We start from the raw sequence: 46,479 nt of genomic DNA on the forward strand, positions 1-46,479 counted from the left end.
GTTTTTATTTTAACACTAATAAGCTTTCTATTTATTTTAGCATAAAATCTAAAGTAAATTTATTCTTAGTTTTTCCGATAAAAAACTAAGAATCATACTTATCCTGCGAAAGTATTCAAAACTTTCATTGCCATTTTTATATCTTTTTTATTTACAAAAATATGATCATGATAATAAGCAGCAACCACATTACAGCTAATTTCTTTATCAGAAAGTGCTTTAGAAAATGCTGCTGTAAGTCCAATTGCTTCTAATGAGGAATGTACTGTAAGTGTTATCCAGGACATGATAACTGAATATTCCAGTTTTAATGTATCAGCAATCTCTTTCTTGAGAATTAATGTAATGGCTTCTTTTTCTTTGAACAACATTTCGATCTCACTTAAGTTTATGTTTTCTAAAGTTGCGACTTTACAAAAAACGTAATCGCCCCCATTGTGTTCAGGCTTCATACTTTTAAGCAATTGTTCTAAATTTTTCTCTCCCGACATTTTACAAATTGTATTTAATTGAATTATTTAAGCTTGTCTAATTTTGTTTTTGTCTCCGGAAAATCTTTATCCAGCGACAGTACTTTTTCATAATTGGCAATGGCATTTTTCTTATCGGCATTGGCTTCATAAAAATCTCCCAGCGAATCGTATACATTTGGACTTTGAGGATAATTGGTCACATTTAGTTGAAACAAGTAACCTGCTAAATCCATGTCTTTTTTACCAAGAGACTGATATCCGTAAGCATTTACAAGATTTTCGGGCACATTTACTTTATATCCTAAATGCTTGGAAACGTTGTCGAAATGCTTTTCTATTTTAGTAAAAACGGCTTTATTAAAATTGACCTGATCCGGTATCGAAAGCTTTAACTGATTAAACTGAAATATAAACCGAATGGCATCATAAGTCGCAATTAGTGGCACAGAACCGTGACTATCATCTTTATAATATTGATATCCGTAATTTAGATGGCTATTTTTATTCTTATTAAAGAAATCATTTAAATCTAAAATCGATCTGATATGCCTTGTAAAAACAGTAGTATCTTTTCTAACTTTTAAAATATTCATACTATCATCCATAGTATTGGCGGCTGCCATAAATAAGGAAATATTCGACAGATTTTTACCTGTTAGTTTTTTTGTTGTTTCTGCTAAAAATTTCTGATGATCCCACCACATACTAGGATCGATGGCAACATACGAATTGAATAATTGCGTATGGTTGGTAAGAATATTTATAGTTGTTAATCCTCCAAAAGAATGCCCTATCAGGGTTTTATATGGCGACGCTGGATATTTACTATCAACATATGGAATCAGCTCTTTTTCCAGAAACTCAACAAATTTTTCTCCTCCGCCAGATTGTTCGCTTAATTCTTTCGGTACAAACGGAAAATCAATCTCTGAATGTGTTGGCGTCAAATCTCTATTACGATTTGTGTTGGTAATGCCCACAAGAATCATTTCAGGACAATTTGTATTTCCGTTTACTTCGCTTAGCTCCTCTATTATACCTACAACTGAACTAAAATGACCTTCGGCATCTAATAAATACACTACCGGATACTTTTGTTTTGCAAAACTTTTATTTTGAGCGCTTTTAGGAAGATGTATCCAGATTTTTCTCTTCTCATTCAAAATTTTAGAAGAAATACTATCAATAGTTCCAATCTCAATTTTGGTTTTACTTTGCGCAAATCCAAAACCGGTAATCATTATAAAAAAATAAAAGAGAACCGATTTTACTTTTAAAATATCCGGTATACTATTCATTATTTTAATCATAATTCCTGAAGTTTTAATATTAGTAATAAAACAAAAATCTCATAAAAGCGTTTTCCTCAATAGAAAAAGACGCTTCTTGTCTATTATTTAGCAGTCCAAAGATTGTTTAAAGGCGTAGCATCCATAAAGATACCTCCATCTAAAGCTAGTGACTTGATTTGTTTTTTGTTTTTCAGAATAACTTTCGCCAATTTTTGATTTGATTCCCAAACTGCCGGCGTTTGGTGCAGCGTTTCTTTCGTATTATCCTGATAGGTAATAACTACATCAAACGGAATCGCAAAACCTCCTTCATTCGCAACGGAAACAATATTTTTATCTACATTTCTCACAGAAAGATCAATATAATTATTCGTAAAAAACCAGTTATTAAAAAACCAATTCAGATTTTTTCCTGAAGCGGTATTAAACGAATTAAAATAATCCCAAGGAATTGGATGTTTCCCGTTCCAGTTATCCATGTACGCATGCAATGATTTTTTAAACAAATCATCACCCAATAAATCTTTTAAAGCGATATAAGAAAGCGATGCTTTTCCGTAGGAGTTATTACCATAACCTGAATCTGATAACTGTGATGACATGGTAATAATTGGCTGATCTTCTTCTGTCGATGCATCTTTTATATATTCCTGCACTCTAAATTCTTTATAAAATTTATCTGCAGCTTCTTTTCCGTGTTCCGCAATTCCAATTAAATACTCAAAAGTTGTCGCCCATCCTTCATCCATAAAAGCATAACGCGTTTCGTTAATTCCCATATAAAAAGGAAAATATGTATGCGCTACTTCATGATCCTGAACCAATTGTGCAAAAACAGGATCTCCCATTTGAGAGTCATTGCACATCATAGGATATTCCATATCGGCAAAACCCTGAAAAGCGGTCATTTTAGAAAATGGGTATGGAACTCCCGGCCAACTATTAGAAAAGTAATCTAAAGCATATTGGTTGTTTTTTATGGAGTTTACAAAATCAGTTCCTTTTATATCATAAGCTGCCTGAACACTTGCACGGCGATTTGTTTTTTTATCGACCAAAACGCTGCTGGCATCCCATAAATAATGATCACTTAAAGCAAAACAAACATCTGTTATATTTTTAGCTTCAAATTTCCAAACGTTCCAGTCGCTTTGTTTTGTAACAATACCGCTTTTCATTTCCTGCTCATTTGCTATATGCAAAATTTCGTCTGTTATGTATGACTTTTTTAAACGTGCAGCAAATTCAGGTTGCAAAACCTCATCCGGATTTAATAAATCTCCCGTTCCGTAAACCACATAATTTTTAGGTGCTTTTACTGAATAAGTATAATCATTAAAATCATTATAAAACTCCTGACCAGATGTATGCGGCAAATCATCCCACTTGTTATAATCATCAAAAACAGAAACACGAGGATAACTATAAGCCACAAAAAAGGTGGTTTTATCGATTTGTCCTTCTCTCCCGCTTACTTCTGATAATGGATAATTCCAATCGATATCAATTGTAATTTTAGAATGTGGACGCATAGGTTTTTTCATTTTTACGATTCCTACTGTTCCCCAGTCTTTTCCATCTTCTTTGTAGACTTCGCCTTCAATTTTTAAAGCCGTAATCGTTAAACCATCAGTAAAAAAACCGTCACTATTTTGTACCGCTCTTGGTGAAGTTTTTTTATGAATATTATTTACAAATCTAATTCGTAAATTTTTTAAAGTATCATTACTGTTATTTTCATATACAATAGTTTCCGTTCCGCTAACAACTTTCGTATCGGCATTTACGCTCATTGCAATGTTATAATTTCCATGATTTTGCCAATAGTTTTTACCGGGTTTGCCGTCCATAGAGCGAACTCCGCTAGAATAGGACTTCTTAATATTTCTTGGCATGTAAAGTTCTTGTGCAAAACTATTTTGTGCCACAAATAAAAAGGCCATAAATAGTATTTGAAGTGATTTTTGTTTCATACGATTTTTTTTGATTTGATGATTGAATAGAATTATAATATTAGTGGCGGTTTTCGTTTTAAAGTTACAATTCTATATAAAAATATATTATTTCAAATAAAAAAAACATCTAATTCTTAAAAAGAAAAAGATGTTTGCAAATGTAAGAACCAAAATATGACGTCACTTATTATTTAATTCTACTATAATAAGCTTCTTTATTATCTATATCAATTCGTTTTCTGCCTGATGAGGTTATAGTGCCGGTCTGAATTAAATGAAGACTATTTGAAGATTCGTCTACAATATACATCCATAATTCGTTATCCGGATTTACCATTTCTGTAACAGAATAATCATTTTCGAAACCTTCATAAAATTCAATTTTATCAGTTTTAATCAGTTTAGTTTCTTTTGTTTTTATATTTTTTACATAATAGGAAATTTCCTGATTTGAAATTACCATCAAACTATCTGAATCTCTAGCCGCTTTTAAATCTTTGTTTACCCAAGTTGGTTCATTACCACTTAAACTCCATGTTCCGATTATCTTATTGATGAAATTTTTTCTAACAATAGGTTTAAGAGAATCAATTATATTTTTTGATTTTTTTCCAATTTCTGATTCAGAATTAATTTTAAACGCGAATAAAAGAGGTTCAATAGCTTTATTAAATTGTTTTTTTTGAAAGTAGGACAATCCTAAACTATATTTATTTCCTTGAAGCCATAGCTTTTTATCGTCTTGAGACCAGGAGTTTAACGTAAATAAGAGAAGAACAGCAATTGTAATTTTTTTCATTTTAGGCATTATTTTCTTTAAATTAAAATGTAGTAAAAATAATACAATAAATTTATTTAGCAAGAAAATAACTTTTATTATATTAAAAAGAAAAAACGCCTGATTCTAACAAAAGAAAAAGGCGGTATCTACAATTAATATATAACCTTGATTGCTACAAAATATAATCGGTATTAATAAAATTTGATTCTTTGCTGTTTAGCAATTCCTGCAAAATTTCATTATTATAGTCGATGTCTTTTGAAGCTACAAACGTACGAATTGAGAATGAGCGTAAAGCATCCGGAATACTCAAGGTTCCTACAGCAGAATCTTTACGACCTGTAAATGGGAACGCATCCGGGCCTCTCTGACAAGAACTGTTGAGGTTTACTCTACACACTAAGTTTACCAAAGCATCGATAAGCGGTGCTATAGTTTTGATATCCTTCCCGAACAAACTTACTTGTTGTCCGTAGTTCGATTCGGCCATATCTTCTAGTGGCTCATCAATATCTTTAAAAGAAATAATAGGCACAACAGGACCAAATTGTTCTTCGTGGTATACACGCATATTTTTATTTACAGGATAAAGAACAGCAGGGAAAATGTAATTCTCAGTATGTTTTCCTCCTTTTTCGTTCAATACTTTTGCGCCTTTACTTGTAGCGTCGTCAATTAATCCCTGAATATAATTTGGCTTTTCAGTCTCAGGAAGTGGCGTTAGCGAAGCTCCTTTTTCCCAAGGATTTCCAAATATTAAACCATCCACTTTTTCAGAGAAACGTTTGTTGAATTCTTCTACTATAGATTCATGTACATAAAGCACTTTTAAAGCTGTACAACGTTGTCCGTTGAAAGACAAAGATCCTGCAATACATTCCTGAATTGCCAAATCCAAATCGGCATCTGGTAAAATAATCGCCGGATTTTTAGCTTCTAAACCTAAAATCAAACGTAACCTGTTTTTATTAGGATGTTGATCCTGCAATGCAATCGCAGATTTACTGTTTCCAATTAATGCCAAAACATCAATTTTTCCTGATTTCATGATAGGCGAAGCTACTTCGCGGCCTCTACCATAAACAATATTGATAACACCTTTTGGGAAACTGCTTCTAAAAGCTTCTAACAATGGCGAAATACATAAAACCCCATGTTTAGCAGGTTTAAAAATCACTGTATTTCCCATAATCAATGCCGGGATCAACAACGAAAAAGTTTCATTAAGAGGGTAATTGTAAGGTCCCAGACACAATACAACCCCAAGAGGTCCACGACGAATCATAGCGTTTACACCTTGTACTTTTTCAAAATGTGAGCTACGTCCGTTTAATTCTTTATAACTGGCAATAGTATCATAAATATATTCAACTGTTCTGTCAAATTCTTTTTGCGAATCGCCAAGGTTTTTTCCAATTTCCCACATCAAAAGTTTCACCACTTCTTCGCGGGTTTCCTTCATTTGCTTTACGAAATTTTCCATGCATTTGATACGATCAACCACTTTCATAGTTGGCCATAATCCCTGACCTTTATTATAAGCACCATTTGCAGCTTCAACTACTTCTGCAGCTTCTTTTTCAGCCATAAAAGGAATCGATCCTAATAATGTTGGAGTGTATTTTTCTGTAGATGAAATAGTCGAAAACACAGGAGTAGTTTGTCCTGTCCATTGTTTTAATTCGCCATTTACAAGATAAGTATCTTGATTTATTAAGTTTTTAATCTGGTACTCTTCCGGTATTAAACTCATAATCTGGTAATTTTATGTTTGGTTATTAATAGTTTATAAAAGAAAAAAGAGGCTCTTTGCGCCTCTTTAAATGTTATTATGGATTTATGGTTTCGCCTTCCCAGTCCAGTATTCCGCCAAGCAAGTTGTAGGCATTATTAATACCTAACTCGTTCATAATCTGACATGCTTTAGCACTTCTGGCTCCAGAACGGCAATACACATAATAATTTTTATTTTTATCAAGTTCTTCGATTTCATAAATAAAACCCTGACCTTTATTGATGTCAATGTTTACGGCATTTTCGATATAACCGTCATTAAATTCGTCTTCAGTTCTTACGTCCAGTATAACTGCATTCTCGTCAGCAGCAAGCTGATTAACCCAATCTTCTTGTGATAAATTCATAGTATCTGTTTTTTGTAAAATTACGACGTTTCTATTAATTAAAAACGTGCTCAATGCGATTTCGATTATTATTCTCAGAAAACGTTTTAGAGAAAGTATTATAATCAGTGAAATACAAATTTACTTACTATTTTTAAAATTACAGTCTATAAAATCGATAGAAAATAGGATATCATCATTTTCATAAAATGCATCTTAAATATAGTTTTCTGACAATTAATACGATTTCAATCTGCTATCTTTACATCTAATTGTGCACTTTAATCTTAATTTGATAAAAAGGCGAGTCACGAATATTTTTTTGCCACAGATTAAAATGATTAAAATGATTAAAATGATTAAAATGATTAAAATGAATAAAAATGTTTGCCACGAATTGCACTAATTTTCACTAATTCATTAAGCTCAAATTATTTTTTTTGCCACAGATTAAGTGATTATAATGATTAAAATATTCGTCACAAATTAATTCGTGAAAATTCGTGAAATTCGTGGCAAAAAAATCTGCGCACACCAGTTCAAACCGTAAAATCCGTGGCTCAATAATTACAACATTAAAACCATGCAAAATTCACTTAAAAATATATTCCCTAATTTCTCTACTGAACTTATTTCGACCATCGAAGAAAACGGAAGCCTGCAACATTTTGAAGCTGGAACGATCTTAATGCGAACCGGACAATACATAAAAAACACTGTATTAATTACCAAAGGAAAAATCAAAATCTATCGTGAGGGCGAAGACGGCGGAGAATTTTTAATGTATTATCTACAACCGGGGCAAGCCTGCGCCATTTCGATGATTTGCACCGCCAAAAGCGAAAAAAGCCAAATCATGGCAAAAGTAGTCGAAGATGTTACGGTTATGATGATTCCGTTGCAAATGATGGACAAATGGATGATGGAACACAGATCCTGGTACGAATTTGTAATCGAAACCTACAGAAGCCGATTCGAAGAAGTGCTCGAAGTTGTCGACAACATCGCGTTCCGATCAATGGACGAGCGTTTAGAGTTTTACTTAAAAAGACATTCAGATGCCTGCGGTTGTCAGGAAGTAAATCTTTCACATCAGGAAATCGCAACCGAATTAAACACCTCAAGAGAAGTCATATCCAGATTACTAAAAAAAATGGAACAACGAGGCTTGGTGAAACTTAATAGAAACCAAATTGAGTTATTAAAATAATTACCCACGGATTTTACGGATGAAACGGATTGTCACCGATTTATTTTTTTGCAATGTAAACTCTTAATCCGTAAACTTTCCAATTGATAAATTTAATCATCAATAGAAAAAAGAAAAAACCTGCGAAAATCCATTTAACCCGTAAAATCCGCGGGCCAATAAATCGATAGTAAAAAATTTCCTTATGTGATAAATGTTACTGTAGATTTCTTTTTATCCAAGCACCTTTGCATCAAAACAAATGCAATGGAATATTTAGGTTATTTTGCTTCGATTATTATCGGGATTTCGCTGGGCTTAATTGGCGGAGGCGGATCAATCTTAACCATTCCGATTTTAGTGTATTTGTTCAAAGTAAATCCTGAACAAGCCACATCGTATTCTTTATTTATAGTAGGACTAACTGCTATGTTTGGGAGTTACAGCCATTATAAAATGGGAAATTTAAAACTAAAATCGGCATTGTATTTTGCCATTCCGTCGGTAATTTCTATTTTGATTATTCGTGAAGTTATTTTTCCTCAAATTGCTTCTACCCTATTCTCTATCGCTTCGTATTCAGTTTCAAAAGATTTTCTGATCATGATTATCTTCTCTATATTAATGATTACGGCTGCAATCTCAATGATCAAAAAAAATCAACCCGAAATAAAAACAACCGAAACCAATTACACACAATTAAGTATAATAGGTTTTATTGTGGGCATCATAACCGGATTTCTCGGTGCCGGCGGAGGATTTCTTATTATTCCTGCCCTATTGTTTTTCGCCAATTTACCCATGAAACAAGCCGTTGGAACATCATTATTAATCATTACCATCAATTCATCAATAGGTTTTGGCGGCGATTTATACATTGGCACACCCATAAATTATCCCTTTTTATTAAGCGTTTCAGCAATGGCACTTTTAGGAATGTTAATCGGAAGTCAGCTTTCTAAAAAAATCGACGGTACAAAACTAAAACCCATTTTTGGCTGGTTTGTACTCGTAATGGGATTTTATATTATTACAAAAGAGGTTTTGTTTTAATTTTTAATTGTAAATCAATCTTTGTCAAAGTTTAAAACTTTGACAAAGATTAAAGCTAACAAAAATGAGGAAACACTCCTGCTTCCCCATTCTCTATTTTTACTTCCACCAATGGTAATAATTATGCAAACCGTCATATTCAAACCCGCAACGCGGATATAACTGATTACCAATATCATTAGTCTTTTCTGTTTCCAGCATTAAACCACAAGCATTTGTTTCCTCGCACCATTGTTTGCTACGATCAATTAATGCTACCGAAAACCCTTTTCCTCTATAATCAGGATGTACAAAAAGATCACTCAACAACCATTGTTTTTGCAATTTAGTATAATGAAACAATTTATAAAGCTGCACAAAGCCCACCGCTTTTTCGTCCGCAATTACTAAAAAAATATCAGACTCGTTATTTAGCAATCGTTCTTTAAGAAATGCTTTTCCTTTTTCTACATCAGATTCCTGACGGTAAAAAACACGATAAAGATTAAAAAGTTCAGCTGCTTCATTAAGATCTTCAATACTCGCTTTTTTGATTTGGTAATTCATTGTTTGAAATATTTAGATTAAAAAAGCGAAAGTATTGCAAAGAACAAATTCATCTGTAGTCCAGTTTATATAAAACCAAGCCATCCAGTATTTGATCCGTTCAAACAAAGTATTTAAATCAGTTACTTTAGTATTAATTTGTAAAAACAAAAAAATCAATGACAGAAATATTCCGCCATTGATTTTTTTCATTTTTCTAAAGCTACCTATAATTAGCGTTGTCCACCCGCAACAGCAATAGTTTCTCCAGTAATCCAATACGAATCATCAGAAGCAAGAAATACCGCAACTTTTGCAATATCCTCTGGTTTTCCAACTCGGCCAAGCGGAGTTTCTGATACATGCCATTTTTCTGCATCTCCATTCATAACTCCTGAACTATGAGAACCTTCAGTTTCAATCAGTCCCGGATTAATAGAGTTGATACGTATTTTCTTCGGACCAAGTTCTTTGGCCAGAATACGTGTCATTGCATCAATCGCATATTTTGTTTGTGTATAAACCAAAGCAGTTGGCATGTCAAGTGTAGAAACTATCGAACCTGTATTAATAACAACGCCACCTTTATCACCAAATAACTTTACAGCTTGCTGAATCGTAAATATGCTACCCAATACATTAATGTTGAACATATTGTGAAATGATTCTTCTGTAATATCATCAATACCTGCAAAACTATAAACCCCAGCATTATTGACTAATATATCAAGTTTACCAAATGATTTTACAATTTCTTCAAAAATGCGTTTTACATCAGCCGATTTTTCAACATTACCTTGTATCACAATTGCTTTTCCGCCATTAGCAGTTATTTCCTGAACAACTTTGTCTGCGTCATTCTTACTACTAGCATAATTTACGATTACTGTTGCACCCTGATTTGCATAAGCTTTTGCGATTCCGGCACCAATACCTTTTGATGCTCCTGTTATTAATGCTACTTTACCGTTTAATTTTCCTGAATTTTCCATCTTTATTTTATTAATTATAAGTTGTTAATTGATAAAGCAAAGTTGGGCATTAAGTCAGGCTGAAAAATTGAAGTATCTTAAGAAAAAAGGTTGAACTAGTTCAACCTTTTTTCTTCACTTTTTCATTTCGTATTTTAGATAAAAACTCTGTAGTCATATTTAAGTAAGACGCAAGTGCGTATTGTGGTAAGCGTTGCACCACTTTTGGAAACTTCTTCAGAAAATCATTATAACGCTGTTCTGCATTTTGAGTAAGCATTGTAACAACACGACGCGCAAAAAATGCCGCCGATTTTTCGGCCATTAATCGAAATAATGTTTCGAGATTATGAGTTGAGGATTTTAATTTCTGTTCGGCTTCATGATTTATCTGTAGTATCACACTATCTTCTAGCGCTACAATAAACATAGTTGCCGGAGTTTGATAGATATAACTATTATAATCTGCTATCCACCAATCTTCAATCGCAAACTGAATCGTATGTTCAACACCTTTTTCATCCACAACATACGACCGAAAAGCTCCTTCAAGTACATAAGTTCTTTGTTTGTTTACAAATTCCGGCTGTACAATAAATTGTCTTTTCTTTATTTTCCGCACTTTAAACTCAGACAATAAAGCATCCATTTCGTCTGGTAATAAGACCACTTTCTTATTAATATTTTCAATAAATAATGTCAGGTCTTCCATGAAATTTTAAGTTGCTTTTAGAGTCGTTTAGTAGTTATACAAATTTATTCTAAAAACGGTAGCAATACGAGAAATTGCATTGTTTGTTTTGGGCGTTCCCTCCGGTCGGGCTATCCGCTATATTCCAGATTAACAAAAACTACGGCTAAAAAGCCTTGTTTTTCTAAATCGGGAGATACCGCTCCTATCCCTAACGCAAAACTGTGTAAAATAGAACGTTTTAGGGTTTAATGATTTCCAATAAAACAATAAAGCCATCAATAATGAGATTGCTTCGTTCCTCGCAAAGACACACGCAAAGTCATTGCGAAGAACGAAGCAACCACACTAATAAAATTCAATATTAAACTCATTAATCTTTGTCAGTTTAAAACTTTGACAAAGATTTCAAACAATATAAAACAGTTCCGCTAAAGCAATTATTCATAAAATAAAAAAACCGTTGGCTAAAAACCACCGGCTAATCATATAATTCATTCGTAAAAATTTGTGTAATTGCTTCGCCTGTTCACTATCGCACGGATCTTGGCTAAAAACCATTAATGTTCTCCATACCCAACATCATCCATTTTACCACTAAAAACACGGTATTGAATAATAAAATAAATAATCACCAGAAACAAAGCAATAAAGAACCAGTTCAATCCGGCATTTAAGCCATATTCATGAGCTGCAGTATTATAAATCGTTAACGACGGATTTACATTATTGGTCGAAGGCAAAACATTTGGGAAAATCGAAACGGCTGTTGAGGCAAACCCGCCAACGAGGAATAAAGTTGAAAACAAAAATCCCATTCCGTCTTTTTGCCACGAGCGTACTTTAAACAAACCTAAAATTCCAACGAAAGTCATTAATGGAAAAAACCAAAGAATCGGATTTTCGACAAAATTATGAAACGGTTTAGGTTCTATAAAATGCCAGATTTGCAACGAAATACAAACCAAGACCAATAAAACAATATTCAGTTTGAAAACTACATTTTTTAGTTTTGGATTCAAAGACGAATTCGTTTTATAAATAATCCAGTTAGCGCCGTGAATTGTTAAAGCAACAACGCTTACAATCCCTAAGAAAAGCGTAAACCAATCTATAATTCCCAATTCATTTGCTTGTGGACTAAAAGTTGGATTCCATAAAGGCAAAAAGAAATAATGCGCTTCTTGCGTCGAAACGCCGTTGGTTACCATTCCGAGATTGACACCACGAACGATATTACCTAAAGCAATTCCAAAAAATAATGCCAAAAGCAAACTTGCGATCCCGAAAGCTTTATCCCAAATGGCTTCCCACATGGGGTGATGCACTTGTCCGCGCATTTCTAAACCAATTGCACGGAAAATTAAAAGCCATAAAATCATGATTAAAGGCAAATAAAACCCGCTAAAAGAAGAAGCATACAAAGTAGGGAAAGCGAAGAATAAAACTCCTCCGGCAGCAATGATCCAAACTTCATTGGCATCCCAAAACGGACCAATAGCACTTGTAATTGCTTTTTTATCTTTTTCGTTTTTAGCCAAAAATAAATGAATAATTCCTGCTCCAAAATCGTAACCGTCTAATACAATATAAACGGCCAGAATTCCCATTAAAACAACGTACCAAAAAAATTCCATAATTATATTTTTTCTGAATTCAGTTCAACATTATGAGGTCCTTTATTGATGATTTTTCCAATCAAAAGCAAAAACAACATTCCAAGTAATAGATACAATCCTATAAAACCTAATAAAGTAAACAAGGTATTTCCGGATGAAACCGTTGGCGATGCGCCTGCTGTAGTTCGCATTAAATTATAAACCAACCAGGGTTGTCTTCCTAATTCTGCCGTGTACCAGCCTGTGGTATTGGCAATATACGGAAATGGCATCATAAACATCAACGACCATAAAACCCATTTGGTTTCGAATAATTTCTTTCTGCAAAGCTGAAAAACCGCAAAAGCCATCAAACCTATAAATATGGTTCCGAGTCCCACCATAATATGGTAGGCATAATACAAACCGGAAATATTAGTTGGATGTAAGTCTTCATCAAACTGATCTAAACCTTTTATTTCTTCGTGCCAGCTTCCGTAAGTCAGGAAACTCAGGATATTAGGAACGGCAATTTTATTGTCTAGTTTTTTGTCTTTTACATCGGGTTGTCCAATTAAAACAATTTCAGAACCTTTCTTTTCAGTATGAAAAATTCCTTCCATTGCAGCAAAAGTTACAGGTTGGTATTTCACGACATTTTTCGCCAATAAATCCCCTGTAGGAACAGCTACAATAACACTGGAAATCAATCCGAAGATTACTCCCGTTTTCAGAAATATTTTTCCAAAAGCAACATTCTTTTTACTTAGGATATAAAAAGCTCCAATTCCGGCCACAACAAAAGAACTTGTCACCAATGAAGCTGCCTGATTGTGTAAATACGAAGGCCATAACCACGGATTCAGGAATAAAGCTTTAAAATTCGTCAAAACAAATTTTCCGTTCTCGAGAATTTCATAACCTACCGGGTTTTGCATCCACGAATGTGTCGCTATAATAAGATATCCGCTGGCCCAGGAACCAATCATAATTAATAATCCGGTTACAAAATGCCATTTATGTCCAATTATTTTTTCTCCAAACAAAAAGATTCCCAGAAAAGAAGATTCTAAGAAAAAGGAAAACATCCCTTCCATTGCAAGAGTCTGTCCGATGATTCCGCCTGTTAGTTCAGAGAATTTCGCCCAATTAGTTCCAAACTGAAACTCCATTGGGATACCGGTTACAACACCCATCGCAAAATTCAAAGCGAAGATTTTCATCCAGAAATGAGTGGCGTGATTGTATTGATCGTCTTTAGTTCGTAGATATTTCCATTTAAAATAAACAATGATCAGCGAAAGACCCATTGTAAGTTGCGGAAAAAGATAATGAAAAGTAATTGTGAAGGCGAATTGCATTCGGTCATAAAAAAGCATTTCTTCCATAGTGGTGATATTATTTATGAAGTCTCCTCAAATTTACCCATTAAAACCTGAATTCCCTGCCTTTAAAAGAAGTTTTTTCTTTTTCAAACCATATAAGTTATATCAGAAAAATAAGCTTAGTCTTAATTACAAAAGGCTAAACATAATGCAATAAAAAAAATCTTTTAATACATTTAATATAAATTTAAAATTCGCAAAACCTAAAATAAACCTATATCACTTATAGGGCAAAATTGATATTTCTTTACAATCTGGAATGTTTAGAAATTTAGTCCTTCTTCAAAATTCCTTTTGCTACACTTTCGTTGATTAATCCTTCGGCGTAATTCCATATCGTTTGAGAACCTTCTTTCATGATGCTCTTTTTTTCATAGACCTTACTATAAGGTACATCAAATTCTCTCCAGGTTCCTCCGTTATTCGATGTGTTTTGCAATAAAGGTTCTAATCTGTCCATTGATCTTGCAAATTTCGCTTCGTTCGTTTCTCCGGCTTCAAATTCTTCCCAAATGGCAATAAAATCCTGAACTTGCTTTTCAGGAAGCAAACCAAAAATTCGATTCGCCGCTAATCGTTCTTCATCAGTATTATCGTGATTTAACTGAGAATCGTACAAAAAGATATCTCCGGCATCGATTTCTACAATATCATGAATCAAAACCATTTTTACCACTTTTAGAACATCAATTGGTTCATTTGAATGTTCGGCCAAAACAATCGCCATCAAAGCCAGATGCCAGCTGTGTTCCGCATCATTTTCACATCTGTCACTATTAAACAGCTTCGTTTTTCGCTGAATGTATTTTACTTTATCAATCTCTTTAATAAAAGCAATCTGATTCAATAAATCTTCTGTGTTCATATCCATAATTTTCGTCAGTTGTAAAATTACGGAGATTTTTTTTCTCACCATATAAGTGATGTTGCAAAACCAACTATCTTTTTTTTCTAAACCATATAAGTTATATAAGTTCATTTTAGTAAAACCTAAGATTAGACAAAAACTTAAATTTCCTTATATCACTTATATGGTGAAACCGTCAAATTTTTAAACCATATAAGTGATATAAGTTCATTTTAGTAAAACTTAAGATTAAACAAAAAACTTAAATTTCCTTATATCACTTATATGGTGAAATCGGCCTCTCTAGCTTTAATTTATTAGGCCTGTTTTTAAATTTCCTATGGGGTTTATATGGTAAAACGATCCAAGGTTTTTTTACACAAAAATCAAATTTGTGTAACATTAGTCACCTATTTTAAGCAAAAAGTAGGTTACCTTTGTATTCCCATATTTTTAGAACACGTATCATGAAAATAGAACAAATTTACACCGGATGCCTTGCGCAAGGTGCTTACTATATTACTTCAAACGGAGAAGCTGCAATTATCGACCCTCTAAGAGAAATTCAACCTTATCTAGATCGTTTAGAACGCGATGAGGTGAAACTGAAATACATTTTCGAAACGCATTTTCACGCTGATTTTGTTTCCGGACATGTCGATTTAAGCAAAGAAACTCAGGCGCCAATTGTTTACGGGCCAAATGCGACTTGCGAATTCGATTGTATTTCTGCCAAAGACGGACAAAAATTTAAAGTAGGAAACATTACGATTAAAGCGTTGCACACTCCGGGACATACCATGGAAAGCACTACTTATTTACTGATTGACGAAAACGGAAAAGATCACGCGATTTTCTCCGGAGATACTTTGTTTATTGGTGATGTCGGACGTCCGGATTTAGCTCAAAAAGCAGCCGGAATGACACAAGATCAATTAGCAGGGATTTTATACCATTCGTTAAGAGATAAAATCATGACTTTGGCTGATGATGTAATCGTTTATCCGGCGCATGGTGCAGGAAGCGCTTGCGGAAAAAACATGAGCAAAGAAACCGTTTCGACTATTGGCAATCAAAAAGCAACCAATTATGCTTTGCGCGCCAATATGACCGAAGCTGAATTTATCGAAGAAGTTACAGACGGATTATTGCCTCCGCCAGCTTATTTCAGTATGAATGTAGCGATGAACAAACAAGGTTACGAAAGCTTTGAATCCGTTTTACACAACGGAATGAAAGCTATTGATGTAAAAGAATTTGAGGCTGTTGCCGAAGAAACCGGAGCATTAATTTTAGACACCAGAAAAAGCGCCGATTTCCATAAAGGATTTATTCCGCAATCTATTAATATCGGAATCAATGGCGATTTTGCGCCGTGGGTTGGAACTTTAATTGCGAATGTAAAACAACCTATTATATTAGTGACCGAAGTAGGTCTTGAAGAAGAAACCGTAACACGTTTAAGCCGCGTAGGTTTCGATTCGATCATCGGGCATTTAGACGGTGGTTTTGAAGCCTGGGAAAAAGCAGGTTTTGAAGTTGATACTGTGAACAGAATTTCGGCAGAACAATTTGCCAGTCAATTTAAAATTGAAGAAGACAAAGTAATCGACATTCGTAAAGAAACCGAATACAGTGCAGAACATATAGATGATGCTTACAACAAACCGTTGGCTTTTATTAATGATTGGGTAAAAGACATTAACCCAAACGAGCATTTTTATTTGCATTGTGCCGGAGGATATCGCAGTATGATTGCCGCTTCTATCTTACAAGCTCGCGGTTTTAGAAATTTCACCGAAATCGAAGGCGGTTTTGGAGCAATCGCAAAAACGAATATCCCAAAATCAGATTTTGTTTGTCAAAGTAAAGTATTGAAATAAATAAAGGTACTGAATTACTAAGGTTCTGAGGTTCTAAGATTTTTAGCCTTAAACTTAAAACCACAAAGGAAGAAACCTTAGTAACTTAGAATCTTAGTACCTTAGAACCTAAAAAAAATATGCTAGAAATCATCAAAGAACCATGGCCTTGGTATGTTGCAGGTCCGTTAATTGGATTAACAGTTCCTATTTTATTAATTATCGGAAACAAATCTTTCGGGATTAGTTCTTCGCTTCGTCATATTTGCGCGGCTTGTATTCCGGCGAATATTTCATTTTTCAAATACGATTGGAAAAAAGAAAGCTGGAATCTATTCTTCGTTTTCGGAATTTTCCTTGGCGGAGTCATTGCAGCTTATTTCCTGGCAAATCCAAATCCGGTTGAAATCACACCACAACTTTCTGAGGAATTAGCAACTTACGGAATCACCGATCATTCGGGTTTATTACCAAAAGAACTTTTCTCTTGGGAAAGCCTTTCCACACTTCGTGGTTTTATCATGATTGTAGTGGGAGGATTTTTAGTAGGTTTCGGAACACGTTATGCCGGCGGTTGTACAAGCGGACACGCTATTATGGGAATTTCAAACTTACAATGGCCTTCATTAGTAGCTACCATCTGTTTTATGATTGGCGGTTTTATCATGGCAAACTTGATCTTACCTTATATTCTTTCACTTTAAAATTTCAAAAATGAATAATTTAGAAAATAAAAATACAGACACTGAAGGAATCAACGGAAGTCAAATTAAAGATTCAGGATTGTCAAACTTAAAATATCTTGTCGTTGGAATCTTTTTCGGGATTGTATTCGTAAAAGCCGAAATCATCAGCTGGTTTCGTATTCAGGAAATGTTTCAATTACAATCTTTTTTCATGTACGGCGTAATTGGCAGCGCAGTTGCAGTGGGACTTATATCGGTTCAAATCATTAAAAAATTCAATATTAAAACCTTGCAAGGCGAAAAAATCGAAATTCAGCCCAAAGTATTCAGCAAAGGACAAATCTACGGCGGGTTATTATTTGGTTTTGGCTGGGCCATTACCGGAGCATGTCCAGGACCACTTTACGCTCAAATTGGTACCGGAGTTACTGTAATTGTGGTTACTTTAATAAGTGCCATTTTAGGAACCTGGTTTTACGGTTTAATCAAAGACAAACTTCCTCATTAAGATTTAAAATATAAAAAATGAGCAACACAACAGAACAACTACTACTAAGAAAAGCAACTATTACAGACTTGCCAGTTATCTGGACCATCATACAAGATGCTATCGAACAAAGACGTCAGGAAGGAAGTTCGCAATGGCAAGACGGTTATCCTAACGAACTTAGCATAACCAACGATATAAACAATGGTTACGGATATGTACTTACAGAAAACGAAACCATTTTATCCTATTCTGCTATTATATTCGACAAAGAACCCGCTTACGAAGACATAGAAGGCGAATGGCTTACCAACGGAGATTATGGCGTTGTACATCGTGTAGCCGTATCAAAATTGGCAAAAGGAAAAGGTATTGCAACCAAACTCTTTAAAAATATCGAAGGTTTATGCCTCGAAAAAAATATTCATAGCATAAAAGTAGACACCAACTTCGACAATGTGCCTATGCTTAAAATTTTAGAAAGATTAGAATATACCTATTGCGGCGAAGTCTATTTTAGAGGAGCAGCCCGAAAAGCTTTCGAAAAAAAGCTAGCTTAAAAATATACAATCTCAATATTACAAATCAAACCCGGCAGAATTCAAAAAACTGTCGGGTTTCTTATTAAAGCGTATCAAAAAAAATGAACAAAATATATTTTCAGATTTTATTATCCTTATTTTTAATAAGTTGCTCCAATACTAAAAAATCAACAGTTCAGACATCAAATAAAACCTATGATGTTCAGCTTGATAGTTTAGAGTTATTTGATAAATCCAGTAACCGCAAAATTCCGGTCGCAATGTATCATCCAAAATCTGATACGAAAATAAAAAACCAGCAGGTAATAATCTTCAGCCACGGATACGGAGAAAACAAAGGCGGAGACAATAAAATCTATTCTTACTTAACAGAACATTTAGCATCGCAAGGATCTTTCGTTATCAGCATTCAGCACGAATTACCTACCGACGATCTTTTAGCAATGGAAGGAGAACTAAAAGTTACAAGAAGACCAAATTGGGAACGAGGTACACAAAACATTCTTTATGTTTTAAACGAATTCAAAACAATCAAACCCGAATTAGATTTCAAGCACCTAACACTAATTGGCCATTCGAATGGCGGAGACATGACAGCTCTATTCGCTACCAAATATCCCAAACTGGTTTATAAAATAATCACAATGGACAATCGAAGAATGCCTCTTCCAAGAGTTAAGCATCCTAAAATATACACGTTGCGCTCTAAAAACTATGCTGCAGACGAAGGCGTGTTACCAACAGAACAAGAACAAAAGAAATACGGAATGACAGTTCAGTTCACCCCAATTAACCACAGCGACATGGACAATGACGCAACAACCGAAGAACGAAAAATACTATTTACCCACATCGAAAAATACTTAAGCGAGTAACTTAAAAAAATTAAAACCCAACGAGTTTTGAAACTTGTCAGGTTTTATTTTTTAATCTAAATTCAGAAATCTAAAATCTAAAATTAATCTGGGCGTGCCACCATCCCGATAAGAGGGCAAATATACTTTGCGCTTATACGCCCTCTTATCGGCATGCTGTCGGGCTATCCACGCTACTTCGGTAGCCTGCTCCTATCCCTCACGCGCGTAAACGAAGAAGTATTTCAAAAAAACTAGAAGTTTCGTTTTTTCGAATCTTTATAAAAATGCTATTTTGAAGCAATTATAACCTCCACTCCTATTTCTTCTAGTTTCGTTTTGGTTTCGATATCGATACCATCATCCGTAATCAAAACATCGATTTTATCCAGATTACAAATTTTACCAAAACCTCTAACATTCATTTTTGTAGAATCTACCAGTACAATCACCTTTTCTGCCAGCGAAATCATTACCTGATTCAGATGCGCTTCAGAAGCATTCGAAGTACTTAAACCAAAATCTAAATGAAGTCCGTCTGCCCCTAAAAACAATTTATTACAAGAAAACTCTTTTAATATCGCCTCAGAAATTGGCCCAATTACAGAATTTGAACTCTTACGAACATCACCACCCAACTGTATCGTATCAACATTTGTTTCCTTACTTAATTCTAAAGACACCTTTAAAGAAGGCGTAATCACAGTCAGTTTTTGAAATCCTGAAATGATTTGCGACAAATAATGAACATTAGATCCTGAACCTAATATGATGTAATCAAAATTATTAATATACTTTAAAGCCTCTTTTGCAATTTGTTTTTTTTGCTCTACCTGAAGTCCTTCTTTATCACTTAAATCTCTTTCGAAAGCGTAAATAGGCTGTTTACTTGCACCACCATGAGTACGATGTAGCAAGTTTTCATTTTCTAAAAAATTCAAATCCTTTCGTATTGTTACGGTTGAAACGTTCAGAATTTCGCATAAATCCGCCACATTTACGTATCCGCTTTTATCCAGTTCTTTAAGTATCTCCTCTTGCCTTTTGTTTATAATAACCATAATAGCCTGATAATATTAAGATTTTTGAAGGTATAAATGTACGACAAAAAAATAATTCAAAAAAAACCTTATTTTATTACTTTAGTTTCGTTTAGTTTCGTTAATTTTGCTTTAAAGAAATAAAAAACAGAAAAAGAAACAAAAACAAACACTATATGAAACGTTCAGAACAGTTATCGAAACTAAAAAGCACTGAAAAGTGGGATGTGATTGTAATAGGTGGTGGAGCAAGCGGCCTTGGAACTGCTCTTGATGCTGCAAGCAGAGGTTACAAAACAGTCTTGGTCGAAGCAGTAGATTTTGCTAAAGGAACTTCAAGCCGAAGCACAAAATTAGTTCATGGTGGCGTACGTTACCTGGAGCAAGGTGACGTGCATTTGGTAAAAGAAGCCTTAAAAGAAAGAGGATTGATGGCAAAAAATGCCGGACATTTAGTTAAAAATCAATCTTTTGTTATTCCTAACTACAATTGGTGGGGTGGTTATTTTTATACCATTGGTTTAACCATTTACGATTTACTGGCCGGACGTTTAAGTTTAGGACGCTCAAAATATATTTCGAAAAGAAAAACAATCGAAATGCTTCCTAATGTGCAGGAAAAAGGTTTAACAAGCGGTGTTATTTATCACGACGGACAATTTGATGATTCACGTCTTGCCATAAACATAGCTCAAACTGCTGCCGAAAAAGGTGCTTGTATTGTAAATTACTGTAAAGTTGTTAATTTATTAAAAGACGACAACAATCAGGTTATTGGTGTTCAGGTATTAGATCAGGAAACAGGAGACAAATACGATTTAAAAGGATCTGCGATTATTAATGCAACTGGAGTTTTCACCAATGCAATAATGAAACTAAACGATACCGTTTACAAAAAATATATCGTACCAAGTCAGGGAATTCACTTAGTTTTCGATAAATCATTTTTACCGGGAGATCATGCTTTAATGATTCCTAAAACAAGCGACGGAAGAGTTTTATTTGCCGTGCCTTGGCATAACCGAATTGTAGTAGGAACAACTGATACTTTAATTAAAAAACAAAGTTTAGAACCAATCGCTCTTGAAAGTGAAATTGAATTTGTACTCGAAACAGCACAACGCTTTTTAGCAAAAAAACCAACCAGAGCAGATGTTTTATCTGTTTACGCTGGTTTACGTCCTTTGGCAGCACCAAAAGAAGAAGGAAAAAGCACCAAAGAAGTTTCAAGAAGCCATAAAATCATCGTTTCGGATACGGGTTTAATCACCATTACAGGAGGAAAATGGACTACTTACAGAAAAATTGCCGAAGACATTATAGATAAAGCAATCAAAATACGTAAAATACCTGCAAAAGGTTGTAATACAGAACATCTTTCCATTCACGGAAATCAGCCTACAACTACTTTAGACAGAGAAAACCATTTATATATTTATGGTTCAGACATTCCTAAAATACGTCAGCTGCAACAAATTGAACCTGAATTAAAAGAGAAAGTACATCCTGATCACGAATTTACAATGGCAGAAGTTGCCTGGGCGATTCGATACGAAATGGCCAGAACTGTAGATGATATTTTAGCAAGACGTGTTCGTTTATTATTCTTAGACGCCAGAGCTGCAGTTCAGTCTTCTGAAAAAGTAGCAAGATTATTAGCCAAAGAATTAGGACACGATGAAGCGTGGATCACTCAGGAAATTGCAAATTTTAAAGAGATTTCAAAAGGATTTTTTCTATCAGAATTTCGATAAAATGATGTGAATTTCAATAACAGAACTTTATTAACTTAATTATACTATCAACCATGCAAGAAAAATTAATTTTAGCTCTAGACCAGGGAACCACTTCCTCCAGAGCTATTCTATTCAATCACGAAGGAGAAATTGTAAGCCTCTCACAGAAACCATTTGAGCAAATTTTCCCTAAGCCAGGGTGGGTAGAACACGATCCTAACGAAATCTGGTCTTCTCAGATAAGTACAGCTGCCGAAGTAATCGCAAAAGTGGGAATTTCAGGCCGCGAAGTCGCAGCAATCGGAATCACTAATCAGCGTGAAACTACTATTGTATGGGACAGAGAAACCAGCGAACCTATTTATAACGCCATTGTTTGGCAAGATCGAAGAACAGCAAAATTTTGTGACGAATTAAAAGCACAAGGTCATGCTGATATGATTCAGAAAAAAACGGGATTAATCCTTGATGCTTATTTCTCTGGAACAAAAGTAAAATGGATTCTTGATAATGTTCCCGGAGCACGTGAAAAAGCAGAACAAGGAAAACTTTGTTTTGGAACTGTAGATACTTGGCTTATCTGGAAACTTACCCGTACCAAGTTATTTATGACTGACGTTTCTAATGCGAGCAGAACTTTATTATTCAACATTCATACTTTAGAATGGGATAATGAATTGTTAGAATTATTCGATATCCCGAGAGCAATGCTTCCGGAAGTAAAACAAAGCAGTGAAATTTACGGAGAAACCTGCACTACCCTATTTGCAACAAAAATTCCTATTGCAGGAGTTGCAGGAGATCAGCAAGCTGCCCTTTTTGGTCAATTGTGTACGAGTTCAGGAATGGTAAAAAACACGTACGGAACAGGTTGTTTTATGTTAATGAATACGGGAGAAAAACCAATTCAGTCTACAAACAATTTATTGACTACGATTGCCTGGAAAATCAACGGAAAAACGACTTATGCTTTAGAAGGAAGTGTTTTCGTAGGAGGAGCCGCTGTACAATGGCTAAGAGACGGAGCCAAAATGATTGATTCATCAGAAGAAATTGAAGCTCTTGCCGCTAGCGTTCCTGATAATGGAGGCGTATATTTTGTACCGGCATTAACTGGTTTAGGAGCTCCTTATTGGGATCAATATGCCAGAGGTGCGATTGTAGGTATTACAAGAGGAACAACAAATGCTCATATTGCCAGAGCAACTTTAGAAGGAATTGCTTATCAGGTAAATGATTTAGTGAAAGCGATGGAAGCTGATTTTGGTGACAAAGGAAAAGAATTAAGAGTTGACGGAGGTGCTGCTACCAATAATTTATTGATGCAATTTCAATCTGATATTTTTGGTTCTACTGTAACACGACCAAAAACACTTGAAACAACAGCTCTTGGCGCTGCTTATTTGGCTGGACTTGCTGTTGGATATTGGGCAAGCTTAGATGATTTGAAAGAGCAATGGTCTATAGACAAAGTATTTTCGCCAGAAATGGAAGAAAAACAAGTACATACACTTGTAAAAAACTGGGACAAAGCTGTAGGCCGCGCATCAAACTGGATTGAAGAATAACTAAACACAAACGATATGACTCCTTTTATAGCAGAAATTTTAGGCACCATGGTGATGATTTTATTAGGAAATGGCGTTGTGGCAAACGTTAATCTTAAAGGTACAATTGGTAATAATTCAGGTTGGATAGTCGTTACCAGCGCATGGGCATTTGCCGTGTTTGTAGGTGTAACTATTGCAGGCCCGGTTAGTGGTGCACATTTAAACCCTGTAGTTACTCTTGGTTTGGCACTTATAGGAAAATTTAGTTGGGATTTAGTTCCTACCTATATATTAGGCGAAATGATTGGAGCAATGTTGGGTGCATTTTTAGTATGGTTGTCACATAAAGACCATTTTGCAGCAACAGAAGATGAAGGCGCGAAACTTGCTTGTTTTTCTACAGGACCGGCCATCAAGAATAATTTTTCTAATTTGATAAGCGAAGCAATTGCAACTTTTGTTTTGATATTTTCTATTTTCTACATTGCAGGTCCAAGCTTACAAATTGCAGCTGATGCCAACGCAACAATTGGTTTAGGAACTATAGGCGCACTGCCTGTTGCAATAGTCGTATGGGCAATTGGCCTTTCATTGGGAGGTACTACCGGATATGCTATAAATCCCGCGAGAGATTTAGGACCAAGAATTATGCATGCTATTTTACCCATAAAAGGAAGTAGCAACTGGGGATATGCCTGGATCCCGATTGTAGGACCTATAATTGGAGCTTCTTTGGCTGCAGCATTATATCTCAGTCTTAATTAAAAACATCTTCTTTTAATCCATAAATTTTTATGAAAAATCTTTTTCTTTCTATGATAATCTTCATAGGACTAGCTGGCTATGCTCAAGAATCAACGCCGGAAAGTGCAGCTAGTAAAGAACCAAGCCGATTAAATTTTAATGTTACGCTTGCAACAAGTCACCTTTGGAGAGGATTAATTATCAGTCCAAGTATGACGGCTATGGGAGATATTCATTATACCTTCGATAAAAACCGAAACTTTTCGGTTGGTGTTTGGGGCGGTAACAGTTTTGATGGTAAATATACTGAGGTAGATTATTACGTTCAGTACAAACATAAAGGACTTACAATTGGTCTGTGGGATTTATTCAACACTACAAATGTTGAACATCCGGAAGTTTTTAATTACGATAAAAACACGACGACTCACCTTATTGATTTAAGAACTTCGTATCGTTTTTCGCAGGAATTTCCGTTGCGAATCGAGGCTGATATTATTCTTTATGGCAATGACAAGGAGTTAAACTCTGATGCTAATTATAAAAACAGATATTCTACTTATGTAGAATTAGGATATCCGATTATAAAAAATGACGAAATAACGCTAGATGCTTATGTAGGAGCAGGATTTTCGCTTGATGGAAAAACGAATCTATATATAAAGGATCCGGATCGTAATTTTGGTATCGTAAATACCGGATTGAAAGCTTCTAAAGATATTTCGATATTTCAGTATAAACTTCCGGTTTTTGCAGGCATAATGTGGAATCCTGCTGAAAAATATACTCGTATGCAATTAGGAGTTTCATTATTCTAAGACTGAAATAAATTATTCTATTAAACCCGACACGCTCTTAAAGCCTGTCGGGTTTCTTGTTTACGTGAGCCGCATGAGGGATAGAAGCTAACTGCCGAAGCAGTGTGGATAGCCCGACAGCATCCTGATAAGAGGGCGTATACGTGCAAAGTAACTTTGCCCTCTTGTCTGGATGGTGGCATGCCCCTATTATAATTTTAGATTTCTGATTTTAGATTTTAGATTCCTGATTCCTGATAAACCCGACAGGTTTTAAAAATCTGTCGGGTTTAGCGAAGACTTTGTTGAATAGTATCAAAACTCTATTTTAGCTAAACAACATTGTTATTAAACAATCGTTAAATATTTATCAGACAATATTTTAAGTTAAAAATTATATTATTTTTATACTAATTATATAGAGTTTATCTAGCTAATTATTTCGCTTTTTTTGAATTAACAAAAATTTAACATGACATTTGTATATACAACTATTAAAAGATATACATTTGTATATACAAATTATACACTTACGACTATGACAATTGAAGAGGTTATAAAAAGTACAGTTAAGATGGATAATGCGAAAAAAGTTATTCTGAATATCATGTACACGCAAAACGTGATTCAGGATCATTTCAACGAGTTGATAAAACCGTATGATTTATCCGGAGAACAATATAATGTGTTACGTATATTAAGAGGACAAAAAGGAAATCCTGCTAATATGTGTGTAATACAGGAACGTATGCTGGCTAAAACAAGTAATACAACCCGATTGGTAGACAAATTATTACTAAAGGATTTTGTTACAAGAAATGTTTGCCCTGGCAATAGACGTAAAATTGAAGTTTTAATCACCCAAAAGGGATTAGATGTTTTGAAAGAATTAGACCCGAAAGTAGATGAACACGAGCGTGCATTTGCCGAGAATATAAGTCCAGAAGAATTAGAATTACTGAATAAATTATTAGAAAAATACAGAACCCAACAAAATTAATATTATGAGCACATTATTAGACAATCTAAATTGGAGATATGCAACAAAGAAGTTTGATGCAACAAAAAAAATATCTTCGGCAGATTTGAATACTTTAAAAGAGGCTGTTAGACTTGCTGCTTCTTCATACGGATTACAACCTTATAAAGTTGTTATCGTAGAAAATCCTGAAATTAGAGAGCAATTAAAAGCTGCTGCTTACGGTCAGACTCAAATTACTGACGCTTCTCAAATTTTTATTTTTGCTAACGACTTGAATGCCGGAGCAGAATCTGTAGATGCTTACATCAAAAATATTAGCGAAACAAGAGGTGTTCCTGCTGATGCTTTGGCTGGATTTGCTGATATGATGAAAGGTACAATTGCTAACTTATCTCAGGATGCTAAAAACATCTGGACAGCAAAACAAACTTATATCGCTTTAGGAACTTTATTGGCTGCTGCTGCTGAATTGAAAATCGACGCAACTCCGATGGAAGGATTTAATGCTGCTGCATTTAATGAAATCTTAGGTTTCGATAAATTAGGCTTAAACGCATCAGTTATCGCTACTGTAGGTTACAGACATGGCGAAGATGATACACAACACTACAAAAAAGTTAGAAAATCTCACGAGGAATTATTTATCACTATATAATTATTATTAATCCAAAATCAATTTAAACAACATGAAAAATTTAAAAACAATTGCAATAGCATTATTCGTAGCAGCGGCTAGTATTTCAGTAAATGCTCAAACTAAAAAAATCGACGTAAAAGCATCTACTATCAAATGGGTAGGTAAAAAAGTAACTGGAGAGCACTCTGGAACTGTAAACTTTAAAGACGGAGCTGTAGTTTTTAAAGGAAAAAAATTAACTGGTGGATCTTTCACTGTTGATATGACTTCTTTAACTTCAACTGACTTAACTGGAGAATACCAAGGAAAATTGAATGGTCACTTAAAAGCTGACGATTTCTTTGGAACTGACAAATTCCCAACTGCAAAATTAGTTTTCAAAACTATCGGAGCTAAATCTACTGACGTTTACACTGTAACTGCTGATTTAACTATCAAAGGAATCACTAAACCAGTAACTTTTGACATTACTGTAGCTGGAAATACTGCAACTACTGCTTTCAAAGTTGACAGAACTAAATACGATATCAAATACAACTCTGGTAACTTCTTCCAAAACTTAGGAGACAAAACTATCAATGATGATTTCGAATTAACTGTAGCTTTAAAATTCTAATATTTAAAGATTAACACACAATTCTTAATATTATAAGAAAAACCCCAATGGTTCAAAACTATTGGGGTTTCTTTTTACATTATTTTCAAAAAGATAACATCCTTAATATTCACATAACACTTTCGTAATAACATCTAAGACTTTGATTAACATTGGGCTTCTAATTTTGGGCTAACTAAAAAAACAACACTAGAAATCAAACTCATAGTTATGAAAGCAAAACTACATATTGCAATTATTACTCTTCTAAGTACTTTATTTTTACAAGCCCAACAACAACCCAAAGGAATTATTGGTAACTCTAACTGGATGAGCAACTGGACCAATTTTAAACCGGCAAATACTGAATATAACGAAGCTACAAATATTATCGCAGGAACTATTGATAAAGACACCAGATTAACCAAACGCAATACATATCAATTGGTTGGTGTGGTTTATGTTACTAAAAATGCTGTTTTAACTATAGAACCGGGAACTGTTATTCGCGGAGATGATAAAACCTGCGGAACTCTTGTCATCACCAATGGCGCAAAAATCGTGGCCGAAGGTCTAGAAACTGATCCTATTATTTTTACTTCGAATAAAGAAATTGCAGACAGAAAACCTGGAGACTGGGGCGGAATCATCATTTTAGGTAAAGCACCAATAAATACGATTGGCGGTGTACACACTTTACCTTTTGATCTTGAACCAATGCTTAATCATTATGGAGGTCAGGATGCCGAAGACAACTCTGGAATTTTAAAATATGTAAGAATTGAATATTCCGGAAGAAAACTAAGTGCTGCCAAAGAACTTAACGGACTTTCGCTGGCCGGAGTGGGCAGAAAAACAGTTTTGAGCAATATCCAGATTAGTTACTCAAACGACGATTCGTTCGAATGTTATGGTGGAGATTTAAACATGAATAACCTTGTTTCATACCGAACTACAGATGATGATTTCGATTTTACACAAGGAGCTCAAATCAATATTAGTAATAGTATTGCCATTCGTCACCCGTTTTCATCAGATATTTCAGGATCAAGATGTTTTGAAGTAGATTCATACGACAAAATTCAGAATACTGATATGTCTAAAAAATTAACCAAAATAAACGCGAGTAACATCACTTTGGTTAATTTAGAAGAAAACAATCAGGGACTTGTGAGAGAATCTGTTTACGTAAGAGAAAATACTTTCTTTAATTTAACCAATAGTATTATTTCGGGCTTTACTCCTTTTGCTTTATTAGAAGGAAATATTGGTAATGGAGAGGTTAATTTAGCGAAAATTACTTTCAAAAACTTAATCGTTAACAATTGTAATGGCGGAATTATAAGCGAAGCTGGTGGTGCAAATCCGGCAATCGAAAAATTCTACAGCAATCCTGATTTCCAGATAAACTATACAAAAATCAAAAACAGCGAATTGTTTACGACGCCTAACATCAAAGGAAATCCGGATTTTAGAATGAACCAAAACAATACAATTGCAATTGGAAATTAGACATTTAAAGTAATTGAGAAGAATGAAATTTAACAAATTTTAAAATTTAGAAAAGATTTTTTTTAAATTTTATGTATTCTAATCCAAATTACATTTATATCTTTGTCACATCAAAATAAAGAAATGAAAACATTAATGAACAATACTTGGTGGTGGAAGAATTTACGTCAAACGTCGTGAACGAAGCTTCCTATGGTACTGTAAAAACTATAAATATAAAGGGCTTGTCATCACGACAAGCCCTTTTTTTTTGATCAAAACTTAACTGGAAAATATTAAAAACTAAAAAACAACATACTTTGAAACCTTTTATACTCAACACACATTACAAACAAATTCTGGCAGACACCATTACGCCGGTAAGTATTTATTTTAAAATAAGAGATAAATTCCCAAATAGTTTATTACTTGAAAGTAGTGATTATCACGGAAATGACAATAGTTTCTCTTACATCTGCTGCAACCCGATTGCCACAATTAAGATCGAAAACGAAACGATTTCAAAAACTTTTCCTGACGGAACTACAGAACAAATTTCAATTGACGCTTCAACTAACATTCCAGAAGTAATTCAGGAATTTTCAAGTCAGTTTCAATCAGAAAAAAACGATTTTAAATTCATCAATAACGGATTATTCGGATACATTTCTTACGATGCCGTTCGTTATTTCGAGAAAGTTTCAATTGCTAAAAAAGATAATGCAACTTTAATTCCGGATGTATTTTATGCGGTTTACCAAAACATCATCGCCATCAATCACTTCAAAAACGAAGCATACATTTTTTGCCATAGCGTAGACGGAAAAAATAATATTGCCGAAATCGAACAATTATTACAATCCAGAAATATTGCTTCGTACAAATTCACCAAAGAAGGTGAAGGATTCTCTAACTTAACCGATGATGAATTCAAACACAATGTGGCTTTAGCTAAGAAGCATTGTTTTAGGGGAGACGTTTTTCAATTGGTTTTATCACGTCGTTTTACCCAAGGTTTTAAAGGAGACGAGTTCAATGTTTACCGCGCTTTAAGAAGCATTAATCCTTCTCCTTATTTATTCTTTTTTGATTATGGAGATTTCAAAATATTTGGGTCTTCGCCCGAAGCTCAAATTATCGTAAAAAACAGAAAAGCCGAAATTCACCCAATCGCAGGAACTTTTAAAAGAACCGGAAATGACGAACGCGATGCACTTTTAGCCAAAGAACTTTCTGAAGATAAAAAAGAAAACAGCGAGCACGTTATGTTAGTCGACTTGGCCAGAAACGATTTAAGCAGAAACGGACATGATGTGAATGTAGAAAAATACAGAGAAGTTCAGTTTTTCTCTCACGTAATTCACTTAGTTTCTAAAGTTACAGGTCATTTACATGAAAAAGCAACTACGATGCAAGTTGTTGCAGATACTTTCCCGGCAGGAACTTTAAGCGGAGCACCAAAACACAGAGCAATGCAATTGATTGAAGATTACGAAAAAACAAATCGTAATTTCTATGGAGGAGCAATCGGTTTCATGGATTTCGAAGGAAACTTTAACCACGCGATTATGATTCGAACTTTCCTGAGTAAAAATCATCAATTACATTGTCAGGCCGGAGCCGGAATTGTAGCAAGTTCTGATGAAGAAAGCGAAATGCAGGAAGTTTATAACAAATTAAGAGCATTGAATACAGCTCTTGAAATGGCAGAGAAAATTTAGCATTAAGATACGTCTCCCGAGGTTGAAACCTCGGGCAATGTTTAAAAAATAATCTATATAAACATAGCCGACGGTTTCAACCGTCGGGACAAAGATTAGCAAGACCATAAAAAATTAAAAACCACAAAACCATAAATCATGAAAAAAGCAATTTCAATTTTAGTTTTAATCATTACTATCACCTCTTGTAATTCGGAAAAAAAGGAAATTCCATTAGCTGGAACCTGGCGTCTGATATCAGCAGAAACCACTGAAAAAGATTCAACGTTCTCGACTTTCAATCCAAAAACAAAAATGATTAAGATTATAAACGATAGGCATTTTGCTTTTTTCAATCATGATTTAAATAATGGTAAAGATTCAACAAATTCAGTATTCTTTGGCGGAGGCGGAAAATACACTTTAAAAGATAGTACATACACAGAGAATTTAGAGTTTTTCAATAACAGACAATGGGAAAACAACAAATTTGAGTTTATAGTAAAAATTAAAAATGATACACTGATTCAAAAAGGAATCGAGAAAATAGAAAAATTAGGCGTTGATCGTGTTATAGTCGAAAAATACGTTCGAGAAAAATAGAAATTTAGTTGTCAGTCTCAGTATTCAGTCACAGTTTAAAAAACTTAGAATCTTAGGCCCTTAGCAACTTAGAACCTCAAGAAAAATGAAAAAAATATTAGTTATAGACAATTACGATAGTTTCACTTATAATTTAGTGCACTATTTAGAAGATTTAAATTGCGAAGTTACCGTTTACAGAAACGACGAATTTGATATTGATGAAATCGCTTCTTTCGAGAAAATATTACTTTCTCCGGGGCCCGGAATTCCTGATGAAGCTGGTTTATTAAAAGCGGTAATCGCAAAATATGCTCCAACAAAAAGCATTTTAGGAGTTTGTTTAGGACAGCAAGCTATTGGAGAAGTATTTGGAGGAACACTTTCAAACCTTGATAAAGTTTATCACGGCGTTGCAACGAATGTAAAAACAGTAGTTTCTGATGAAATTTTGTTTGAAGGTTTAGGAAACGAATTTGAAGTTGGAAGATACCATTCATGGGTTGTAGATGCTAATTTGCCTGATGTCCTTGAAGCAACTTCAGTCGACGAAAACGGACAAATTATGTCATTAAGACACAAAACTTTTGATGTAAGAGGCGTTCAGTTTCACCCGGAAAGTGTACTTACACCAAACGGAAAAAGAATTTTAGAGAATTGGATAAAGAGCTAGTTTATAGTCTCAGTATTCAGTCTCAGTCACAGTTTACAAAAAACCCTTAGAACCCTAGAATTTTAGCAACTTAGAGCCTTAAAAAAAATGATAACTATTTCAGAAACTAAAGAAATCAATATCGAAGACGTTTTGATATTATACAAAGCAAACGAATGGAGTTCAGCTAATAAACCAAACGAATTGTATAGCGGTCTTTTAAATTCAGAAACTTTAATCACGGCTTGGGAAGATCAAAAATTGGTTGGACTTGGAAATGCAATTTCTGATGGATTCTTAACAGTATATTATCCACATTTATTGGTGCTTCCGGAATATCAGGGAAAAGGAATTGGAAAATTGATCCTGGATAAAATGCAGGAGAAATACAGCCATTTTCATATGCAAATGTTAAACGCCGATGGAAAATCTGTTGACTTCTACAAGAAAAACGGATTTGAACGCGCAGGAAAAACAGAACCCATGTGGATTTATCAGGGAAATGAACATTGAAAAAGTAAACAGTCGCAGTCACAGTTTTTAGTCTCAGTTACAGTTTTCAGAAAAAAAACTTAGTAACTCAGAACCTTAGCAACTTAGAACCTTAAAAAAAATGAAAACTATATTAAATAAATTAATCAATCACGAAGTACTTTCAAAAGAAGAAGCTAAAAACGTCTTGATTAATATCTCAAGTGGTCAATACAATCCGAGTCAGATTTCGGCATTTTTGACTGTTTTTATGATGCGAAGCATTACCATTGATGAACTTTCCGGATTTCGTGAAGCTTTATTAGAATTATGCGTTCGCGTTGATTTATCAGCTTACAATACTATCGATCTTTGCGGAACTGGTGGTGACGGAAAAGATACTTTTAATATCTCGACTTTGGCATCGTTTATTTCAGCCGGAGCAGGAATAAAAGTAGCCAAACACGGAAATTACGGTGTTTCTTCAATCTCAGGTTCGAGTAACGTAATGGAGAAAATGGGAATTAAATTCAGCAATGAGGCTGCATTTTTAGAAAAATGTATCGACAAAGCCGGAATTTGTGTTTTGCACGCTCCCCTATTTCACCCAGCGATGAAAAACGTCGGACCAATTCGTAAAGAATTAGCCGTAAAAACATTCTTTAATATGTTGGGACCAATGGTAAATCCATCATTTCCACAGAATCAATTGGTTGGTGTTTTCAATCTAGAATTGGCGAGAATGTATGCTTATTTATATCAAAACACAGATATCAATTTCACGATCCTACATTCGCTTGACGGATATGACGAAATCTCCTTAACAGGCCCGACAAAAACGATCACATCGCACATGGAAGGAATGTTAAAACCTGAAGATTTTGGTGTTAGACTTTTATCTCAAAGTGAAATCGAAGGCGGAAAAACAATCGAAGAATCTGCTGATATGTTCATCAACATCCTATCCGGAAAAGGAACCGAAGCGCAGAATAATGTGGTTTGTGCCAATGCTGCAATGGCAATTGCAACGGTTACAAAATGTTCTCCGCTGGAAGGATTTGAACTAGCAAAAGAAAGCTTATTCTCCGGAAAAGGACATCAAGCGCTTAAAAAATTACAAGAGTTATCTCTTTAAAATTAAAAAACTTAGTACCTCAGTACCTTAGAAACTTAGCACCTTAAAAAATGAATATCCTCGATAAAATAATATTTGATAAACAAAGAGAAGTCGTTCTTAAAAAATCGATCATTCCGGTTTCGCAATTGGAAAGTTCAGTATTTTTTGAAAGAGAAACGATTTCTTTGAGCCAAAAACTAAGAACAAGTTCCACCGGAATTATTGCAGAACATAAACGTCGTTCTCCATCAAAATCAGTCATCAATCATAGTTTTACGGTTGAAGAAGTGGTTAAAGGTTACGAAAATGCCGGAGCTTGCGGAATTTCAGTTTTAACCGACGGTAAATATTTCGGAGGTTCACTTGACGATTTACTTTTGGCTAGAGCTTCAGTAAATATTCCGCTTTTGCGAAAAGAATTTATTGTAGATGAATACCAGATTCTTGAAGCCAAAGCACATGGAGCCGATTTGATTTTATTGATCGCAGCGGTTCTAACTCGCGAAGAAATCAAATCATTATCTGAATTTGCAAAGAAATTAGGCTTAGAAGTTCTATTAGAAGTTCATAATCAGGAAGAATTAGAAAAATCGATTATGCCAACTTTAGATATGATTGGCGTAAACAACAGAAACCTGAAAACATTCGAAGTAAGTTTAGATTTCAGTAAACAATTGGCATCGCAAATTCCGGACGATTTCGTAAAAGTATCCGAAAGCGGAATTTCATCCATCGAAGCCATTTCAGAACTTAGACCTTACGGTTACAGCGGTTTCTTAATTGGAGAAAACTTCATGAAAACCGACAACGCCGGAAAAGCCGCAACAGAATTCATAAGCAAGCTATAATTAAGTTTGCCACGAATTACACAAATTAGCACGAATTGAATTAGCGAAAATTCGTGAATTGCTTCGCCTGTTCGCTATCGCTCGGGTCGTGGCAAAAACTAAACACAAAGCTTTGCGAACTTTTGCGTTTGTAAACATTACAATAGTAAAAAAATCTTAGCGCTCTTTGCGATAAAAAACACACAGAAAAAACACAATACAATGAAACTCAAAATATGCGGCATGAAATATCCAGAAAACATTCTCGAAGTAGGAGCGCTCCTACCCGATTATATGGGATTTATTTTCTGGGGCAACTCCGCACGATACTTTAACGGAACCATTCCGGAATTGATCAAAACAATAAAAAAAGTAGGGGTATTTGTCAATCAAAGTCAGGAAGAAATTCTGGAAAAAGTGGCACAATACAATTTACAAGCCGTTCAATTACATGGCAATGAATCCGTTGATTTTTTATCAGAACTAAAAAAACAATTGCCTAATAAAATCGAAATCATCAAAGTTTTTTCTGCCGATAATGATTTTGATTTCGAAAGTATAAAACCATTCGAATCCGTTTGCGATTATTTTCTTTTTGATACCAAAGGAAAATTACCCGGTGGAAACGGAACCACATTTGACTGGACGATATTAAAAAAATACAAATCTGATAAACCCTTCTTTTTAAGCGGCGGAATCGGAATGAATGAATTAAAAGCCATCGAAGAAATTTCAAAAACCAATCTTCCTATTTATGCTGTCGATATAAATAGTAAATTTGAAATCGAACCTGGCTTAAAAAACAAAAATCTATTTAGCAATTTCAAACGCAAATTTGATGTTGCCAACTTTTAAAATTGGAATAAAATGAATTTTAACGTTAACGAAAAAGGATATTACGGAGAATTTGGCGGAGCTTACATCCCTGAAATGCTCTATCCAAATGTAGAAGAATTACGCCAGAATTATTTAAAAATCACCAGCGAACCCGATTTTAAAGCCGAGTTCGATCAGTTATTAAAAGATTACGTTGGACGCCCTAGCCCACTTTATTTTGCCAAGCGTTTATCCGAAAAATACAATACAAAAGTCTACCTAAAAAGAGAAGACTTAAACCATACCGGAGCACATAAAGTCAACAATACCATTGGACAAATTTTAGTAGCAAAACGTTTGGGTAAAAAACGAATCATTGCCGAAACCGGAGCAGGTCAGCATGGTGTTGCAACAGCAACAGTTTGCGCCCTTATGGGAATGGAATGTATCGTTTATATGGGCGAAATCGACATTGCGCGTCAGGCACCAAACGTGGCTCGTATGAAAATGTTAGGCGCTGAGGTTCGTCCGGCACTTTCAGGTTCAAGAACCTTAAAAGATGCTACAAACGAAGCGATTCGCGACTGGATCAATAATCCGGTTGACACACATTATATTATCGGATCGGCAATTGGACCACATCCTTATCCGGATATGGTGACTCGTTTTCAAAGCGTAATTTCGGAAGAAATCAAATGGCAGTTAAAAGAAAAAGAAGGACGTGAAAATCCTGATTATGTTGTCGCTTGTATCGGTGGCGGAAGTAATGCTGCCGGAACGTATTACCACTTTTTGCACGAGCCAGAAGTTGGTATTATTGCTGTAGAAGCAGCCGGAAAAGGTGTTGATAGCGGTCATAGTGCAGCAACAAGTAAATTAGGTAAAGTTGGTGTTATTCATGGTTGTAAAACCCTTTTAATGCAAACTCCAGACGGGCAAATTACGGAGCCATATTCTATTTCGGCAGGTTTAGATTATCCTGGCGTTGGACCAATGCACGCGCATTTGGCACAAACGGGTCGTGGCGAATTTTTCTCTGTGACAGATGATGATGCGATGAATGCAGGATTACAGTTGACCAAACTAGAAGGAATTATTCCGGCGATCGAAAGCGCACATGCTTTTGCGGTTTTAGATCAAAAGAAATTTAAACCTACAGATATTGTGGTGATTAGTCTTTCTGGCCGTGGTGATAAAGATTTAGACAATTATATCGATTATTTTAAATTATAATAAAAATCGTAATTTGGGCGTTCCCTCCGGTCGGGCTTTCGGCTAAATTCCCGATTAACAAAAACTACGGCTAAAAAGCCTTGTTTTTCTAAATCGGGAGATACCGCCTCTATCCCTAACGCAAAAAACAATAACGAGAAAAATAATAATTATGGAAAAGTTATTTTCATACGGAACATTGAGATCGAAACAAATTCAAATGCAGCTTTTTAGTAAAATCCTAACCGGAAGTCCTGATCAGCTTCTTGGTCATAAACTAAAAAGTCTCCAAATAGAAGAAGAATTTGGAATGGCAGATTATGTTGTAGCCGTACCAACTGTAGATTCTTCAGATCCTATACACGGTATTGCATATAATATTTCAGCTTCAGATTTAGCCAAAGTAGATATATTCGAATCGAATGCTTACAAAAGAGTTCAGGTCGAGTTGAAATCTGGAGCAGTAGCCTGGGTTTATATCGAAAATAAATAAAAATCGAAATGATGACTGGATAGGTAAGATTATAAAAATATAATACCAAAGATTAAAAAAATTTCCACTGATTATTTGTTTCACGCAGATTCTGCAGATTTAAAAAAATCTGTTTTAATCTGTAAAATCTGTGGCAAAAAACAAAACTCAAAAAAACACCTACAAGGTTTTAAAAACCTTGCAGAAGTAAATAAAAAGACATTAAAATGAACAGAATAACTCAAAAATTACAAGAAGATAAAAAGATACTTTCTATTTATTTTTCAGCGGGATATCCTAATTTAAATGATACCGTTCAGATCATTCAGGACTTAGAAAAAAATGGCGTTGATTTAATCGAAATTGGTTTGCCTTTTAGTGATCCTTTGGCCGATGGACCAACGATTCAGGCGAGTTCTACACAGGCGCTTCATAACGGAATGACAACTCAAATACTTTTCGATCAACTGAAGAACATCCGCGAAAGCGTAAAAATTCCGTTGATTATTATGGGATATTTTAACCCCATGTTGCAATACGGAGTTGAAGCTTTTTGTGCAAAATGTGCCGAAATTGGTATCGACGGTTTAATCATCCCCGATCTTCCGGTTGATGTTTATGCAGACGAATACAAAGCAATCTTCGAAAAATACGGTTTAATAAATGTATTCCTGATTACGCCACAAACTTCTGATGAACGTATTCGTTTTATCGACAGCGTTTCAAACGGATTCATTTATATGGTAAGTTCTGCAAGCGTTACAGGATCTCAATCTGGATTTGGAAATGTTCAGGAAGATTATTTCGAAAGAATTGCAAACATGAATCTTAAAAATCCACAAATTATAGGTTTCGGAATTTCGAACAAAGAAACTTTTACTCAAGCAACAAAGTTTGCCAAAGGTGCCATTATTGGTAGTGCTTTTATCAAACATTTAAGTGAAAATGGTTCTGGTAAAATTGCGGAATTTGTTGGTGAGATTCGATAATTTTATATTTAACTTGAAAACAAGTTACAATTTATCATTTCGATAAAGGAGACGAAAATATTGTTATGAAAATGATTACCCTAGCCCCGATAGAAGTGGAAATCCTTTTGTGGCGTCCCGATAGCTATCGGGAGCCACAAAAGATTGGAACGAATAGCGGGATTAGCTCCTGAAAAAAGATTTTATAATAGAAATCGAAATGACAAAATTACGTTAATAGCAAAGCTGAAATAATATTACAATTGATATTATTTCGGCTTTTTTTGGAGATAATAATATCGAATTTAACTTCTGTTCTAAAAACAAAAAGTTAAAAATAAACCGGAAGTATTAGCCAATTCATAACATTTGCAATAATTTTGTACATTTGAATAAAATCAATTATCATGGATTTAGAAGCTCGTAAAATATCTTTCGTTCAAGAATTTCTAAGACTTCAAAGTGAAGAAATAGTTATTGGTCTTGAAAACTTACTTCATAAACAAAAAGTGGAACTTTTAGATCAGGAAATGAAATCAATGAATATTGAACAATTTAATAAAGAAATTGATCAGTCATTAGATGATGCTAAAAATGCGCGAATTGTATCTGCAAAAGATTTAAAATCAAAAATTCAAAAATGGGGTTAACTGTTTATTGGACTCAATTTGCAGAAAACAAACTTGAAGATATTTTTGAATATTACAAATTTAAAGCTGGAATTAGAGTTGCTCAAACTTTAGTAAACGGAATAATTGATATTTCACTTTCCTTAGAATTTAACGCTTATGGCGGCCAAAAAGAAGAACTTTTATCTGAAAGAAAACAGGATTTCAGATATTTAGTTTTTAAAAATTATAAAATTATTTATTGGATCGATGAATTCAAATAAATAGTTTTTATCTCTAATGTCTTTGATACCAGACAAAATCCTCAAAAACTTTCGTTAGGAAAATAAGTATTTCCCCTTTAATATTTTGATAAAAAAAGGATAAAATCACTACATGGTTTTCTGTTAATATTATGTTAAAATAAAATTAAACGACTGTTTAATTTAAACGCTTGTTTAATTTTGTACCCGATTAGAAACAATACCATGTCAAACTTCGAATTAAACGATAAAAAAATTCAAATTCTTGAGGTTGCTGAAAAGCTATTCTCTGAAAAAGGATTCGAAGGAACTTCTATACGAGATATCTCAAAACATGCAAAAATTAACATTGCCATGGTTTCGTATTATTTTGGTTCTAAAGAAAGACTTCTCGAGGCTTTAATTCTTTATAAAACCTCTGATTTAAAACTACAACTCGAAAATTTATTGCAAGAAAATCTCGAACCTGTCGAAAAAGTCAATAAATTAATCGAAATTTACGTTAACAGAATCTGCCTTAACAAAGGGATTTACAGAGTATTGCATTTTGAACTTAATGCTAAAAAGAGAGAAAAAAGCATGATCGCTTTTACGGAACTAAAAAAAGGAAATCTAAAATCTCTGGAGAGTATTATTACTCAGGGTCAGGAAAAAGGTGTTTTTAGAAAGGATATTATTATTCCTCTTATTACGCCTACGATTATTGGAACCTTTTTTCACTTTCACATGAATCGGTCTTTCTTCGAAGAATTATTGGATTTAAAAACAGAAGAAATGTTTAACAATTACATTAAAACCAGTCTTACAAAGCACATTCAACAAACTATAAAAGCGCTACTTGTTTATGAAAATTAGTCAATTAATGCTCTTTGGAGTTTTCTTTATCGGAATATCTTCAGTAGAAGCACAAGAAAAAACAAGTTTAACCTTAGACGAAGCCGTTAAATTGGCCTGGGAAAAAAGTAACGAAGTTACGCTTGCCAGCACTAAGGTAAACACAAAAAAGTACGAATTACAAGAGGTTAAAAACAATCAACTTCCGGATATTAAAGTTTCCGGGCAATACCAGCGTCTTACAAAAGCGTCGATTGATATGCCTAATCAGGGCGAAGGTGCATCTTTAGCGTCTCCTGACAGAGCAATGCTTGGAATGGCAAATTTAAGCCTTCCTCTTTTTGCAGGATTTAAAATTCAAAATAGCATTAATGCATATGATAACTTATATGAAGCTGAAAATGCAAATGCTGCTAAAACAAAAGAAGATGTTGCTTTAAGAGTTATTACTTATTATACTGCTCTGTATAAGGCTCAAAAAACTTTGGATGTTTTAAACGAAAATCAAAAAAGCGCTAAACAACGTGTTACTGATTTTATTGAATTAGAGAAAAACGGAATCATCCCAAGAAATGATTTATTGAAGTCTCAATTACTAGTTTCAAAAACGCAATTATCTATTGATGAAGCTACTAACAACCTTAATAACATCAACTTTTATCTGACTACTTTACTTAAGTTAGATCCGAGCACAAAACTTCAGGTTAATGAAGCTGATTTCTTTAATTTAAAAACCAGCAATGCGCCAACATCTGATGCTGTAGCATTACAAAACAGAAAAGATTTAGAAGCAATTCGTTTTCAACAAAAAGCTTCTGAAGCAAATATTAAAGTTGCAAGAGCAGCATATTACCCTACGTTAGCATTACTTGGTGGCTATACTGCATTAGACCTTAAAGATATTATTACGGTAAAATATGCCATGAACTTTGGTTTGGGTTTAACGTATGATATCTCTGGAATTTACAAAAATAGTGCTCACGTAAGAGAAGCTGAAAGCAGAGCGCTTGAAGTTAAAAATACAGAAGCGGTAATGACAGATCGTATTAAAGTTGAAGTTCAAAAATCTATTGAAGATTATGACCTGGCTATTAATCAAAGTGTGGTTTATGACGAAGCGCTTCAACAAGCATCTGAAAATTACAGACTTGTAAAAGACAAGTTCGACAATGGTTTAGCTGATACCAATGATTTGGTTGAGGCCGATGTTGAGCAATTAAGCGCTAAAATTAATACTGCTGTGTCTAAAGCAACTATTATTCAAAAATATTACGAATTACTTTCAGTATCAGGACAATTATCACAATCATTCAATCTTTCTAAAATATAATCGATAGCTCTCATGGAAAAGAAAAAAACAAATAAAAAATTCATCATCATACTAACCGTGTTGGTTTTAGTGGGCGGAACTTACGGAATATCAAAATACTTGCACTCCCAAGCCCACGAAGAAACAGATGATGCTCAGATTGAGAAAAAAATGAATCCAATTATTCCTAGAGTTTCAGGATATATTAGCAAAGTGTATGTAAAAGATAATGACTTTGTAAAAAAAGGAGATACTTTATTTACGATCGATAAAAGAGATTATCAATTAAAAATCGACGAAGCAAATGCTGCATTATTAGGTGCTGAAGGTCAATACGAAGCTTCAAAAGCAGATATTGGAAGTGCTAATGCAAGTATTTCAGTTTCTGATGCTCAAATGAAATCTGCAACAGGATCTATCGAAAGTGCTAAAATTAGATTGAGACAAATTACTAACGATTATAACCGTTATAATAATTTGTATAAAACTCATACGATTACAAAACAACAATATGAGCAGGCTTTGGCTGCAAAAGACGAAGCAGAAAACCAAGTACGTGTTTTACAAGATCAACAAAGAGCAAGTTCTTACCAAAAATCTGTAATTCAGTCAAAATCTAAAGTTTCAGACAAACAAACAGAAGTTGCTGCTGCAAATATCAAAAAAGCAAAAACAATGCTTGATGTTGCGCATTTAAATCTTAGTTATACAGTTGTAACTGCAGCAATTGACGGTCAGGTTTCTAAAGTAGATATTCAGCCAGGACAATTGGTTCAGCCAGGACAATCTTTATTTTATATCATTAATAATAATGAGGCTTGGGTTGTGGCTAACTTTAAAGAAACACAATTAAACAAAATGGTTATAGGACAAAAAGTAAGCTTAAAAGTTGATGCTTACCCTAATTACGAATTTAAAGGTACTGTAACTTCATTTTCTCCTGCAACAGGATCACGTTTTTCATTGTTACCTCCTGATAACGCAACAGGAAACTTCGTAAAAACAATTCAGAGATTACCGGTAAAAATTAGTTTAGATGAATCAAACGATCCTGAAAAAGTAAAATTACTAAGACCAGGAATGAATGTTGACGTAGACGTACATTTAAAATAATATAATGACAGCAGTACAAGGAGATGACGATTTAGTAGAATACGGTTACAGACGTGTAATTATCACGATTACGGCAGTACTTTGTGCACTGTTAGAAATTGTAGACACAACGATTGTAAACGTAGCACTAACTGACATGCGAGGTAGCCTTGGTGCTACTTTGACTGATGTGGCTTGGGTAATTACAGCATACGCAATTGCGAATGTTATTGTAATTCCGATGACGAGTTGGCTTTCGCAGCAATTTGGAAGACGTAACTATTTTGTGGCTTCTATCATAATATTTACAGTCTGCTCCTTTTTGTGTGGTAATGCCAGTAATATTTGGGAACTGGTCGCTTTTAGGTTTGTACAAGGTATGGGTGGTGGTGCCCTGCTTGTAACAGCCCAGACTATTATTACCGAAAGTTATCCGGTAGCAAAACGTGGTATGGCACAAGCTATTTATGGTATGGGTGTAATTGTTGGTCCAACTTTAGGTCCGCCTTTGGGAGGATATTTAGTAGATAATTATTCTTGGCCTTATATCTTTTATATCAACATTCCGTTAGGAATTATTGCTACTATTCTGGCGCTTACTTTTGTAAGAAGTCCGAAATACGGAGAAAAATTAAAAGCAAATCAGGTTGACTGGTGGGGAATTATATTATTAGCCGCTTTTATTGGATCATTACAATTCGTTCTGGAGCACGGACAACAAGACGATTGGTTTAACGATTCTACAATTGTAACGTTAAGTGTTGTTACAGTTCTTGGATTGGTTTTATTTGTCTGGAGAGAGCTGACATATAAATATCCAATTGTAAATTTAAGTGTTTTAAAAGACGGAAACTTAAGAATTGGAACCGTAATGTGTTTTATTCTTGGTTTCGGTTTATACGGATCGACTTTGATCATCCCGATTTATACGCAATCTATTTTAGGATGGACTGCAACTGATGCCGGATTATTATTGATTCCGGGTTCGATTACAACAGCGATCATGATGCCATTTGTGGGTAACATGATTCAAAAAGGAGTTCCGCAAGGATATATGGTGGGAGTAGGATTTTTAATTTTCTTCTTCTTTACTTTTATGATGCGAAATCGCCTTACACCTGATACAGGAGTTGAACATATGTATTGGCCTTTGATTTTAAGAGGAATTGGTTTAGGATTACTTTTTGTACCTATTACAACACTTTCGCTTTCTACATTAAAAGGAAAACATATTGGTGAAGGAGCAGCTTTTACCGGAATGATGAGACAATTAGGAGGTTCATTTGGTATTGCAATTATTACCACTTTTATCACCCGTTTAAGCCAGGAACACAGAGTTAATTTATTAACGAATTTAGATCCTGCAAATTATCAGGTGCAACAACGTATAATAGGAATGCAAAAAGCTTTTGAAGCTAAAGGTTATAGTGCCGATGTTGCCCTTAAAAAAGCCTATCAGGCAATAGATTACGCCGTTTTAAAACAAAGTACAGTGATGTCGTACATGGATATATTTATGTATCTGGGGATCATGTTCTTATTCTGTATACCAATTATTCTTTTCATTAAAAAAGGAAAAAACAAAATTAATCCTGCTGATGCAATGCATTAATAATAATTGATTTATAATACGAAAAAGCCGGACTATTTATTTAGTCCGGCTTTTTATTTTATGAATAAAATTATATTTATGATAGTCCGAAGGGATTGAAATCCTGCTTACAATATTTGGACTCTGAAGGGATTAAAATCCCTCCCTACAATATAATCCGAGTTTTCGAATCTCAAAAAAACTCAGAACCTTAGCCACTTAGAGCCTTAGCACCTTAAAAAAGAAATCTATCTCGTAAAAACCAAATGATTCCCTTCAGAAAGATTGGCATCAAAATGATATCCTTCGTAATTAAAGCCTTTTAAATCATCAATTGTTTCGGCGTTAGTATCGATAATATAACGAACCATCATACCTCTCGCCTTCTTAGCAAAAAAGCTGATAATCTTTAATTTCCCGTCTTTATAATCTTTAAAATCCGGAGTAATAACAGGAACTTTTAAAGCCTTAACATCTACTGCCGAAAAATATTCGTTACTCGCTAAATTCACAAACAATTCTCCTTTTTCCAATTCTTTGTTCAAAGCTTTAGTAACGGTTGGTTTCCAGAATTCGTGTAGATTTTTGTACTCGCCAATAGGTAATTTAGTTCCCATTTCTAAACGATATGCCTGCATCAAATCTAATGGTTTTAAAACGCCATACAGACCAGACAAAATTCTAAGTTTATCCTGAAGAACATCTAATTTTTCAAGCGGAATTGTATAAGCATCTAAACCGGTATAAACATCTCCATCAAAAGTATAAATTGCCGGACGCGCGTTTTCAGGAGTAAAAGGGGTTTTCCAATCCTGATTTCTTTTCCAGTTTAAATCTGATAGTTTATCTGAGATTGACATTAATTCAGATAATTCAGATGGTTTTTTATCTTTTAAAACTTTGTGAACCTGACGTGCTTCTTTTAAAAAAGCTGGTTCTGTATATTGAGGAGTAGGTAATTCTTTTTCGAAATTTAATGACTTCGCGGGAGATATAACAATTTTCATGTGTGCGTTTTTATAGAATTCAAAAATACAAATTGAATTTCTAAAAAAATATTATTGTAATTGATTTGTTTTATTGCTGCATAGTTTTTTCCGCCACGAATTGCACGAATTTCCACTAATTATTTTTTTCATTAAGATTGCGAAGATTTTTTTTCCACTCCCGATAGCTATCGGGATAAAAGATTTCTACATTTTTTTTTAAATCCATTTAATCCTTTAATCTGTGGCTATATTTTTTTCGCGACGAATTACACTAGTTATAACTAATTTCTATTTTAATTAATTCATTATGATTCGTGAAAATTCGTGCAATTTGTGGCAACGATTTTTATTTTGATAAAATTCTAGCCGTCAAACTGTGAAATTGTTCAAAAAAGTCAACAATACATTATTATAGGCATTTTCTATGTTGTAAATTTGCAGACGTTTCATTCTCTTCAAGAAAAGAAATGTAATATTTAAAATTAGTGAAATTCGTGGCTATACAAACAAACTATAAAGCAGCATTACAACATAAAATCTTCGAAATAATTTCGAAAGCATCTCAGGAACTCAACGTTGACAGTTATGTTATTGGAGGTTTTGTTCGGGATTTGCTTTTAAATCGTGGTTCAAAAAAAGACATTGATGTTGTTGCTGTTGGTAGCGGGATCGAATTGGCGTTAAAAGTTTCTGAATTGCTTCCTAAAAAACCAAAAGTACAGGTGTTTAAAACCTACGGAACAGCCATGTTGCGTTTTGAAGATACCGATATCGAATTTGTGGGTGCCCGAAAAGAATCTTATAATTTTGACAGCCGAAATCCTATTGTAGAAAACGGAACTCTTGAAGACGATCAAAACCGACGTGATTTTACCATCAATGCTTTGGCTTTATCACTAAACGAAAAAACATTTGGAGATCTTTCTGATCCTTTTAATGGTTTGGCCGATTTAGAGAATAAAACGATCAAAACACCATTAAATCCTGACATTACATATTCTGATGATCCTTTGAGAATGTTGCGCGCTATTCGTTTTGCAACGCAATTGAATTTCGAAATCGAAGAAAATTCACTGAATGCCATCACAAAAAATGCAGATCGTATTAAAATTATCTCTGGCGAAAGAATTGTAGACGAATTAAACAAAATTTTATCTACGTCTAAACCCTCAACAGGATTTTTACTTTTATATAAAACCGGACTTTTAGATATTATTCTTCCTGAGCTAACGGCTTTGAATCAGGTCGAAGAAATTGAAGGTCATACTCATAAAAATAACTTTTATCACACTCTCGAAGTTGTAGATAATATTTGCCCAAATACAGATGATGTTTGGTTACGCTGGTCGGCTTTGCTGCATGATATTGGGAAAGCACCAACAAAACGTTTCAACAAAAAACAAGGCTGGACTTTTCACGGACATGAATTTCTTGGTGGAAAAATGGCAAAGAAAATATTCGAGCGTTTGCATATGCCCTTAAACCACAAAATGAAGTTTGTGCAAAAAATGGTTATTATGAGTTCCCGTCCAATTGTTTTGGCACAGGATATTGTAACAGATAGTGCAGTTCGTCGTTTGGTTTTTGATGCTGGCGAAGATGTAGAGGATTTAATGACATTGTGTGAAGCTGACATTACTACCAAAAACCCATCGAAATTCAAGAAATATCATAAGAACTTCGAAATCGTTCGTAAGAAAATTGTAGAAGTTGAAGAACGCGATCACGTTCGTAATTTTCAACCACCAATTTCAGGTGAAGAAATTATGGAAATGTTCGATTTAAAACCTTCGCGAGAAATTGGAGTTTTAAAGGAAGCGGTAAAAGAAGCCATTTTAGAAGGCGATATTCCAAATGAATATCAGGCAGCTTATGATTTTGTAATTAAAAGAGCAGAAAAGTTAAATCTAACACTTAAAAAATAATGGATCAAGTAACGTATTTATTTTTTATTCTGTTTCTTACCATTATAGCTTTATCATATTTTCTTTTTTTTAGAGAATTAAATAATAGGTTAGATTTCATAAAAACTAAATATAAATGGTCGGTTATACTGATTTGTATTGCTTCGAATATAATAATCGTTTTAATAT

The 46,479-nt window shown here is 34.3% G+C and carries 46 protein-coding genes; 32 read left to right on the forward strand and 14 right to left on the reverse strand.

Annotated features, from left to right (window positions below):
* Positions 1-98 precede the first annotated feature (98 nt).
* The 6 genes from FLACOL7796_RS05660 to FLACOL7796_RS05685 all read right to left on the reverse strand — a co-directional run bounded on the left by FLACOL7796_RS05660 (position 99) and on the right by FLACOL7796_RS05685 (position 6,642).
* On the reverse strand, positions 99-491 hold the full coding sequence (locus tag FLACOL7796_RS05660) for an ACT domain-containing protein (protein ID WP_173969858.1): 393 nt from the start codon (positions 489-491) through the stop codon (positions 99-101).
* A gap of 23 nt (positions 492-514) precedes the next feature.
* Positions 515-1,783, reverse strand: coding sequence for an alpha/beta hydrolase-fold protein (locus FLACOL7796_RS05665; RefSeq protein WP_197913315.1), 1,269 nt, complete (start codon positions 1,781-1,783; stop codon positions 515-517).
* A gap of 83 nt (positions 1,784-1,866) precedes the next feature.
* Positions 1,867-3,738, reverse strand: a complete 1,872-nt coding sequence (locus FLACOL7796_RS05670; RefSeq protein ID WP_173969859.1) for a M1 family metallopeptidase — start codon at positions 3,736-3,738, stop codon at positions 1,867-1,869.
* Between the two features lie 169 nt (positions 3,739-3,907).
* The gene (locus FLACOL7796_RS05675) at positions 3,908-4,519 is read right to left on the reverse strand and encodes a hypothetical protein (protein WP_173969860.1); all 612 of its coding nucleotides are present in this window, start codon (positions 4,517-4,519) and stop codon (positions 3,908-3,910) included.
* Positions 4,520-4,673: 154 nt separating this feature from the next.
* On the reverse strand, positions 4,674-6,254 hold the full coding sequence (locus FLACOL7796_RS05680; protein ID WP_173969861.1) for an NADP-dependent glyceraldehyde-3-phosphate dehydrogenase: 1,581 nt from the start codon (positions 6,252-6,254) through the stop codon (positions 4,674-4,676).
* 76 nt (positions 6,255-6,330) lie between these two features.
* A complete protein-coding gene (locus tag FLACOL7796_RS05685) occupies positions 6,331-6,642 on the reverse strand; it encodes a rhodanese-like domain-containing protein (protein ID WP_072963814.1) in 312 nt (103 codons plus the stop codon).
* A gap of 562 nt (positions 6,643-7,204) precedes the next feature.
* Between FLACOL7796_RS05685 and FLACOL7796_RS05690 the strand changes: the two genes are divergently transcribed.
* On the forward strand, positions 7,205-7,831 hold the full coding sequence (locus tag FLACOL7796_RS05690; RefSeq protein WP_173969862.1) for a Crp/Fnr family transcriptional regulator: 627 nt from the start codon (positions 7,205-7,207) through the stop codon (positions 7,829-7,831).
* Between the two features lie 246 nt (positions 7,832-8,077).
* A complete protein-coding gene (locus tag FLACOL7796_RS05695) occupies positions 8,078-8,863 on the forward strand; it encodes a sulfite exporter TauE/SafE family protein (protein WP_173969900.1) in 786 nt (261 codons plus the stop codon).
* 99 nt (positions 8,864-8,962) lie between these two features.
* On the opposite strand, the gene FLACOL7796_RS05700 is transcribed toward FLACOL7796_RS05695, so the two are convergent.
* From FLACOL7796_RS05700 to FLACOL7796_RS05725, 6 genes are all read right to left on the reverse strand, one after another.
* The gene (locus FLACOL7796_RS05700) at positions 8,963-9,409 is read right to left on the reverse strand and encodes a GNAT family N-acetyltransferase (RefSeq protein WP_173969863.1); all 447 of its coding nucleotides are present in this window, start codon (positions 9,407-9,409) and stop codon (positions 8,963-8,965) included.
* A gap of 212 nt (positions 9,410-9,621) precedes the next feature.
* Positions 9,622-10,380 carry an SDR family NAD(P)-dependent oxidoreductase gene (locus FLACOL7796_RS05705; protein WP_173969864.1) on the reverse strand — a complete coding sequence of 253 codons (759 nt, stop codon included), beginning with the start codon at positions 10,378-10,380 and terminating at the stop codon, positions 9,622-9,624.
* 100 nt (positions 10,381-10,480) lie between these two features.
* Positions 10,481-11,071: a Crp/Fnr family transcriptional regulator gene (locus FLACOL7796_RS05710; RefSeq protein ID WP_173969865.1), complete on the reverse strand. Its 591-nt coding sequence runs from the start codon at positions 11,069-11,071 to the stop codon at positions 10,481-10,483.
* 539 nt (positions 11,072-11,610) lie between these two features.
* Positions 11,611-12,687: a cytochrome d ubiquinol oxidase subunit II gene (gene cydB / locus FLACOL7796_RS05715; protein ID WP_173969866.1), complete on the reverse strand. Its 1,077-nt coding sequence runs from the start codon at positions 12,685-12,687 to the stop codon at positions 11,611-11,613.
* A gap of 2 nt (positions 12,688-12,689) precedes the next feature.
* Positions 12,690-14,036 (reverse strand): cytochrome ubiquinol oxidase subunit I, encoded by a 1,347-nt coding sequence (locus FLACOL7796_RS05720; protein ID WP_173969867.1) that lies wholly within the window; start codon positions 14,034-14,036, stop codon positions 12,690-12,692.
* A gap of 268 nt (positions 14,037-14,304) precedes the next feature.
* A complete protein-coding gene (locus FLACOL7796_RS05725) occupies positions 14,305-14,898 on the reverse strand; it encodes an HD domain-containing protein (RefSeq protein WP_173969868.1) in 594 nt (197 codons plus the stop codon).
* A 449-nt stretch (positions 14,899-15,347) separates the two neighbouring features.
* Between FLACOL7796_RS05725 and FLACOL7796_RS05730 the strand changes: the two genes are divergently transcribed.
* The 5 genes from FLACOL7796_RS05730 (at position 15,348) to FLACOL7796_RS05750 (ending at position 19,332) form a co-directional block, all read left to right on the forward strand.
* On the forward strand, positions 15,348-16,763 hold the full coding sequence (locus FLACOL7796_RS05730) for an MBL fold metallo-hydrolase (RefSeq protein ID WP_173969869.1): 1,416 nt from the start codon (positions 15,348-15,350) through the stop codon (positions 16,761-16,763).
* Between the two features lie 119 nt (positions 16,764-16,882).
* Complete coding sequence (locus FLACOL7796_RS05735) at positions 16,883-17,446, forward strand: YeeE/YedE family protein (RefSeq protein ID WP_173969870.1); 564 nt, start codon at positions 16,883-16,885, stop codon at positions 17,444-17,446.
* Between the two features lie 10 nt (positions 17,447-17,456).
* Positions 17,457-17,936 carry a DUF6691 family protein gene (locus FLACOL7796_RS05740; protein ID WP_173969871.1) on the forward strand — a complete coding sequence of 160 codons (480 nt, stop codon included), beginning with the start codon at positions 17,457-17,459 and terminating at the stop codon, positions 17,934-17,936.
* Positions 17,937-17,953: 17 nt separating this feature from the next.
* Complete coding sequence (locus FLACOL7796_RS05745; RefSeq protein WP_173969872.1) at positions 17,954-18,475, forward strand: GNAT family N-acetyltransferase; 522 nt, start codon at positions 17,954-17,956, stop codon at positions 18,473-18,475.
* A gap of 83 nt (positions 18,476-18,558) precedes the next feature.
* A complete protein-coding gene (locus FLACOL7796_RS05750) occupies positions 18,559-19,332 on the forward strand; it encodes an alpha/beta hydrolase family protein (RefSeq protein ID WP_173969873.1) in 774 nt (257 codons plus the stop codon).
* 269 nt (positions 19,333-19,601) lie between these two features.
* Here FLACOL7796_RS05750 and FLACOL7796_RS05755 read toward each other — a convergent pair whose 3' ends face one another.
* Positions 19,602-20,372, reverse strand: a complete 771-nt coding sequence (locus tag FLACOL7796_RS05755) for a DeoR/GlpR family DNA-binding transcription regulator (protein ID WP_173969874.1) — start codon at positions 20,370-20,372, stop codon at positions 19,602-19,604.
* A 155-nt stretch (positions 20,373-20,527) separates the two neighbouring features.
* On the opposite strand from FLACOL7796_RS05755, the gene FLACOL7796_RS05760 reads away from it, so the two are divergent.
* The 24 genes from FLACOL7796_RS05760 (at position 20,528) to FLACOL7796_RS05875 (ending at position 43,418) form a co-directional block, all read left to right on the forward strand.
* Positions 20,528-22,105 (forward strand): glycerol-3-phosphate dehydrogenase/oxidase, encoded by a 1,578-nt coding sequence (locus tag FLACOL7796_RS05760; protein ID WP_173969875.1) that lies wholly within the window; start codon positions 20,528-20,530, stop codon positions 22,103-22,105.
* 53 nt (positions 22,106-22,158) lie between these two features.
* Positions 22,159-23,655, forward strand: coding sequence for a glycerol kinase GlpK (gene glpK, locus FLACOL7796_RS05765; RefSeq protein WP_173969876.1), 1,497 nt, complete (start codon positions 22,159-22,161; stop codon positions 23,653-23,655).
* 15 nt (positions 23,656-23,670) lie between these two features.
* On the forward strand, positions 23,671-24,402 hold the full coding sequence (locus FLACOL7796_RS05770) for an MIP/aquaporin family protein (RefSeq protein WP_173969877.1): 732 nt from the start codon (positions 23,671-23,673) through the stop codon (positions 24,400-24,402).
* Positions 24,403-24,452: 50 nt separating this feature from the next.
* Positions 24,453-25,199 carry a hypothetical protein gene (locus tag FLACOL7796_RS05775; protein ID WP_232067300.1) on the forward strand — a complete coding sequence of 249 codons (747 nt, stop codon included), beginning with the start codon at positions 24,453-24,455 and terminating at the stop codon, positions 25,197-25,199.
* A 517-nt stretch (positions 25,200-25,716) separates the two neighbouring features.
* Positions 25,717-26,178, forward strand: a complete 462-nt coding sequence (locus FLACOL7796_RS05780; protein ID WP_068844590.1) for a MarR family winged helix-turn-helix transcriptional regulator — start codon at positions 25,717-25,719, stop codon at positions 26,176-26,178.
* A 4-nt stretch (positions 26,179-26,182) separates the two neighbouring features.
* Positions 26,183-26,815, forward strand: a complete 633-nt coding sequence (locus FLACOL7796_RS05785; RefSeq protein WP_173969879.1) for an NAD(P)H-dependent oxidoreductase — start codon at positions 26,183-26,185, stop codon at positions 26,813-26,815.
* A 31-nt stretch (positions 26,816-26,846) separates the two neighbouring features.
* Positions 26,847-27,413 carry a YceI family protein gene (locus tag FLACOL7796_RS05790; protein WP_173969880.1) on the forward strand — a complete coding sequence of 189 codons (567 nt, stop codon included), beginning with the start codon at positions 26,847-26,849 and terminating at the stop codon, positions 27,411-27,413.
* A gap of 210 nt (positions 27,414-27,623) precedes the next feature.
* Positions 27,624-28,904 carry a hypothetical protein gene (locus tag FLACOL7796_RS05795; RefSeq protein WP_173969881.1) on the forward strand — a complete coding sequence of 427 codons (1,281 nt, stop codon included), beginning with the start codon at positions 27,624-27,626 and terminating at the stop codon, positions 28,902-28,904.
* A gap of 299 nt (positions 28,905-29,203) precedes the next feature.
* Positions 29,204-30,604, forward strand: a complete 1,401-nt coding sequence (locus tag FLACOL7796_RS05800) for an anthranilate synthase component I family protein (RefSeq protein ID WP_173969882.1) — start codon at positions 29,204-29,206, stop codon at positions 30,602-30,604.
* Positions 30,605-30,742: 138 nt separating this feature from the next.
* Complete coding sequence (locus FLACOL7796_RS05805; protein WP_173969883.1) at positions 30,743-31,186, forward strand: hypothetical protein; 444 nt, start codon at positions 30,743-30,745, stop codon at positions 31,184-31,186.
* 85 nt (positions 31,187-31,271) lie between these two features.
* Positions 31,272-31,838, forward strand: a complete 567-nt coding sequence (locus FLACOL7796_RS05810; protein ID WP_173969884.1) for an anthranilate synthase component II — start codon at positions 31,272-31,274, stop codon at positions 31,836-31,838.
* 87 nt (positions 31,839-31,925) lie between these two features.
* Positions 31,926-32,330: a GNAT family N-acetyltransferase gene (locus FLACOL7796_RS05815; protein ID WP_173969885.1), complete on the forward strand. Its 405-nt coding sequence runs from the start codon at positions 31,926-31,928 to the stop codon at positions 32,328-32,330.
* 100 nt (positions 32,331-32,430) lie between these two features.
* Complete coding sequence (gene trpD, locus FLACOL7796_RS05820; protein ID WP_173969886.1) at positions 32,431-33,423, forward strand: anthranilate phosphoribosyltransferase; 993 nt, start codon at positions 32,431-32,433, stop codon at positions 33,421-33,423.
* Positions 33,424-33,473: 50 nt separating this feature from the next.
* Positions 33,474-34,253: an indole-3-glycerol phosphate synthase TrpC gene (gene trpC, locus FLACOL7796_RS05825; protein ID WP_173969887.1), complete on the forward strand. Its 780-nt coding sequence runs from the start codon at positions 33,474-33,476 to the stop codon at positions 34,251-34,253.
* A 201-nt stretch (positions 34,254-34,454) separates the two neighbouring features.
* Positions 34,455-35,087 (forward strand): phosphoribosylanthranilate isomerase, encoded by a 633-nt coding sequence (locus tag FLACOL7796_RS05830; protein ID WP_173969888.1) that lies wholly within the window; start codon positions 34,455-34,457, stop codon positions 35,085-35,087.
* A 12-nt stretch (positions 35,088-35,099) separates the two neighbouring features.
* Complete coding sequence (gene trpB, locus FLACOL7796_RS05835; protein WP_055095721.1) at positions 35,100-36,281, forward strand: tryptophan synthase subunit beta; 1,182 nt, start codon at positions 35,100-35,102, stop codon at positions 36,279-36,281.
* A 151-nt stretch (positions 36,282-36,432) separates the two neighbouring features.
* Complete coding sequence (locus tag FLACOL7796_RS05840; protein WP_173969889.1) at positions 36,433-36,753, forward strand: gamma-glutamylcyclotransferase family protein; 321 nt, start codon at positions 36,433-36,435, stop codon at positions 36,751-36,753.
* Between the two features lie 206 nt (positions 36,754-36,959).
* Positions 36,960-37,721, forward strand: coding sequence for a tryptophan synthase subunit alpha (trpA, locus tag FLACOL7796_RS05845; protein ID WP_173969890.1), 762 nt, complete (start codon positions 36,960-36,962; stop codon positions 37,719-37,721).
* A 386-nt stretch (positions 37,722-38,107) separates the two neighbouring features.
* Positions 38,108-38,350 carry a hypothetical protein gene (locus tag FLACOL7796_RS05850; RefSeq protein ID WP_173969891.1) on the forward strand — a complete coding sequence of 81 codons (243 nt, stop codon included), beginning with the start codon at positions 38,108-38,110 and terminating at the stop codon, positions 38,348-38,350.
* Positions 38,341-38,592, forward strand: coding sequence for a type II toxin-antitoxin system RelE/ParE family toxin (locus tag FLACOL7796_RS05855; RefSeq protein ID WP_173969892.1), 252 nt, complete (start codon positions 38,341-38,343; stop codon positions 38,590-38,592). The genes FLACOL7796_RS05850 and FLACOL7796_RS05855 overlap by 10 nt, the downstream gene beginning before the upstream one ends.
* A gap of 204 nt (positions 38,593-38,796) precedes the next feature.
* A complete protein-coding gene (locus FLACOL7796_RS05860) occupies positions 38,797-39,426 on the forward strand; it encodes a TetR/AcrR family transcriptional regulator (protein ID WP_173969893.1) in 630 nt (209 codons plus the stop codon).
* On the forward strand, positions 39,416-40,735 hold the full coding sequence (locus FLACOL7796_RS05865; RefSeq protein WP_173969894.1) for a TolC family protein: 1,320 nt from the start codon (positions 39,416-39,418) through the stop codon (positions 40,733-40,735). The genes FLACOL7796_RS05860 and FLACOL7796_RS05865 overlap by 11 nt, the downstream gene beginning before the upstream one ends.
* Positions 40,736-40,747: 12 nt before the next feature.
* Positions 40,748-41,827, forward strand: coding sequence for an HlyD family secretion protein (locus tag FLACOL7796_RS05870; RefSeq protein ID WP_173969895.1), 1,080 nt, complete (start codon positions 40,748-40,750; stop codon positions 41,825-41,827).
* A 4-nt stretch (positions 41,828-41,831) separates the two neighbouring features.
* Positions 41,832-43,418, forward strand: coding sequence for an MDR family MFS transporter (locus FLACOL7796_RS05875; protein WP_173969896.1), 1,587 nt, complete (start codon positions 41,832-41,834; stop codon positions 43,416-43,418).
* A 227-nt stretch (positions 43,419-43,645) separates the two neighbouring features.
* On the opposite strand, the gene yaaA is transcribed toward FLACOL7796_RS05875, so the two are convergent.
* Positions 43,646-44,404, reverse strand: coding sequence for a peroxide stress protein YaaA (gene yaaA, locus FLACOL7796_RS05880; RefSeq protein WP_173969897.1), 759 nt, complete (start codon positions 44,402-44,404; stop codon positions 43,646-43,648).
* A 476-nt stretch (positions 44,405-44,880) separates the two neighbouring features.
* Between yaaA and FLACOL7796_RS05885 the strand changes: the two genes are divergently transcribed.
* Positions 44,881-46,311: a CCA tRNA nucleotidyltransferase gene (locus FLACOL7796_RS05885; protein ID WP_173969898.1), complete on the forward strand. Its 1,431-nt coding sequence runs from the start codon at positions 44,881-44,883 to the stop codon at positions 46,309-46,311.
* Positions 46,312-46,479 lie beyond the last annotated feature (168 nt).

It is taken from the genome of Flavobacterium bizetiae (genome assembly GCF_902804475.1).
In the GTDB taxonomy this organism is placed as follows: domain Bacteria; phylum Bacteroidota; class Bacteroidia; order Flavobacteriales; family Flavobacteriaceae; genus Flavobacterium; species Flavobacterium bizetiae.

Excerpts from the sequence above, each read along its gene's own strand:
- FLACOL7796_RS05865 (WP_173969894.1), top strand. The coding sequence starts at position 39,416 with ATGAAAATTAGTCAATTAATGCTCTTTGGAGTTTTCTTTATCGGAATA.
- yaaA (WP_173969897.1), bottom strand. The coding sequence starts at position 44,404 with ATGAAAATTGTTATATCTCCCGCGAAGTCATTAAATTTCGAAAAAGAA.
- FLACOL7796_RS05790 (WP_173969880.1), top strand. The coding sequence starts at position 26,847 with ATGAAAAATTTAAAAACAATTGCAATAGCATTATTCGTAGCAGCGGCT.
- FLACOL7796_RS05725 (WP_173969868.1), bottom strand. The coding sequence starts at position 14,898 with ATGAACACAGAAGATTTATTGAATCAGATTGCTTTTATTAAAGAGATT.
- FLACOL7796_RS05855 (WP_173969892.1), top strand. The coding sequence starts at position 38,341 with ATGGGGTTAACTGTTTATTGGACTCAATTTGCAGAAAACAAACTTGAA.
- FLACOL7796_RS05690 (WP_173969862.1), top strand. The coding sequence starts at position 7,205 with ATGCAAAATTCACTTAAAAATATATTCCCTAATTTCTCTACTGAACTT.
- FLACOL7796_RS05760 (WP_173969875.1), top strand. The coding sequence starts at position 20,528 with ATGAAACGTTCAGAACAGTTATCGAAACTAAAAAGCACTGAAAAGTGG.
- FLACOL7796_RS05720 (WP_173969867.1), bottom strand. The coding sequence starts at position 14,036 with ATGGAAGAAATGCTTTTTTATGACCGAATGCAATTCGCCTTCACAATT.
- FLACOL7796_RS05770 (WP_173969877.1), top strand. The coding sequence starts at position 23,671 with ATGACTCCTTTTATAGCAGAAATTTTAGGCACCATGGTGATGATTTTA.
- FLACOL7796_RS05710 (WP_173969865.1), bottom strand. The coding sequence starts at position 11,071 with ATGGAAGACCTGACATTATTTATTGAAAATATTAATAAGAAAGTGGTC.
- FLACOL7796_RS05755 (WP_173969874.1), bottom strand. The coding sequence starts at position 20,372 with ATGGTTATTATAAACAAAAGGCAAGAGGAGATACTTAAAGAACTGGAT.
- FLACOL7796_RS05810 (WP_173969884.1), top strand. The coding sequence starts at position 31,272 with ATGAAAAAAATATTAGTTATAGACAATTACGATAGTTTCACTTATAAT.
- FLACOL7796_RS05870 (WP_173969895.1), top strand. The coding sequence starts at position 40,748 with ATGGAAAAGAAAAAAACAAATAAAAAATTCATCATCATACTAACCGTG.
- FLACOL7796_RS05805 (WP_173969883.1), top strand. The coding sequence starts at position 30,743 with ATGAAAAAAGCAATTTCAATTTTAGTTTTAATCATTACTATCACCTCT.
- trpB (WP_055095721.1), top strand. The coding sequence starts at position 35,100 with ATGAATTTTAACGTTAACGAAAAAGGATATTACGGAGAATTTGGCGGA.
- glpK (WP_173969876.1), top strand. The coding sequence starts at position 22,159 with ATGCAAGAAAAATTAATTTTAGCTCTAGACCAGGGAACCACTTCCTCC.
- trpD (WP_173969886.1), top strand. The coding sequence starts at position 32,431 with ATGAAAACTATATTAAATAAATTAATCAATCACGAAGTACTTTCAAAA.
- trpC (WP_173969887.1), top strand. The coding sequence starts at position 33,474 with ATGAATATCCTCGATAAAATAATATTTGATAAACAAAGAGAAGTCGTT.
- FLACOL7796_RS05730 (WP_173969869.1), top strand. The coding sequence starts at position 15,348 with ATGAAAATAGAACAAATTTACACCGGATGCCTTGCGCAAGGTGCTTAC.
- FLACOL7796_RS05775 (WP_232067300.1), top strand. The coding sequence starts at position 24,453 with ATGATAATCTTCATAGGACTAGCTGGCTATGCTCAAGAATCAACGCCG.
- cydB (WP_173969866.1), bottom strand. The coding sequence starts at position 12,687 with ATGGAATTTTTTTGGTACGTTGTTTTAATGGGAATTCTGGCCGTTTAT.
- FLACOL7796_RS05680 (WP_173969861.1), bottom strand. The coding sequence starts at position 6,254 with ATGAGTTTAATACCGGAAGAGTACCAGATTAAAAACTTAATAAATCAA.
- trpA (WP_173969890.1), top strand. The coding sequence starts at position 36,960 with ATGAACAGAATAACTCAAAAATTACAAGAAGATAAAAAGATACTTTCT.
- FLACOL7796_RS05875 (WP_173969896.1), top strand. The coding sequence starts at position 41,832 with ATGACAGCAGTACAAGGAGATGACGATTTAGTAGAATACGGTTACAGA.
- FLACOL7796_RS05670 (WP_173969859.1), bottom strand. The coding sequence starts at position 3,738 with ATGAAACAAAAATCACTTCAAATACTATTTATGGCCTTTTTATTTGTG.
- FLACOL7796_RS05815 (WP_173969885.1), top strand. The coding sequence starts at position 31,926 with ATGATAACTATTTCAGAAACTAAAGAAATCAATATCGAAGACGTTTTG.
- FLACOL7796_RS05735 (WP_173969870.1), top strand. The coding sequence starts at position 16,883 with ATGCTAGAAATCATCAAAGAACCATGGCCTTGGTATGTTGCAGGTCCG.
- FLACOL7796_RS05700 (WP_173969863.1), bottom strand. The coding sequence starts at position 9,409 with ATGAATTACCAAATCAAAAAAGCGAGTATTGAAGATCTTAATGAAGCA.
- FLACOL7796_RS05860 (WP_173969893.1), top strand. The coding sequence starts at position 38,797 with ATGTCAAACTTCGAATTAAACGATAAAAAAATTCAAATTCTTGAGGTT.
- FLACOL7796_RS05660 (WP_173969858.1), bottom strand. The coding sequence starts at position 491 with ATGTCGGGAGAGAAAAATTTAGAACAATTGCTTAAAAGTATGAAGCCT.
- FLACOL7796_RS05830 (WP_173969888.1), top strand. The coding sequence starts at position 34,455 with ATGAAACTCAAAATATGCGGCATGAAATATCCAGAAAACATTCTCGAA.
- FLACOL7796_RS05685 (WP_072963814.1), bottom strand. The coding sequence starts at position 6,642 with ATGAATTTATCACAAGAAGATTGGGTTAATCAGCTTGCTGCTGACGAG.
- FLACOL7796_RS05750 (WP_173969873.1), top strand. The coding sequence starts at position 18,559 with ATGAACAAAATATATTTTCAGATTTTATTATCCTTATTTTTAATAAGT.
- FLACOL7796_RS05675 (WP_173969860.1), bottom strand. The coding sequence starts at position 4,519 with ATGAAAAAAATTACAATTGCTGTTCTTCTCTTATTTACGTTAAACTCC.
- FLACOL7796_RS05840 (WP_173969889.1), top strand. The coding sequence starts at position 36,433 with ATGGAAAAGTTATTTTCATACGGAACATTGAGATCGAAACAAATTCAA.
- FLACOL7796_RS05695 (WP_173969900.1), top strand. The coding sequence starts at position 8,078 with ATGGAATATTTAGGTTATTTTGCTTCGATTATTATCGGGATTTCGCTG.
- FLACOL7796_RS05795 (WP_173969881.1), top strand. The coding sequence starts at position 27,624 with ATGAAAGCAAAACTACATATTGCAATTATTACTCTTCTAAGTACTTTA.
- FLACOL7796_RS05785 (WP_173969879.1), top strand. The coding sequence starts at position 26,183 with ATGAGCACATTATTAGACAATCTAAATTGGAGATATGCAACAAAGAAG.
- FLACOL7796_RS05705 (WP_173969864.1), bottom strand. The coding sequence starts at position 10,380 with ATGGAAAATTCAGGAAAATTAAACGGTAAAGTAGCATTAATAACAGGA.
- FLACOL7796_RS05745 (WP_173969872.1), top strand. The coding sequence starts at position 17,954 with ATGAGCAACACAACAGAACAACTACTACTAAGAAAAGCAACTATTACA.
- FLACOL7796_RS05740 (WP_173969871.1), top strand. The coding sequence starts at position 17,457 with ATGAATAATTTAGAAAATAAAAATACAGACACTGAAGGAATCAACGGA.
- FLACOL7796_RS05850 (WP_173969891.1), top strand. The coding sequence starts at position 38,108 with ATGGATTTAGAAGCTCGTAAAATATCTTTCGTTCAAGAATTTCTAAGA.
- FLACOL7796_RS05665 (WP_197913315.1), bottom strand. The coding sequence starts at position 1,783 with ATGATTAAAATAATGAATAGTATACCGGATATTTTAAAAGTAAAATCG.
- FLACOL7796_RS05780 (WP_068844590.1), top strand. The coding sequence starts at position 25,717 with ATGACAATTGAAGAGGTTATAAAAAGTACAGTTAAGATGGATAATGCG.